This window comes from Pseudomonadota bacterium (assembly GCA_026388255.1).
GTDB lineage: Bacteria > Desulfobacterota > Syntrophorhabdia > Syntrophorhabdales > Syntrophorhabdaceae > JAPLKB01.
In genome coordinates, this window is the sequence record JAPLKC010000102.1 from 1 (window position 1) to 57,671 (window position 57,671).

Annotated in this window: 46 protein-coding genes and 2 pseudogenes (1 of these 48 running past the window's edge); 3 read left to right on the forward strand and 45 right to left on the reverse strand. The window is 46.2% G+C overall.

The genetic code is table 11. The features are described 5' to 3' along the window. Positions 1–104 precede the first annotated feature (104 nt). A complete protein-coding gene (locus NT178_15570) occupies positions 105–371 on the reverse strand; it encodes a helix-turn-helix domain-containing protein (GenBank protein ID MCX5813946.1) in 267 nt (88 codons plus the stop codon). A gap of 197 nt (positions 372–568) precedes the next feature. On the opposite strand from NT178_15570, the gene NT178_15575 reads away from it, so the two are divergent. Further along, entirely contained in the window at positions 569–1,300 is a 732-nt protein-coding gene (locus NT178_15575; GenBank protein ID MCX5813947.1) for a helix-turn-helix transcriptional regulator, read from the forward strand. Positions 1,301–1,529: 229 nt separating this feature from the next. Here the strand turns inward: NT178_15575 and NT178_15580 are convergent, their stop codons facing one another. The 23 genes and pseudogenes from NT178_15580 to NT178_15690 all read right to left on the reverse strand — a co-directional run bounded on the left by NT178_15580 (position 1,530) and on the right by NT178_15690 (position 28,929). Beyond that, the gene (locus NT178_15580; protein MCX5813948.1) at positions 1,530–2,474 is read right to left on the reverse strand and encodes a hypothetical protein; all 945 of its coding nucleotides are present in this window, start codon (positions 2,472–2,474) and stop codon (positions 1,530–1,532) included. Positions 2,475–2,498: 24 nt separating this feature from the next. Then, positions 2,499–3,617 (reverse strand): annotated as a pseudogene (locus NT178_15585) (P-loop NTPase fold protein). A 285-nt stretch (positions 3,618–3,902) separates the two neighbouring features. Next, positions 3,903–4,754: a nucleotidyl transferase AbiEii/AbiGii toxin family protein gene (locus NT178_15590; protein ID MCX5813949.1), complete on the reverse strand. Its 852-nt coding sequence runs from the start codon at positions 4,752–4,754 to the stop codon at positions 3,903–3,905. Further along, a complete protein-coding gene (locus NT178_15595; GenBank protein MCX5813950.1) occupies positions 4,742–5,383 on the reverse strand; it encodes a hypothetical protein in 642 nt (213 codons plus the stop codon). The genes NT178_15590 and NT178_15595 overlap by 13 nt, the downstream gene beginning before the upstream one ends. 85 nt (positions 5,384–5,468) lie before the next feature. Next, positions 5,469–6,608, reverse strand: coding sequence for a cysteine desulfurase family protein (locus NT178_15600; GenBank protein MCX5813951.1), 1,140 nt, complete (start codon positions 6,606–6,608; stop codon positions 5,469–5,471). A 12-nt stretch (positions 6,609–6,620) separates the two neighbouring features. Further along, a complete protein-coding gene (locus NT178_15605) occupies positions 6,621–6,818 on the reverse strand; it encodes a hypothetical protein (GenBank protein ID MCX5813952.1) in 198 nt (65 codons plus the stop codon). A 4-nt stretch (positions 6,819–6,822) separates the two neighbouring features. Then, positions 6,823–8,289 carry a BREX system Lon protease-like protein BrxL gene (brxL, locus tag NT178_15610; protein ID MCX5813953.1) on the reverse strand — a complete coding sequence of 489 codons (1,467 nt, stop codon included), beginning with the start codon at positions 8,287–8,289 and terminating at the stop codon, positions 6,823–6,825. 12 nt (positions 8,290–8,301) lie between these two features. Then, entirely contained in the window at positions 8,302–10,560 is a 2,259-nt protein-coding gene (pglZ, locus tag NT178_15615) for a BREX-4 system phosphatase PglZ (protein ID MCX5813954.1), read from the reverse strand. After that, a complete protein-coding gene (locus tag NT178_15620) occupies positions 10,544–14,698 on the reverse strand; it encodes a hypothetical protein (GenBank protein MCX5813955.1) in 4,155 nt (1,384 codons plus the stop codon). The genes pglZ and NT178_15620 overlap by 17 nt, the downstream gene beginning before the upstream one ends. Then, on the reverse strand, positions 14,688–17,030 hold the full coding sequence (locus NT178_15625; GenBank protein MCX5813956.1) for a phosphoadenosine phosphosulfate reductase family protein: 2,343 nt from the start codon (positions 17,028–17,030) through the stop codon (positions 14,688–14,690). The genes NT178_15620 and NT178_15625 overlap by 11 nt, the downstream gene beginning before the upstream one ends. A gap of 2 nt (positions 17,031–17,032) precedes the next feature. Then, positions 17,033–17,782, reverse strand: coding sequence for a hypothetical protein (locus tag NT178_15630; GenBank protein ID MCX5813957.1), 750 nt, complete (start codon positions 17,780–17,782; stop codon positions 17,033–17,035). Positions 17,783–17,800: 18 nt separating this feature from the next. Continuing rightward, on the reverse strand, positions 17,801–19,228 hold the full coding sequence (locus NT178_15635) for a hypothetical protein (GenBank protein ID MCX5813958.1): 1,428 nt from the start codon (positions 19,226–19,228) through the stop codon (positions 17,801–17,803). Further along, positions 19,225–19,434 (reverse strand): helix-turn-helix domain-containing protein, encoded by a 210-nt coding sequence (locus NT178_15640; protein ID MCX5813959.1) that lies wholly within the window; start codon positions 19,432–19,434, stop codon positions 19,225–19,227. The genes NT178_15635 and NT178_15640 overlap by 4 nt, the downstream gene beginning before the upstream one ends. 164 nt (positions 19,435–19,598) lie before the next feature. Further along, positions 19,599–19,988, reverse strand: coding sequence for a hypothetical protein (locus tag NT178_15645; GenBank protein MCX5813960.1), 390 nt, complete (start codon positions 19,986–19,988; stop codon positions 19,599–19,601). A gap of 333 nt (positions 19,989–20,321) precedes the next feature. Continuing rightward, positions 20,322–21,491, reverse strand: coding sequence for a hypothetical protein (locus tag NT178_15650; GenBank protein ID MCX5813961.1), 1,170 nt, complete (start codon positions 21,489–21,491; stop codon positions 20,322–20,324). Positions 21,492–21,617: 126 nt separating this feature from the next. Continuing rightward, positions 21,618–22,313: an HD domain-containing protein gene (locus NT178_15655; GenBank protein ID MCX5813962.1), complete on the reverse strand. Its 696-nt coding sequence runs from the start codon at positions 22,311–22,313 to the stop codon at positions 21,618–21,620. Continuing rightward, entirely contained in the window at positions 22,310–23,887 is a 1,578-nt protein-coding gene (locus NT178_15660) for a hypothetical protein (protein MCX5813963.1), read from the reverse strand. The genes NT178_15655 and NT178_15660 overlap by 4 nt, the downstream gene beginning before the upstream one ends. A 281-nt stretch (positions 23,888–24,168) precedes the next feature. After that, entirely contained in the window at positions 24,169–24,351 is a 183-nt protein-coding gene (locus tag NT178_15665) for a helix-turn-helix domain-containing protein (GenBank protein ID MCX5813964.1), read from the reverse strand. A gap of 96 nt (positions 24,352–24,447) precedes the next feature. Next, positions 24,448–24,675 carry a type II toxin-antitoxin system MqsA family antitoxin gene (locus tag NT178_15670; protein ID MCX5813965.1) on the reverse strand — a complete coding sequence of 76 codons (228 nt, stop codon included), beginning with the start codon at positions 24,673–24,675 and terminating at the stop codon, positions 24,448–24,450. Beyond that, positions 24,672–24,959, reverse strand: a complete 288-nt coding sequence (locus NT178_15675; GenBank protein ID MCX5813966.1) for a DUF4258 domain-containing protein — start codon at positions 24,957–24,959, stop codon at positions 24,672–24,674. Before NT178_15675 ends, NT178_15670 begins: the two co-directional genes overlap by 4 nt. Positions 24,960–25,474: 515 nt before the next feature. Further along, a complete protein-coding gene (locus tag NT178_15680; protein MCX5813967.1) occupies positions 25,475–27,685 on the reverse strand; it encodes a vitamin B12-dependent ribonucleotide reductase in 2,211 nt (736 codons plus the stop codon). A gap of 166 nt (positions 27,686–27,851) precedes the next feature. Then, complete coding sequence (locus NT178_15685; protein ID MCX5813968.1) at positions 27,852–28,268, reverse strand: (deoxy)nucleoside triphosphate pyrophosphohydrolase; 417 nt, start codon at positions 28,266–28,268, stop codon at positions 27,852–27,854. Positions 28,269–28,539: 271 nt separating this feature from the next. After that, complete coding sequence (locus tag NT178_15690) at positions 28,540–28,929, reverse strand: hypothetical protein (protein ID MCX5813969.1); 390 nt, start codon at positions 28,927–28,929, stop codon at positions 28,540–28,542. A 485-nt stretch (positions 28,930–29,414) separates the two neighbouring features. Here NT178_15690 and NT178_15695 point away from each other — a divergent pair, with 485 nt between their 5' ends. Next, positions 29,415–30,392, forward strand: coding sequence for a DUF4931 domain-containing protein (locus NT178_15695; GenBank protein MCX5813970.1), 978 nt, complete (start codon positions 29,415–29,417; stop codon positions 30,390–30,392). A 71-nt stretch (positions 30,393–30,463) separates the two neighbouring features. On the opposite strand, the gene NT178_15700 is transcribed toward NT178_15695, so the two are convergent. After that, the gene (locus NT178_15700) at positions 30,464–30,715 is read right to left on the reverse strand and encodes a hypothetical protein (protein MCX5813971.1); all 252 of its coding nucleotides are present in this window, start codon (positions 30,713–30,715) and stop codon (positions 30,464–30,466) included. Between the two features lie 2 nt (positions 30,716–30,717). Beyond that, positions 30,718–31,530 carry an alpha/beta hydrolase gene (locus tag NT178_15705; GenBank protein MCX5813972.1) on the reverse strand — a complete coding sequence of 271 codons (813 nt, stop codon included), beginning with the start codon at positions 31,528–31,530 and terminating at the stop codon, positions 30,718–30,720. A 649-nt stretch (positions 31,531–32,179) separates the two neighbouring features. Between NT178_15705 and NT178_15710 the strand changes: the two genes are divergently transcribed. After that, complete coding sequence (locus NT178_15710; protein ID MCX5813973.1) at positions 32,180–34,621, forward strand: GNAT family N-acetyltransferase; 2,442 nt, start codon at positions 32,180–32,182, stop codon at positions 34,619–34,621. Positions 34,622–34,633: 12 nt separating this feature from the next. On the opposite strand, the gene larA is transcribed toward NT178_15710, so the two are convergent. From larA to NT178_15805, 19 genes and pseudogenes are all read right to left on the reverse strand, one after another. After that, positions 34,634–35,917: a nickel-dependent lactate racemase gene (gene larA / locus NT178_15715; GenBank protein ID MCX5813974.1), complete on the reverse strand. Its 1,284-nt coding sequence runs from the start codon at positions 35,915–35,917 to the stop codon at positions 34,634–34,636. 53 nt (positions 35,918–35,970) lie between these two features. Next, positions 35,971–36,969 (reverse strand): TRAP transporter substrate-binding protein DctP, encoded by a 999-nt coding sequence (gene dctP / locus NT178_15720; GenBank protein ID MCX5813975.1) that lies wholly within the window; start codon positions 36,967–36,969, stop codon positions 35,971–35,973. A gap of 176 nt (positions 36,970–37,145) precedes the next feature. Beyond that, positions 37,146–38,468: a TRAP transporter large permease subunit gene (locus tag NT178_15725; GenBank protein MCX5813976.1), complete on the reverse strand. Its 1,323-nt coding sequence runs from the start codon at positions 38,466–38,468 to the stop codon at positions 37,146–37,148. 3 nt (positions 38,469–38,471) lie between these two features. Further along, on the reverse strand, positions 38,472–38,966 hold the full coding sequence (locus tag NT178_15730; GenBank protein MCX5813977.1) for a TRAP transporter small permease: 495 nt from the start codon (positions 38,964–38,966) through the stop codon (positions 38,472–38,474). Positions 38,967–39,011: 45 nt separating this feature from the next. Beyond that, positions 39,012–39,887: a thiamine pyrophosphate-dependent enzyme gene (locus NT178_15735; protein ID MCX5813978.1), complete on the reverse strand. Its 876-nt coding sequence runs from the start codon at positions 39,885–39,887 to the stop codon at positions 39,012–39,014. 2 nt (positions 39,888–39,889) lie between these two features. Beyond that, positions 39,890–41,041: a pyruvate ferredoxin oxidoreductase gene (porA, locus tag NT178_15740; protein ID MCX5813979.1), complete on the reverse strand. Its 1,152-nt coding sequence runs from the start codon at positions 41,039–41,041 to the stop codon at positions 39,890–39,892. Beyond that, positions 41,038–42,849 (reverse strand): FAD-dependent oxidoreductase, encoded by a 1,812-nt coding sequence (locus NT178_15745; protein MCX5813980.1) that lies wholly within the window; start codon positions 42,847–42,849, stop codon positions 41,038–41,040. Before NT178_15745 ends, porA begins: the two co-directional genes overlap by 4 nt. Beyond that, positions 42,842–43,402, reverse strand: coding sequence for a 2-oxoacid:acceptor oxidoreductase family protein (locus tag NT178_15750; protein MCX5813981.1), 561 nt, complete (start codon positions 43,400–43,402; stop codon positions 42,842–42,844). The genes NT178_15745 and NT178_15750 overlap by 8 nt, the downstream gene beginning before the upstream one ends. Next, positions 43,395–44,114: a GntR family transcriptional regulator gene (locus tag NT178_15755; GenBank protein MCX5813982.1), complete on the reverse strand. Its 720-nt coding sequence runs from the start codon at positions 44,112–44,114 to the stop codon at positions 43,395–43,397. The genes NT178_15750 and NT178_15755 overlap by 8 nt, the downstream gene beginning before the upstream one ends. Before the next feature lie 293 nt (positions 44,115–44,407). Then, the gene (locus tag NT178_15760; GenBank protein ID MCX5813983.1) at positions 44,408–45,004 is read right to left on the reverse strand and encodes a hypothetical protein; all 597 of its coding nucleotides are present in this window, start codon (positions 45,002–45,004) and stop codon (positions 44,408–44,410) included. Between the two features lie 16 nt (positions 45,005–45,020). Further along, complete coding sequence (gene xseA / locus NT178_15765) at positions 45,021–46,232, reverse strand: exodeoxyribonuclease VII large subunit (protein MCX5813984.1); 1,212 nt, start codon at positions 46,230–46,232, stop codon at positions 45,021–45,023. Between the two features lie 64 nt (positions 46,233–46,296). Continuing rightward, a complete protein-coding gene (thiC, locus tag NT178_15770) occupies positions 46,297–47,589 on the reverse strand; it encodes a phosphomethylpyrimidine synthase ThiC (protein MCX5813985.1) in 1,293 nt (430 codons plus the stop codon). Continuing rightward, positions 47,586–48,914, reverse strand: coding sequence for a bifunctional hydroxymethylpyrimidine kinase/phosphomethylpyrimidine kinase (gene thiD / locus NT178_15775; GenBank protein ID MCX5813986.1), 1,329 nt, complete (start codon positions 48,912–48,914; stop codon positions 47,586–47,588). The genes thiC and thiD overlap by 4 nt, the downstream gene beginning before the upstream one ends. Next, positions 48,911–49,033: pseudogene (locus NT178_15780) on the reverse strand (ribose 1,5-bisphosphate isomerase). The gene thiD and the pseudogene NT178_15780 overlap by 4 nt, the downstream one beginning before the upstream one ends. Before the next feature lie 260 nt (positions 49,034–49,293). Beyond that, positions 49,294–49,809, reverse strand: coding sequence for a molybdopterin-guanine dinucleotide biosynthesis protein B (gene mobB / locus NT178_15785; GenBank protein MCX5813987.1), 516 nt, complete (start codon positions 49,807–49,809; stop codon positions 49,294–49,296). Next, positions 49,797–50,354 carry an NUDIX hydrolase gene (locus tag NT178_15790; GenBank protein MCX5813988.1) on the reverse strand — a complete coding sequence of 186 codons (558 nt, stop codon included), beginning with the start codon at positions 50,352–50,354 and terminating at the stop codon, positions 49,797–49,799. The genes mobB and NT178_15790 overlap by 13 nt, the downstream gene beginning before the upstream one ends. 486 nt (positions 50,355–50,840) lie before the next feature. Next, on the reverse strand, positions 50,841–52,280 hold the full coding sequence (locus NT178_15795; GenBank protein ID MCX5813989.1) for an efflux transporter outer membrane subunit: 1,440 nt from the start codon (positions 52,278–52,280) through the stop codon (positions 50,841–50,843). Positions 52,281–52,300: 20 nt separating this feature from the next. Further along, the gene (locus NT178_15800; protein MCX5813990.1) at positions 52,301–55,411 is read right to left on the reverse strand and encodes a multidrug efflux RND transporter permease subunit; all 3,111 of its coding nucleotides are present in this window, start codon (positions 55,409–55,411) and stop codon (positions 52,301–52,303) included. 51 nt (positions 55,412–55,462) lie between these two features. Beyond that, on the reverse strand, positions 55,463–57,671 hold the 3' portion of the coding sequence (locus tag NT178_15805) for a multidrug efflux RND transporter permease subunit (protein MCX5813991.1). Its footprint extends 905 nt past the window's final position; 2,209 of the gene's 3,114 nt are visible here — the last part of the coding sequence; its start codon lies off the right edge, out of view; the stop codon is at positions 55,463–55,465.

Here is a 57,671-nt window from a genome sequence, read left to right on the forward strand (position 1 = left end):
GGCGCACAGTCACACCCATCTTATACCTCCTTCAGACTGTGCAAAATGCAACCTATACGCAGTAAAGATTTTGCCACAAGGAGAGGTGAAAGTCTATCCATTAATTAGATCCTTGTTAGCTCGTTTAAAAGATCGTCGGAGCTGGGGCCAATCTTGTTCGAGTCAGTTCGGTATCTCTTTATCCACGAATCAAATTCTGATCGTTTCACAAGAATCTTTCGTCTGATGCAATAGGAGGGGATGGGGTCTCCGTCGTAGATGAGATATTCCCGGAGGGTCCGCACTGATAAAGATGAATATTCAGAAAGACCCTTGAGGTCGAGATATCGGTCATTATCATAATTTTCTACCCTGCCATAACTCTTCGGCAAACCCTGCCCTCCTTGTTGTAGACTATCGACAAAACCCTCCTCCACGACAGGCTACCGCCATTACAAATAATAAATACCCCTTGCCGGTATAAAAGCAGTTGCAAATCCAATATATTTTATTTGCAATAAGATGTCAAGGAATAATTAAAGTAATTTTGATTTGATTTGCAACTACTTTTTTGATATAAGAATCACATATGGAATACTATCAGTTATTCAGACTGGCCAGGGTAATGCAAGGAAAGACTCAAACCGGGGTTGGAGCAGCGGCAGGAGTTACACATCAGGCAGTTAATGCTTACGAGAAAGGATCAGCTTCACTTTCAATGGAAACTCTTCGTAAAATGGCAATATCCATAAACATAAATCCGGACTATCTGATCGATCCTTCTGCAAATCCCTTCCTGTCACAAGAAGTTATAAAGATGGAATTCCCCGAAAATCTGTTTCTTCCCGGCTTGAATTTTCAGATCATATATTTTCTTGCAGAAAAAAATTATGCATTAGAACTATGTTTCCTCTTTTCCAACACAAGATTTGCCAAAACAATTCTTAAAGGTACCATTGCTGCAAACCCTGTAATAGCAATTGTTTGTCAGGACGCAAATCGGAATATTTTTCTGTTTAAACGAAGAAAGATCCTTATGGGCCCTATTCTTGGAGATCGCGAACTTAGACTGGAGCTATCTAAATATAAGACTGGAAATAAATCTATTATTATTGATGACAGAGAGGTCAGCGACAGTCTTCTTGAGAAAATAAGGGATGTTACAGTCACAAAGGATGAATTGGCGCTATTTTTCAATGGGAGAAATGACGTAGTGCTCGATGAAGGCGAAAGGTTGATTATATCAAAGAAACGTGAAAAAGGAATAGCTCACTCAGAGATATTACGATTTATAGACAGCTTTCCACGTGAACAAGAATAATCGGCGATATGCTTAAAGCAAGATCATGAAACCTGTACGTTATATATACTGGCATGGCGGAAAACACTGGCTGGGTTACATCGAGGGATACGATCAAAAGAAAAAGGCCCAATGCTTGCTTCGGTGCACCAATGTTGTTTCTCTATTTTTTGCCATAGATTTGTATCTGATAAATATTTGTATCTCAATTTTACCACGTCCAGAAATCCAGTCAAATTTCTATATCGGCCTAAAACCGACCCTTAACTTTTCCATCAAATGTATCCAGGAAGGTCTTTAGCGCAGTCTTCTGTCTATCCTCCAGATTGGTATATTTTGGGGATGAAAAAAGTTTCCTGACCCTCGGCTCTATCATCTTGATGCTGATAAAATGGTCAATGCTCTTGAGATCCATTCTCCAGTTCACCTTACTAACGTAATCCGACATCCCGTGACTTCTGCTCTCACCTAAAAAACTCGTTAAAAAGACTATCAGACCTGTGTCTGTGCGGATAACATCGCGAACGAATCGATCTATGTTCTTTTTCTCATCCCAGTGATCCCACATAAAGAGAATACTCACGAAATGCTGATGCTGTAATAGCTTCTTGTTTTCCGCCCATTGCTTTATTCTGTCGCAAGCAAGACTTTCAAGCTCCTTGAGCTGATCCGAGTTTACAGTTCTTTTCTCTTCCGGCTCCGGATTATCCTTCAAACTATATTTTCCATGCTGTTGGCATTGAACGGCAACTTCATCAACAATCGTGTAGAGACTTCGCTTCGCTTGTATAATCGCTTTCTTGAAAATCTCAAAACGCTGCGTCTGGTCATCAAAGCGTTGGCTCAGTTGATAGAATATTTGCAAAATTTTCATGGAGGTCTCAATTTCAAAAAATCCTTTTGGTCCCTCCGGAAACATATCACCAACGTCCATAAGCGCCGTGATTATCGGTTGAATATGTTCTTCTGGAATATCCTCGTGGGTATAATCGTGCATACGTTCGAGAAACCTTAGTATCTTGCCTTCGCTTTTCAACTTTAAAAGTTCTTCAGCGAATAGCTCATCATTGCGCCCGGACGCCAATACCATCTTGATTTCATTTTGAGATAACTCACCTTTAGGTAGTGATAGTCTGAAATACGCATCAAACATATCAGGGCTCGCTATGTTGCCGGCTTTTCTCCAGGACTCCAAGAAACTATCGGAGTGTCCAACATTTTAGAGTTTTGGAAATAACCTCTCCAGAAAATCCATGAGCGTTTCCGATGGCAGCTCCGTAACTTTGCCAGCAATAGCTTCCAAGGAATCCTTTTGTTTGTTTTTTGCCTGTTCCGATTGCCCGTAATAGGAGGAATGTGAAATCCCAGTAAATAAATCCTTATTGTCTCTTATTGCATAATACAGTTCAGGCAGAAAAACTTGAATAGCGGTTATCGCTATGAAATCAATCGGATTAAGATCGTCTTTGACCATTTCAAATCCGAATCTCAGCGTATTGATATATCTATTGACGTCTCTGATATCCTTAAAAAAATGCTTAAGCCCGCTGTGGTATATATTACCCCAGTGCGTTTGGTCCCATCTTTCTTCTGGTATCCCGTTGATGATCTCATCGAGCATCGAAAATAGTAAACGCTCCACTTCGTCTTGCGAAATCTGGGGAATCTCGAATGGCACCTGAACTACTTTTTCAAGGTAAGCCATCCCGGGGCCTTCCTGCACTTTTCCCAAAGCTTTTATCACAACATCTTTATCGAAAGACAAAAAGTAAATTGTGTGAGGAAAATCAGCCAGCGATTTGACTAACTGGAAAACCTGCCTAATCTCGCTATTATTTAGTCGATCTATATCGTCAATTACAATTAGTATTTTCCTATCAAGATTCGCTAATAGCTGGCTTAACTCAGATTTTACGTCCCATAAATCCCCTGCCTGATCTTGACCGGCTTTTTCCGTCACGGCTCCAATGGTTTTGATGGCTCTCGCAACGTTGCCAACTATCGCCACTGCCGGGAAATGCCTCAGCGGTTCAAAGAAGCCGGCATAAGCCTGCAGAGCTTGCCCTATTTTGATATGCTTTTTACTTTTATCAACTCTACTGACAGCCGCCGAAAGTTCTTTGAAAAATTGCGCAATAAGCTGATTTTGGTCTGAGAAATACCACGGATTAAACTTAACGATGATAGGGTTTTCCTGCTTCCCCTTCTTTTCATCATGCTTTTGAATTTCTTCCAGGGCCATATTGACAATTGACGTCTTGCCTGATCCCCAGGGTCCGAAAAGCCCTATCGAAAGGCTGTCCTTTTGATCATACTGTAATATTCCGTCGGCAAGAGACTTGGCAAATCTCTTCCAAGAATATCTTCTTTAGAGGATTGTATTGGTTGATCTGATCTAAACATATAAATCTAAGAGATTTTACTACTAATTCCGATCTATGCCTATAATAAAAGTAAAATTTTAGACAATATTCTATTCCTAAGACTCTACAAATATTTAATCTTTCGGGAATATTTCACTTTTCAAAGTTGTCTGCTACTCGCAAGGCTGTCCAAAGTAGGCAGGATACGCTTTTAGCTTTATTTTCAATCCGATCAGCTATTACATTTCAGGGAGTTGCTCTTAAAGTTTCTCCGAAATCTCCCGATCCAGAATCGCTTTCATATTCTTACTCATATTATTGACAAAACCGGGGTTGCTAATGAGGGCCTCAAGGTCAAGCTGGATACTCTGGCTATCTATACTGGCGATTATTGCAAGAAGCCTATCTTTGAGATCTTTCATGTTCTCAAAGCCTTCTATGCAGGATAGGTTTGGCTGAATGCCTTTCTGAAGATACCAGAGGAGATCAAAATAGTCCCGACCTTTTACCTTCACCGTTGTTTTCCCCTGTTTGTCTGTTTTTTCCCACTTACGGAAAAGGATCGCCCTGATTTTTGTTGCCATGAGGGTAGATATATCAAGGGTCTTAATGAGAACGGAGCGGTTATGCCTGAAAATCGGGCGAATGTCCGTAGAGTATTTTGTACAGAAATCAAACTCGGAATAAATCTCAACCTTGAGAAATAAGATGTCTGTTTCTTCTCTTGTGGTAACGCCGAGATCGTGAAGGATTGGAAACTTTAAATATATGCGGAATTTCTGGACAGTTGTTTTGACATCAAGATCAGTACGCTTTCTAAAATAGTTTTCTAAATCCTTGGCCAGTTTTGAAACATTGATCTTTTTTGTTTCATCAATGAAATCTAAATCTTCAGAAAGACGCTGGAGGTCAAAACAGTGTGCAAGAGCCGAACCTCCGTAAAAAAGAAGCTGGCCATAATCGGGATGTGAGTAAATAAAATCAAGGACTACTATCTGAAGATACTCTTTGAGAAGATTCCACTTGTAAAGATTATTTTTTGACGGAGATTCATTTATTAGGTTTGCGAGAACCGGTTTGATAGTTTCCAGGATAGTTGTTATTTTAGCCAATTAAAAATCTCCTTCATTTTTGGTGACCCTTCCATTTCAACATATCCTATAAACTCTTTAAAATCATTCTCTTTGAATTCATCAAGATTGAGCCGCAGTTCCTCCACTGCTCTTTTGTCGGTAAGCAGTCTTTTTCGGAAATAGAGAAAATCAAAAAGCGCCTTGGCTTTGGTTGCCTTGAGGATTGAGAAATCGCCTTTTTTCACCACATTGAATCCGAGAAACAATTCTTCCTTGATTTTGTGGTAGATGAAATTGCCCAGGTCATTGGTAAAATGATCTGTTTTGCGAAGTCCCACCGATGTTATATTCCGGGGAATTTCGGTAAGCATGTTGTGCTCGTGGAGAACATAGTCAAGGCTGAGATAAGAGGGCAAGTAGAGCCTGTTGGCAATAAATTCAACATAGTCAGAGAAGATGCCCTTGCGCTGTGCATTATCGAGATATATCTTGGTCACATACAGATTCTTACGCAGGTGAAGCATCGCTCCTCGCTTCGCGTAACGGGACAAGATGATGTTCATATATGCAGGCTTTTCCCCAATCGGAGCAAGGTCAGCCGCGCCAAAAGACGGGAGGGTGCCCGCCAGCTTAAGTATTCGTTTTGTCCTTATTTCAGCGTTTCTCATAATATACTTTAATTGTATATTTAAAGAAATGAGCTGTCAAGGGGAATGGAATCGAATATATGCGGCTATGTACAATTATACGCTATCAGCAGTTTTCAACTATCTTTTTGTAAGCATCACACACAGCCGTGACTACCTTACCGACTTCATCTGCACAGTTGTATTGACCGTAAGATATGCGAATCGCCGACTTTGCTTGCTGTTCGGTAAGCCCCAAAGCAAGAAGCACGTGCGATGGCTCGTCTTTACCTGAAGTGCAAGCCGAACTTGTGGACACGCAAACACCTTTCAGGTCAAGCAGATGCATAAGGGATTCACCCGAAACGCCGTCAAAACAAAGGTTGACCGTGCCGGGGAGACGGAACTCGCTGCCCCCGTTAACCCTTATGGAGGGTATTTTTTCTTTTATGCCATTCACGGTATCTTCGACCATTGCCTTCAGCCGCCTTGCCGTATCAGCCATTTCACCGATACTTTCCTCAATAGCGTAACCCGCCGCTACGATTCCGGCGACATTCTCCGTTCCGGCGCGAAGACCGTGTTCTTGTCCGCCGCCGAACACCAATGGCAATAATTGCAAGGCAGACCGTTTATATAAAATTCCCGTGCCTTTCGCCCCGTTGAACTTGTGTGCGGAGGCAGTCAAAAAGTCAACCTGTAGGTCGTTTACGTCGACAGGGATATGTCCGACAGCTTGCACAGCATCCGTATGAAACAGAATGCTTTCAGGTTTCAGTAATCGACCTATCTCCGCTATCGGCTGAATCGTGCCGATTTCGTTGTTGACAAGCATAACCGACACCAGTTTGGTGTGGGGTCTAATTGCCGCCTTTACATTATCGACCGAAACATGTCCCGTCTTATCAACGGGTAAATAGGTAACCTGAATGCCAGTCTGTTCAAGTGAGCGGCAAACGTTCAGCACAGAATGATGTTCGATAGCAGTAGTTACAATGTGCATCGGCTCGATACGGTAGGTATCCGCGACGCATCGAAACACCCAACTGTTCGCTTCCGAACCGCCGGAGGTGAAGATGATTTCAGGCGGCTCTGCACCGATGGCCACTGCAACATGTTTTCGTGCCTGCTCTATAGCGCGTTTGGCTTTTGCCCCAAACGAATACTGGCTGGAGGCGTTGCCGTATTCCTCACGCAGAAACGGGAGCATCTTCTTAAAGACGCTGTCAGATATTCTTGTAGTCGCGGCGTTGTCTGCGTAAATCACGGCCTCACCTTCTCAGAATAGATCGCAGCCTTGTTCTTTGAGCTCCTCGACCTTGGCGAGCAGGAACTCAGTATCGACTTCCAAATACTCAGCGAGGCAATCAACGCAATAGAACCTCTTTGACTCCTTATCGAGCAGTTTCTTGGTCAGTCCGATTTCGTTTTTGCTTAGGGCTTCTCTTCCGCACACATAACAGCGTTTTTTTCCCACACAATTACCTCACTTCTTCAGGGTCAGGCCTGACGCTGAACGCAGGGATGTCTTTCCCGCGATACTCCGCGTCGAGCAGCCCCAACTGGTACTTAATCGTATCCCTCATCTTTCGCGCCCTGTCAAGGCAGTACCGCTTAAACTCGCGGGCAGTGATGTCGTCTGCGCTGCGAACCTGCGGGAACAGCAGCTTCAGGTAAGCCGTGGCGATACGCTTGACCGCTTCTGTATCACGGGTGTCCGCCGCTTCGGGGACTTCGATAAGTTCATCCACAATTGCGCGGTAACTGATATCATCGCGCAGTTCGTGCATAATCGAGCAAAAATATTCCGAGTTTAACGCCCAACCTGCAATTTTGAGGTCGTCGTTCATTCTGGGGATATTCCACCCTTTGATGAAGCCGTGGAAACGTTCAATCAAAGCCGATTCGTGGAACACGGACGGCAGTTCCTCAAACATATTACCAAAGCCGTCCTCGTCCATCGTTTCCTTCTTGATGTTGCCGCAGAGGATAACGCCCGCTTCTGCTTTTCCCTCGTAGTTGCCGACGGTGAAGATTCCCAATTCAAGGTAGCCCTTCAATGCGGCGCGCATTTCGTCCACATCGGTGAACGAAATGGTCTGTACTTCATCAAAAGTGATGAAGTCGTTGCCGGACACTAATCCCTCGACACGCTTGTTTTGGTCATAGAACATCTTTGCACGACTCATAACGCCGCCGCTCGAAAGCCACCCGAAGCGGCTGACGCGGCCGAACAAATATGATTTGCCGGTTCCTTTCGGGGCAAGTTCAATAAGGTTCAGCCGTTTTTCAACGAACGGAAGTAGACGGGTGAGCATCGTAAGTTTCTTTTCCTCATCGCCGAGATAACCGCTCGCGTTGTAGTCCACCGCACCAAGCAGGACATCAAGCCACTCCGCTGTAGTGAATTCTCGACGTGCATCTTTGTAGTAGTCGATATCAATGGTATATGGGCAGAAAGTCTTAAACGCCGTCAGCTTGATTTTGCCATGATTCGAGCCCTTTGCCTTGTAGTCATCAGGCTGACGGTGACCGATTTCTACCATTCCCCAAATCTCACGACCGTTTAGTAAGTCGTTTTTGCAGCTTTGCCACACCGAGTCCTCAATGACGGTATCTTTGTTTGACAACCCGAAGTCGGGCAACGCAAACGACACCTCGCTCGTCCTGATGTCGATATCAACCGACACCTTAGCAAGGAACTTCACTCGCTCTTGTTCGATTATAACTTTATCCTTTATTGTCTTCCAGTCGTCCTTGCGCGGCAAGTAAGTCCGCACAAAACTAACCAATTCATCGGAGTCGAAGTAACCGTTCTCATCCTCGAACCTCTTTAAGAGCCAGTCACGCATAAAGGAAGGCAGGCTCAGAGCGGAGAAGAAGTTGCTCTTCTTGAGGTCTTTGTACACGACCATCTCGTCAAAGCAATTTCTGAGTTTCTCAATCATCAATCGTACCTCCTAAAACAAGCCATCAAAAGCGTCATTGACTTTGCCGCTCTTGCCTTGCGCCTTAATCATAATCTTGCCAATCAGGTTGTCGCCCGCGTAAACGTCCGCCGAATAGTCGCCTGCCCGTTTTGTGTCAGGCAACTTCACGGAGTAGTGGTTCACATCTATCTGCGAAGCCGAGTAGGGCTTCCCATTAAGGACAACAGAAACATTCTGCATCGGCGAGTTAAAGAACAGCTTAATCTCCGTGCCGGTTCGAAAGTCTACGGTCACGCTCTCGTCGACCAGTTTAACCGTTACGCTTCCATCCTTCAGAGACAGTTCAATGACGGGAACGACTACTTCTTCCAACGACGCCCCGCCGTGAACCTCGACGTTCGCTGCGCGGCTGCCCTTGAAGCGTCCGTAATCGGCAAGTATGAGGTATCCGTTCTCCTCTGCGGCGAACGGGAGGTCATAGGGCTGAAACATCTCACAGCAACGCCCCGAATGCTCGCCTGTCGTATCGGTATCGTATTTTTCCTCCTTGCGTCGCAGGACAGCGAGCCGCGATGTGCCGTGGTCGCTTACAATCAGGAAGAGTTTGCAATGCCTTAGCGCAAGTTCCGTAGCCGCCTTGTCTATCATCGCCGTGATGATGTCCAGTTCTTTTGCAAGATGGATGGGCAATTCATTATTAGTAAAGTTGTAACCGCCCGTGTCTTTGTGCTTGGTATCATCAAAGTTATCGTTCTTCTCTTTGCGACCTTGCCACCCATCAAAAAAGTCTCGGTTGATGACCGTTATAGTCGGAAGTTCCGCACGGGCAATGTTGACCCGAACCGACAAACCGCGCTTTTGTGCTAAGGCTTCGATAAAGCCCAGAAATTCGACACCGAGGGCATCAAGCCAGTACAGGAAGGTGTCGCTCTTATCCACGTTGTCCATAATTTCGTTCCGCGTCGGCAGCCTGTTGAACTTCCGCGAGAAAGCAAGTTCATCAACCTTTTCCAAGAATTCAGGTTCAAGCTCATTAGACAGCTTTTGCCGTTTATACGCCTCGAAATACTCTGTCAGCAAGTCAGCCAGTCCAGGGCATTTGAATACATATTTTTTCAGGTAAGCCGCCAACGCTGGATAAAGACCATCAAGATGCGGAACCATACCGTTTTTCGAGAGCCAAGCGATGATCTCTTCACGCTCCACCCTTGTGCTATCCGTCAGCTTATAAATGCTTTCAGACACCACTTTTCGATTATTCACCACGAAGTCAGCGATATCCGGCTCAGGGAACTTCTCGACTAGAACCTTACGCTCCTGATAGAACGAGGGAAACCGCTTATCCGTGTGCGGGATATCGATTATCGCGTTCAGGACATGCCCGGCAAAGTCCTCAAAACGGCTAGTCTTGTCCAGTACGAACCGAAGATATCCGTCCTGCAATGTGTCTGCTTTGCTCTTCAGGCAGATGAAATAGAGCCAGTTGCGGTAGTCACTCCCGGCAATACGGGCGTAAAAATCCGACTCCAGATTATTGCCAAGATCGTGTTTTTCGAAGACCTCGTCAAGAGCCCCGTTGCTCTGGTTGAGTTCTGTCAGCAACTCTGCCCAGCGAGCGTCGCTCCCGCAGGAATGCGCCAAGACAAAGCCCCTTATTAAGAACTTAATGCCCTCGTAGGCGCTGCTGATTCGATGTACCGTGAATAACGCCTTATCGAGATCGACAGCCGTGTTCACGACAATACTACCACGCCGCCCATTTTCGAGTTCCGCAAGCATCGCTTTGAAGCCCGATAAAGCCGACAATCCGACAGACGGGGCGGCAAGGGTAAACGACAAGTCGCATTCAGCCTTGTCGACGACGCTGAACCGACGGTTGTCAAAGCGAGGGTCGGTCTGCAGCCCGGCAATCAGCGAGGCAAGCCCTCGCAGAAGCAACACGACTTTTGCACCGCCGACATTATGGTCTTTCAGCCGCGAAAGGGTGCGTATTGCCTCATCGCTTCCGCGAAGCGCAAGAAACTCGCCAAGCCCAGTTACAACGAACTTTTTGCTATTTCCATTCTCACCTGCAGCCTTGATATAGGTGAAGAGTCCATCGATGTCAGGCATTCTGTCGTCGTTGTTGCAGAAACCGCTCATCGTGACGAAATCAAGCCCCAAGACCGACAACTCATCCATTGCGGTCGCATACTGCCTGTCGCTGATGAACAGGAAATATGGTGTTTTGACGGAGGATGTCAGGTATTTCTTTACCGAGTCAATTTGCATTCTATTTCCCGTCTCCATTCACTAGTATTTCAATTCCGACTGTCATGTTGTCCTTGACGAGCCGTTTGAGGTACTGCTTCAACTGGGCGTCGTCCATCTCGTCGATTTTCAGGAGAACCTTGTCGCTACCTCCAGCGTTGTACTCCGCTTCGGCGAGTTGCTTCACCTTGCCCTTGACGCTTGGATTGTCCCGCCAATCGTAAGTGTCTACGGAAAGGCGGTCGAGCGTGTCCCTGACCTTATCCAAGTCAGGAAGCAACGCGCTGTATTCGCCGACAATATCCTGCTTGAATGCCGCATTCCGCTTCTCTTCATCCGCAAAGATGCCGAACAGCGAGGTGGATTCAAGGAACGCAAGAGCGGATTTGATTTCAGAATCCGTTCCCCAGTTTCGGTTGAGGGTTTCAAATGCTTTCTTAGCTTTTTCGTATTCAGCCGCGGATGCACAGCACAAGATAGGCATCCTGTAACGACTCGACCACTCACGCGGGTTTTTAGTTCCCGTCTTGTCTTTCCACAAGCGGAAGAGTTGCGATTTCAACTGGTTCTTGCGGAACTCCTCGGCAGCATCTTTTACCTTGACGTTGCAGTCAGTTTTCGGTAACTCAAACAAGCCTGTTTGAAGTTTGCTCTTCACATCGGCGATGTCGTTATCGCTCAGGTCTTCAAGGTACGGCTCATAGACCTCGGCAAAAGCATATTTGTCGTTGTTCAGCAATTCCCTGATTTCCCCGCCGTGCGCCGCCAACTCCGCATGGAACACTTTCAACTGTTCGGGCAGTATATCCTCTTGCTTACAGATTTTCAGGAGCGTATCGAGGACTTTTGCCAAGGCGGGATACTTTGCCCGCAGAGCCTCGCATGAGATGCCGATGAACTTCAGTCGTTCGCGCCACTCCTTGTACGCGTCGGTCAGGGAATGCGCGGCAGCATTCAGAATTGTATTGCTTTCTTTGACCACGCTGTACTCGGTCTGCAGCTTGCGTATTTCGTCCTCGCCTGTCTGCTTATCCCAAAGACACGAGTGTTTCACTCCGAACAAGCGGCAAATGTCGGCAAGGACATTATTCTCAGCACCAATTGCGGTGGCAAGTTCCATAACTTTGCCACTCTCAAAGGAGCGGAGATATTCGCGCATACCTTTCTGGCAGTTCTCACTTGTGAGCAGGGCAAGCAAGCTGTCGGCGAGCGATGGCTTGGCGAACGCAATCTTTCCTATTTCCACCGCTTTCTTATGAGCCTCGTTGCCTTCCTTTTGAACAAGTTCAATGTACTTCTGAACCACATCAAAGATGCCTACTGTGTCCACTTCTTTAAGGCACCATACCGGCAAGTTCAGACCACGCATTTTCGTAGACACGGCTATGGCAGCCTGTCCTGCGGAAGAACACGAATTTGCGGGTATCCTCCACGCCTTTTCGGTAAGTTCATAAAACGCCATTTCGTCGGCTGTCATCTTCACGATATAGGTCGGCTTCGGAGACTTGCCGATGTAGTTTCCGAGCATCTCCGCAAGTTTGTCCTGCGTCATCTGCTCGTGACCGCCGGTTGAGTCGCTGTAGCGGAACGGCTCACCGCCGTACTCTTTCAACAGAAAACCGGCAATAAACGACGAGAGGTTGCACGGTGCAAAGCCATAGGTTTCCTCAAGGAAGTCGTAGATTTCGCCGATTGAAATCTGCCCGTCGCGGGCAAATGCGACCTCGATGCGCTTGTTTAACTCGACTTTAATTTTCGAGATAGGCAAAGCCGCTGTCGTAGGGTTTTCCCAATATCTATCAATCTTCCAAGCGGTCGGAAGAACGTGCTTCTCGACGCCGACAACAACACCGCTCGTGGCCTGCGATATGCCGGACTTTGCCGATTGCTTCATCGCAGGAGTTATCTTAAGTTGGCTCTCTGTAAGGCTCTTGGCAAAATCGAACACATACGGGAATTTGGTCGTTACTATGGTCTGGAGGACGCTTGCTACGCCTTGCCCGTTGCCGAGTTTCTCGCCCTCTTGATTTGCGTAAGTGTATACGACAAACTGACCGTTATAGATACGGTTTTTCCAGTCTTGGTCTAAGACACGCTTTGCTTTATCCGCACTTTCCCGAGACGACGTGTTGTTGCTACCTTGGTAGTACATCGCCATAGCGGAGAAGTCCACGTACTGCTCAAACGCCTCCGAGCCCAGCGGTGTAGAGAGTGCGTCGATGAATACGATGTTCTCATACTGCTTATCCGCAACCGCAGCCTTGAGGGTCTTGCGGAAGATTGCCGCTTCCGCATCGTCCTTGGCAAAGGCGATGACGGCGTGGAAATTCCACCCCGCGTGGGCTATGTCACGCAGGATATTGATTGTGCGTGTGAAGTCAGCGGTGGTTACAGGGGTTATTTTGCCAGTACCCGGCTCAGGCTCAAACCTCAGACGTAGGGCAGGCGAAAGCGACAAAACAGTAGATAGTCCACCCTCTGGCACCAGTTTCCAGGTTGTACTGTTTTGTCGAATATCTTTCTTGTGGTTGTCGATCTTGGCTTGGTCTCCTGCAAGCACGGCAGCCGCATAGGCATACCGCCCACCGCTTATCGGGTTTGAAACGAGGATGCCTTTTTCCTTAAGCCCTTTCGCAAGGTTGGCAGACTTCGTTCCCTCTAAGTCTGGGATGCCCTCAAAGACATAGCTGAGGTTCTGTTCGGTAGCTTTGAACAGGTCGATCGTGCCACCCAACCGCTGATCAATCGCCTGCATAATGAGAATGGCTTTCAGGACAGCTTTCTCATCCTCACGCAAATTCTGCTGCTGCGGGAAGGTGTCCAGTATCAGGCGAATGTCTGATGTGAGGTTATCCCTGCCTTTCTCGTAGAAAAAGTTCCACAGCATATCCACCGTGAGAAGCGGGTGGTCGTCAAAGGGACCCTTATTCTCAATGAACCATTGGAATGCCTTTGCATCGTCCGCGTTAGAGGATTTGATGAAGTCGAACATACTCCGCTGGTTGGACTTGAACGCAGAGGCTATGTTTTTGAGGAGCAGAGCCGCCATCGGGTGAAGCGGCATGATTTCCTTCATCACCTGTGGGTTGTCAATCTTCGCAAGCGCCATCACCTTGGAGCGGGAATTCTTGACTCGGTCGTTCAGGTCGTCGGCAAGAATGTCCCACTGCGGCTTGGCGGCAGACTTCACGTTGAAAGCGTGACCGATGAGGTCGAACGCGATGTTATCTGGCAGAGCAATCTGCACAGGAATAAATCGGTCGCGCACCTTTGTCCAAGTCGTGTCGGCGGTCGTGAACAACTGTCCCGATTCGTGCGTGACGACGATGAAGTAGAACGGCTTTAGGTTCACCAACTCTGCGAGTTTCTGGAACTCCGAAAGGCTCTCCCGGTTGTTCTTGAAGTAATCGGAGAACTCGTCCCAAATAAAGACAACCTTAACATTGTTGCGGTCGATAATGTCCATCAGCCAAGCGATGAGCCTGTTAGTGTCAATATTCAGCGCGGTGATGCCCTCTTTGTCGGCAAGACGGAAGATGTTATCCATCAGCGTCTTGACCTCACCGCCCTTACGGAGGGCGTTCAGCACCTCATCAGCGGAGGACTGGCTGAACAGAGCCGACCACTCCGGCTTTTTCAAGAGCGCGTCAAAGAACAGCTTGTGCGACGGCTCGTCAATCCAAACGATGACGCTTTCTTTCAGGGTGTTCTCGCCTGTGTAAAGGTTTGCCGCTACCAGTGAAGCCTTTAGTGTTTCTTGAACAGCAAGGAAGAGGTCGCGGGGCGAGTCAATCATACCCGAAGCGTATCGGTAGGCGGTCATGATGCCCTTTTGCTTATGACCGATTAGCTTTTCGAGCAGGTCAGTTTTCTTTTTCAGCGGCTCGTATCTGTCCCAATAGGCGCGGAGCTCTTCTTCCGGCACTTCGAGAATCTTTTTCAGGGCATAGGCGCACTGCGACTTGCCCGTGCCGTACGCGCCCTCAATCCAGATGGAACGCTTCTCCTGCCGCGCCAATACCCGCTCCATGTTGTTCAGCATTTCGATGAACGTGTAGTGCGGGTATGTGCGAGTCCAGAAATCCGGGCTAGCGGCGGCGATGGCAGAGTCGTTGACCTGAGGGAAATACTCCTCGTCAATGTCAAAGTATTCGCGGTATTTGTTGTTATTGGCCATTTGCTGCATCCCCCTTAAACAAGCTGAGTACCTCTTGTGACGATTTGTCCTCTGCCAGTGTTATCTTTTCGAGGTCGTGGGTGAACGACGCCATAATGAATTCAGGGTACTTTGCCGACAGTCCTAACAAGAGCGGCGTCATATCCTCACGGTCAAGCCCGAAGATGCGGGTGGGGCTGATGCCGTCTCGATCGATGCTGTCATTCAGGAGCGTGGCAAGCGTGAACTCCTTATAGTCGTTGCATTTTTCCGCAAACTTGAACAGGCCGTACAGCACCACGCGCGGGTCGCTCACCGAGCATTTCGTGCGCACGAGGTCGCCCTGGTCTGTGACGAAGCCCCAGTGCAGGCTTGCGCCGAGTGGTGTCTCGACCAGACGCTTGTAAGCATTGAGAATGCTTGAAATGTTGTCCTTGCTTTGTCCGTCGGCGGATAGCGTATCTTCAATCTCGCTCCGTCTATATGAACGCCCCACATCCAGCGCTTGTGTATACCACTCGATTTGTGGATTGTTGGCGACAAGGTTCGTCAGCATAAGCCCCAAAAACGCTTCGGTATTCCAGCCCATAGACGAACCTAACTCAGCAAACGCCGTCACCTCCTCTTTAAGTATAAGTTCGGCATCTTTAAGAAAGCGTTTAAACTTCGTCTTTTGGACGGGGCCTAACGAGTTCTCCGTAAGGAATCCTTGCTTTTGTTCGAAGAAGTCACTAAACCATTCGATTTTCGGCGCGTGGTTGCTGAAGCAGTTAATCGTTTTCATTTTTTGCTCTTCTCCTTTCGGGATTTTCAGTGAGTCGTATGCCCAACAACCCGCATTCATTGAATGGCATTCGAAGCAGTGTCGGCAGTTCTCTATTTTCAAACTGTCATCAAAGCTAAGACATCCGAATTTGCATATAGCCTGACACGTCTTACATTCTAGGCAATAAGCCGCTTTCCGAAATGCATATCGGAACAGCTTCCCGAAGAGTGGATTGTCTTTTGCATTCTTTTCATCTAACCTGACCACATAACCCTTCGTGCCTGGTTTACAGGAAAAGCTATGGGCTTGACCTCCGAAAACAATGATGTAATCATCGCCGTCGCCAGATAGGTCTCCAAGCGTTTTTATCCATTCTTTCCAGTCCGTCTTTGGGAATGAAACTTCAATAATAATTTCGGCATTCTTGACAGACTCTGAATAAATCGGTTTGTTATCCGTTAGGAATCTCCCGTTCTTTCTGGCATTCCAGCCGCCATTAGCAACATAGTTCTCGGCGGTTATGATAGCCCTTGAGTTACTACTGCGAATGAGTGACAAGTACACTTCTGTTTCTTGCGGGTAATTCGCTTGTTCGGTAAAACTCGCCTTGCCGCCGCCCATCGGGCAACAGAGACAACCGACCCTTGCGCTACCTTTTTTGTACGCCTCGTTTAGCGTTATGTCATTTGCATAGATATAAAGCCATATTTCTGCAGATGTCCATTCGAGGATTGAGTTGTGGCTGTACTGCCCCTTTTGCTTTTTGCCATAGTTTTCATACTCGTACTCGGCACGTGTCGCGCTTTCATGAGCCCGAACGCCAACGAACGCCAAACCCGTATAGTCGTCTTTTCCCGTAATCTCCCGCAACTTCAACGTCTGCGGAGTGCTTTTATGCACCGAGCAGCACCAACGGAGCACACGCGATGGGGGGCCGAATAACTTCCACGACTCTTTCGGGTTGAGGTGCGACTTGGCAATGCAGAACGGTATATCATCCTCGGCACATTGTTGTTTGGTCTTTTCGATTACCTCGTAGGTGTCCAGGAACTCCATGCGCGTATCGCCGAATACCACCACGAAGCTGCCTTTGGGCAGGGCTTTCTTAACGAGGTCGAGCAGGACACAACTGTCCTTGCCGCCCGAAAATGCCACGTGGAAGCAGTCGAGCCTGTCCTTGTACTTGGTGTAGACTGCAAGTATTTTCTTGACCGTGGTCTGCTCGATGATTTCAAGCATCGCATGATTTGCTTCAACCATAGCCCCTATGTCAACGGGGCGAAGCGATATGCCTTTAGGTTCCGGCATTATCGGTTTGCCGTCCTCGCCGTTCGGAATGATAATCTCCGGAGGGGTGTAGACGCTGCCGCCTTTCAGTTTTGCGACGAGCGTCCCGCGATAGTAGTAATGGTTTGCTTCCGCCCACATATAGGGACAGTCGGTCTGCTTGTCGTACTTCCAATACTTATCAAAGCCCAGCACGTCCAATTCGGCCGCGTATACCGGGCGGGGTTCTTTGGAGAACCAGGTCGGCGAGGAATTAAGAAGTAACCCGCCCGTTTTCTTGTCGTACGTATACGAGTACATCTTCAATTCCTTCTTTTTCGTATGGCCTTCGCCTTATTTATGATTTCATTAACTTTTGCGGTTGTGCTTCTGCCCGTGTAGCCGCTCTCATACAGGAACTTGCCCACGGCGGTGGCTTTTAAGGAAACGTCGGCATTCGCCACGGCATCGGTGATAATCTCCGTGTAGTCCATGCTACAGCTTTTGCGAATGACCGCTCCGGCGTTCCGCGAGTTAACCGATGGGGCATCAAACCGAAACACCCTACTAAAGCGACGGCAGTAGCTCTCAAGCAAAAACAGATTCCACGTCTGACCGCAGTGAGGGAACACCCCGAATGTGGTGAAAAATTTAAGCGGAAGATAATCTCCCTTAACAAACAGCCCGATTGCTTCATCAATTATGTCGGCGTTGAAGCGAACATATTTGTCCGCCACATATGTGTTTCTATCAATACGAACCAGAACTGTGTTGCCCGCTTCCATCGGAATCCAACGGTGAACTTCACCCGTCAGTTCTTTCTCGTAGGTCAGCAGGTCGTCAAGCGAGCATTTATCGATGGTTCGGCAGTATTCCTTCATTATGGTCAACGCATCAAAGACATCTCCCTTCCGCGCGACGATTTTGCCTTTTTTATTGAAGTTGTCCGACAGACAGATGCGGTAAACCGCATCATGAGTCGCCGTGATGGAAAGTTTGTAGTTGCGTTCCTCGATTTCACCGAAGGGTAAGTCTGTAATCGAGGCATAGCCGCGAGCGTTGCATTCTCGCACCGCGGCTTCGCGGATTACTTACCGCTCTTCGTCGGTGATTTCAATTCGGCTGACGTGTGAGAAGGTCTCCACCGTGCTCCAAATAAAGTCGCCGTTTTGACCGAGGGCGTACTTAATCCTTTCAAGGGGTACGTAACGCAACCGCTCGGCAAGTTGGCCGTAGATCAGCAGAACATCGTCACCCCACACGCGTAGGATTTCGCCCTCCAGAGCGGCAAAGACAGAAGCGCCCGTGTAGCCGAAATAGGTCTGTGTGAACGACAGCTTCGGAAACAGCCTACGGAGTAGGTCGATGAGCATATCCTCGGAGACCACGCTTGCTTCGAACAGCCAGTTCTCGTTCTTGGTATAGAACTCGGAAAAGAATATGACTTGTGCGCCGTCGGAGAAGTAATCATCTACCAATTCTTTGATTCGCTCTTTAGTCTCTGCCGATACAGCATATACCTTGCCTTCATACGTAGTTCCGCAAGCCGAAATGTACCTTTTCAGTTCCTCATGAGACAGGACGATTTCCTCGCCAAAATCCTCTGCGGCAAAAGACCTAAAACGCGCAAACTCAATAGAGGAGTTCAGCCTGTATCCATTAGCGAAATGCGCCGAAAGAACATCAGTCAGCTTTTCAATTACCTCAGGGTCAAGCGCAGGATTAGGAGGCGAGGCGGGGACAGCATTAGGGGGGAGTGCACAAAGTTCTGCGCGAGTGAAGTCAAAGCGCTGTGCCAAATTGGTGATCCCTTTCGATCCTGTATAGACGGGCTGTGCTTCTTCTGGTTTTTCAGACTTTGGCCTATTTACAGGTTCTAAAGATTTATACCACCAAGCATCTCTGTAATCGCTGCTACGCCCACCGCCAGCCTTGAAAGTAAAAGAAAAGCCAGAGTCACGGAGTTTCAGCATTGTGGGCGAGAGTTCTCTACCGCCAATTACCCATAATGCGCCGCCTGAATCTCGCTTGTCTACATGCTTCAAATTGTGACTTTCAATCAACTGAACAACATCCGGCTTTTCCACGTTGAGTACATCTGATAAATGTTGCAGATATCTCATGTAGCAGCCCATACCAGCAGAGAACATACCAGAAGTGTTGCTGTTCACTTGCTTATAGTTTGGCGCAGCTCTGCAAATGTCCCAATAGGCATTCAGTTCATCAGGTGTAAGGCAGGAGAAAACGCTCGTAACATCAAATACGACATGAATTTGCAGTTTCGCGGGTGCGGCACGGAGCACCCCCATATACTGTCGCACCACATTTTCCAAATATAAAGTGCCGTTGGCGTTCGGCTGCGTAACCAGCCAAGCAATTACATCTTCAGGGTCAATGGCGCTATTTGAAATATGTTCAAATTCAATAGCCGATTCCACTCTTTCCAATTTGGCCTTAGGGTGAATGGAAGCCTTCAGGCCGCCGCCCAGTAACGAGATGAGCTCCTCGATGATCCTCATTCGTCCAAACCCTTCTTGTTGCGGTCTGCCGCGCCGCCAGCCTTCACCCACTCGTCGACCCCGTCTTTCTTGAACTTCCAAAGACGGCCCATGCGATGCGCGGGCATTCCATGCTTGTCGATCCACTTGTATACGGTGTCATTACTGACCCCAAGGTATTTGCAGATCTCGGTTATTGATAACCAGCGGTCTTCCATCTCGTTCATTCTCAAAACCCCACCTGCGTTTTGATTTGCGGCTACGTCCGCCAAAGGCGAAACTAGAGAGAGTCGACGAATCCCTCCCAAGTTAAAGAAACTGTCTAAATATACAATGGCTTTTCGTGCTAAGTCAAACGATCTTTGCCGATTTCATCCGAATCTATTCGAGTTCATTCGACAATAGGACATAGACCAGCTTGAGTTGATTGACCGACAAGAGGCATGGCCAAGACTTTTGCGCCGTTATCAACTGCCGTTACGACTATTTTCATTTTGTGGTCTTTGCAAAAACTAAGAAGATCCCTCTCGTAAGTACAATTCTCAGCCATTATCTTAAGGATATCAGCCGATTGCATATCAGCAGATCGAATAGTAACTCCGAACGCATACATATAATTGTAAGCTTTTAGGAAACCTTTATTCTTATAATCGTCTTCGAAACTATAGCACGTGGAAAAGTAACCGCCATTGTCTGCCACATCTTTCTGCCGCTTCGATATGACATTCCATTTTCCAACACGCTTTCCAACAAACATAGATGCTAATGGAGCCCAGTGCATCGATGCCCCCTTTATCTTTCAATTCTCCTCCTATTTTGCTAGTTTGCCAAGCTAATTTTCCATCAATATCCACTCATCATAGTGCATGGAACAGCAGAATCATTCAGGAAGACAGCTTTGTTCTGCATGGACAGAAAACATGCCGTTAAGGGCTTGCACGTTTCATGTGGTATCCAATAGGCTCTCTCAATCGTTGATGGTACAGCTTTGTATTTGCAAGCGGCATACTTCCCTTTTGATCAAAACCGTTGATAAGGAAATAGTTGTTACCCACAGAATTTTCAGTAGAAAAAATAACAGGTTCTTCCCGGCCTCTTAATATTGCTTCAGCATTCACCTCGGATATATCATCTCTATGGCCTTGAGGTATCCCGATTTCCTTGATTCTATTTCGGCTATGTCAAACCTTCCATCCATATTTATCGGTGTGAAATAATCCTTGAGCTTCCTTCCGTAAATGAACTTAATTTCAAACCTCTGAGCGTACCTGTTCTGCTGAAGAGAGGGGTGTGTGTGACCCGCTTTCATCAAGGCGTTAGCCACAAGCCTGATGGCGTTTTCAGTCTCCAACTCGTACACAAAAGTCAGGTCAAGTGCCTTCTTGTCGTTGCAGAGGTTTTTTGCCAGTTCATATAAGTAGTCCGGCCTTGCATAGATAATTCCCCTGAATGAAAATGCCTTATGTTTATTTTTTCTATTCTTATCGGTGTTGATATCCGGTTCGAGCATTTTCAGGAATTCATCCACATCGAACCAGGCTTTGAAGGGCTTTATTTCATACCCAATTGAGAACGTAATGAGTTCCATCTCCCGTGCTCTTCTTTCGGCAGTCTTAAGAAGATTTATAAATCGATAATCGGTTTGTATATGGTGATCTCTAACCGCTTCAACGGCTTCCTTCCTCCATAAGACATTATCTATTCCTACAAACAGTTCATCCAACTTATTAGCTGATATCATCGTATGCTCGGATGTGTTATAGAGTCTGCTTTCTCTCAGTTCAGGTATCTTGCCGAGATCGTGGGCAAGGCTTACTACAATAGTTTTGGGTATAAGGTTTTCATAATTCCTGTATTCTTCTTTCACGAGGGCAAGCATATTTCTTGTCACCGAGTAGGTGTGATCTTTAAGCGATATTGTAGCCAGATTATCCCTTACAGATATGAGGTCCAATGATTCGTCATCCCTGTTGCTCATTGCCACTGACGGGGCGGAACCATGTTTCTCTATAAGATTTATCAGAGACTGTACCACCGGTAATACACCCTGCATTTTTATAATATGTATGTAGGGACCGATACAGTCGTTCAGGAAGGACTTCAATGGTTCAGGGATGATCTCAACTATGTTCATGGAGTCAACAGCACCGGGTTTAGCTAACTTTCTGAGTATACAAAAAGCAGTGCGCCCAATTATGTCAGGCAAGATTGATAATCGAACCTGTATCCGTGGTGAAGAAATGGCGTTTAACATGTTTTTCAAATAAACCTTCATCTTATCCATTTTTAACCTCCTATGTTGTTGGTTCTACCTGATGGTAGGATTGATAAAAAACTCGAAAAATATGTGCGGGAGAATGACTGAGTATGTAATATATATAGACAGGCACAAACTCGCACAAATTTGTGCCTAATAAAGAACAAGCTCCTGCCCCCTTGCCAGGTGGTCTGCGCGACGGAGTATCCTGTCATGAGTATCATTGCTGTCCCGATGGTGGTTAATAATTGCCTGCGTGACAGCCATTATCCATGGGGTATCATGACCTGCGAAACAACTCCTGACGACTCTGGCCCCGATGATCGGGTGGTCTGCCGTGGCATAGTTGTCTAAACTTCCGAAGGCAGGGATCTTCCCCACATCATGACCCAAGGCTGTAATTATATGCATGGGTATCAAATCAAGATAACTTCCGGGATATTCCTTCTTGTGTAATGCAATTATAATCCTCGCAACGCGGCAACTGTGGTCCTTAAGGGAGACCCTTGCAAGGACATGCCATTGAGAAGCTGTGCCGTTTGAGGCCAGTCCATATGTTCGTACCGATGGGCAATCACCATGCTTTTCAAGTATGTTGAGCAGATTAAGGGTGCCTTCCAGAGAATTGAAAAGCAGAAACTCCTTTTTGTATGGGTGAACAAACTCTGCATAGAGATCATGGATTGCGCTATCAATGGGCTGTGCTGTTAGGATATAGGGAGACTCCTTGATGAGGGGGGTAGTAAGTCTGTCCTCCGATAGAGTTTCATTGGTATCCTGAGAGAGAATGTTCTCCTGTTGAGTTCTTTTCCTGAATAAATTTCGTATGATTTGCAATGTCTGTTTCATCCTTCCTTCTTTGACCTATAATTTCTCGACGCGGTGACGCGTTCTATCCAACGCATATCGCCTTTTTTCTTCTTTTCGAGTTCACAGGGCATTCCGAAATAATCAATCTTAAGAGGTAAAAGATGCACCCTTTCATTTGGCCGCTTTTTGGTTGAATACATAATCTCGTAATATCTTCCAAAGGATCCGTAGGGAAGATCGCCTGCTATATAGCCTCCTTGTTTAAAAAATTGAGCTATCTTTATAAGGACTGACCGCCGGTCTGATGAACGAAAGAGTGCAATATCGAAAACATGCCTTTCATCTGCAAGTTTTTTGACTGCGTCAAAGAGGAAATTAGGTGTTACAAAGAGGGTGCTTCCAAGCGTGAAAGCTCCCAATTTTCCATCATGGTATTCATTGATGCCTTGTCGGATGATTTCTTTATACCAGGTGAGGTCAAACCATGCTTCCATATTCAGGTAACTACGGGTGCCCTTAAGGATTGCCATCTCCTGCTCCCTTGCCATCCCATCGGCCTGTTTAAGAATCTCACCGAAATTGCTTTGCGGTGATTCGTGATGCAAAAGAATATCATCATATAGAAAGTCCCAATCCATTCCCTTGGGTTCCATGAGAACCCTTAATATGGATGAGCTTGATTTAGGATGGTCGATCTTTGCGAATCTCCCTTGGGCTCCGTAAATCTTGGAAATATCGAAGGCCAGGGCCATTATAATCATTACAACTTCTGTCGTTGCGCTGTGGAGAACCGGTTGTTGTTCTACCAGTTTGAGCCCCAGATCAAGGACACGAAAGCTGTGCGAGATGAGGTCTACCTGCTGGAATGTGTCCTTAATAGGCATGTAATCCGAGACCTCACGGTCATACTTATTATTGTCCAACAAAGACGGGCACTTGCCGTACAACACAAGAGCATTGAATAAGGCATACACCACATCATAGAGGTCCATCTTTATCAGTTCGCCCCTTAAAGCGGCAATATATCTATTCCAATATTCGACAGATTCAGGATATAGGGATGCTGATACAGCTATCATTTTGTCCACATGGGATGGTTCTATCCTGTCCCGGGAGAGTTTGAACCTATCAGGATCAGCATAACGTGCTGTTCTTTCAATGGGTTTACGGATTGGCTGGACTATTTTAATGTCCGGATGGTCCTTACAGGTTTTCTCGAATACAAGTCCTCCTCTTTTCTCTCTCATTCTGACCCTATTTTTCACTTTCCGGGCAAGGGATTTAAGAAAGTACGACTTTGCAGCAGGAATCTTGAAGTTCTTTCTACACTCGGAGACTACACAGGAAGGGGTAAGTGCCGGTTTCCCCTCGAATCTGGTTTCCATCCATTCCTCTATTTTATTTTTATAGCCACCGTAGCCGCTTCTTGAGGTTTTCGGATCGATACCCTTGGAAACATATAGATAAAAAAAGCACTCGGCAACAATCTTCTCCAGAAATTCTTCATTATCTTTTGCGCTTTCGATAATATCTTTGGCAAGAGACAACTTATCTTCATCAGATTTTTGGAGGAAAATCGGCAACATTGTTTGGTTATCGGTATCGCTTTTCACTGGGCTAACTATGAAATTCTGGAAAGATTGTTGAATCGTTTTTCAAAATGCAGAAACTATCGATATTCTTTAGTGGCCGAAGGGTTTGCAACTTGGATCCAATTGATTAAGAGAAGATGAGTATTTGAAATGTTAAATTCAACGTTGGTGAGGAATACTAATTTTGCATGGAGGTTGCAGATGGTTCCATATCATCCAGTCCTGTCAACAGCCTGAATGATTGCTCCTGAGACTAAATGCCCATACTATAACTGATATGTGCAACAAAATCCGTCAATCATTTACTGTACGGGTTCATAGAAGCATCGCTTCGGTGATATCACTTTTCCTTCCTTCTTTAAGCTATCAATAATTTTGGAAACCTCATCTTTGTCCATTTCAGCTTTTTTGGCAATGTCTCCGGGTCTCATAGGTTTTCCTTCTTTTTTCATTGCATCCAGAACAATCTTTTCTTTTGTATCCATATTCATCACCCCCCTTGATCTGATCACCCTTCCTTTAATCAGGAACAGTCTTATAGCAACCGTTTTATGGGTGGCAGTTATGCCTCGACATTGTTTTTATGCGGCAACGTATTGGCGTATATCCACCTGTGTACCAACTTTTACCATTTGCTCTGCAGATTTAAGCAGATCACCTGTTACATTTTCATCTACATAATCTTCACCACAATTCGGGCATACTTGAGCAGGTACTTGTTTAATAACGTAGGTAAGACCATCCCTTTCCAGGGTGACCGTTGTTGTGCCAGGTTCTGTTTCAGCGTGTTTGCAAATGACACATTTCATGGGATTCTCCTTTTAAAATTAGGGCTCCATTTATCTCGCTCAGGTTCATAAACAGTAATAACAATCGTTTCATTGTCAGCGATATTATCTGCTGCAACAATATGTATCGGTCTATTTGCCATCCACCCTAAGATGAGGCAGCTTGGATATGGTGTGTCGTCCGGGTACATTTCTATGATTTCTCCAGTTTCCAGAACAGAACGAACATCCTTTTCATTAATGCGACGTTGAAACATTCGTTTAATCGCATGAGTTCGAAATATAATCTTACCAACTTCCGGCAAAAGATGAAACTCCTTATATCATAGACAGTTATATTGCATCACCTTACTTTTGTAGTATATGGCTAATAAACGTTTCTGTCAAATAAATTGACTTTACGAAAGCAACACATGACATTCGACGCTGTTAAAACGCTGAATAAAAGGCGTTCCAGTATGTTGGGACATTGGACTGAGGAATTACAAATTCCCAATATTGCCTTTTTGCTTATTTTCTAATACAATTACTGGTTGCGTATAGGTTGCATTTTGCTGTCATTTAATGTCATATTTTGTCGCAATTTGCTGCTTAATGTTGGCTAATATATTGATTTAATTAACCATTTAACAATTCTCATAACCCGAAGGTCACTGGTTCAAATCCGGTCCCCGCAACCAAACAAATACAGGGTCTTGGGATTTTCCCCAAGACCCTTTTTTTATTGTCCGTTTCTACCACTTTTTTACCTTTGAAGAGAACATGGCATATAAACCACCTCCCCGCAGCATAGCTGCGAGGTAGTTCATTATTTAATTAATCAAATACATTCGCTGAATCCACATGAATGACATACGGAACAGCCCCCTTCATGTTCAACCTTGCCGCCGCATTCGGGGCAAGCCCCCTTAAAGAGAGACCTCTTTTCCATGTGCTCTTCATGCCCCGCTGAAGACATATGATTCCGTATCGCTTTGGCGACAGCATCGGCGCAGGAGAGAATCTTGTTTGCGCCGAAGCCGGAATGGGAATGACAGGAGATATCCATGAGTTGTTTGACGACCTGTTCCGGCTGAATCCCGGTCCTCCAGGCAAGAGAGACCATCCTGCCTATGGCCTCGCTTTGAGAAGCGGCACAGCCGCCGGCTTTGCCCATGGTTGTAAACAGCTCGAAGAGTCCGTCTTCGTCCTCATTGATGGTAATATACAGAGGCCCGCAACCTGTCTGCATTCGGTATGTCCAGCCTTTGAGAGACAGAGGACGGTCCCGGACAATTTTTGTTTCACTTTCCTCTGTATTCTGGGGTGTTTTCCCGGTAGAAAGAACCTGATTTTCCCTTGAACCGTCACGGTATATTGTAACGCCCTTGCAATCCAGTTTATAAGCAAGTTCGTATACTTCTCTGACTTCCTCAAGCGTAGCTGTTTTAGGAAAATTCACAGTTTTGCTTACCGCGTTATCTGTATGCTTCTGGAATGCTGCCTGCATCCGGATATGGGCTTCCGGTGTTATGTCATGGGCTGTAACGAATATATTGCGAATATCAAGAGGGATTTCTTCGATGTTTTGAATCGTTCCATACTCGGCAATTTTTTCCATAAGGGCCTTAGAATAAATGCCGCGTTTTCTGGCCATTAGTTCAAACAGGGGGTGGACTTCGACAAGGATATTGTTATCCAGTACCTGTCGTACAAATGAGACCGCGAAAATCGGTTCGATCCCGGATGAGGAGCCTGCAATGATGGAGATTGTTCCTGTGGGGGCAATGGTAGTGACGGTGGAATTTCTGATAAAAGGTTTTCCGTTCTGGGAAAAGAGCGAGCCTTCAAAATTCGGAAAGGCGCCCCTCTCCTTGGCTAAACCCATCGATGCGTCATGTCCTTCGGTATTGATAAATTCCATAACCTTTTCGCCTAATTCGACTGCCTGCAGGGAGTTATATGGAATTCCCAGCGCAATGAGCATATCGGCCCACCCCATGACACCCATACCTATCTTGCGGTTGGCATAGGTCATTTTGGAAATCTGAGGCAAGGGATATTGATTAAGTTCAATTACATTGTCCAGAAAATGTACGGCCAGATGCACAACTTCTTTTAAACGCTGCCAGTCAATCTGGCCATCATTCACCATCAATCCGAGATTGATTGAACCCAGATTGCATGACTCATAAGGGAGCAGCGGTTGTTCACCGCAGGGGTTTGTCGATTCGATGATGCCGATGTGGGGTGTAGGATTGTCACGGTTCAGTCTATCGAGAAAAACGATACCCGGTTCTCCATTCTCCCAGGCATGTTTGACAATCAGGTTAAAAACATCACCGGCTTTCAATATTTCGACAGTTTCCTTGCTCCGGGGATTGATCAGGGGATATGTTCCATCATATTCCAATGCTTCCATGAAGGTCTCGGTCAAACCTACCGAGATGTTAAAGTTGTTCAGTTGTTTCTGATCGGATTTACATTGGATGAATTCCAGAATATCCGGATGATCTACCCGCATGAGACCCATATTGGCTCCCCGCCTTGTTCCTCCCTGTTTGACCGTTTCTGTGGCAATGTCGAAAACCTTCATGAATGATATGGGCCCGCTGGAAATACCCGTCGTTGATTGTACAACATCATTTTTGGGACGAAGATTGGAAAAAGAAAAACCTGTCCCCCCTCCTGACTTGTGTATAAGCGCGGTGTGCTTAACTGAGTCAAATATTTCCTCCATGGAATCGCCGACGGGCAGCACAAAACAGGCGGATAGCTGGCCCAATTCGCGGCTCGCGTTCATGAGCGTGGGGGAATTGGGCAGAAATTCCAGATTGGCCATAAAAGCATAGAACCGGTGTGAAAGGGCTTCGGTGTCAGAATCTTTATTGAACTTTTTATCAGCTCCGGCAATCGCATCGGCAACACGATGGAACATGTCGGCAGCGGTTTCGATCACACGGCTTCGATGGTCTTTTTTCAAATAACGACGTTCCAGGACTGTTATCGCGTTTTTTGATAACCGGGGAACGATTGATTGATAAACGTCCATAATACTGCCTCCTTGTATATGGTTATGTTAGATGTTAAAGCATACATTTTTTATGAAATTAACACAACATGTAGTATGATATTCCATCATAACCACAATATATAGGACTCGTCAAGAGGAAATTTACTGAAGTTTCCTTACTTTTCTATTGGGCATGGTCGGAACACTATTTTGCTCCCTGCCGCGACTTCAGATATTGTTTGATCAATGGGACATCCGCCTCGGCCCAATCCTGTGACAGGAGCTCCTCCGGGGGCAGCCACACTACATCAGCGTGTTCATGCAGCGTAATCCCGCCTGAAAGGATGGTGCAGACAAAGGGATAAAGTGTCACCATGAAGGACGAATATTGGTAAGTCATCGGATCGAGGGGGTGGCCTATGGCAATATAAATGCCCATTTCTTCAATCAACTCCCGTTTCAGGCAAGCCTCAGGATTCTCTTCTGCCTCGATTTTGCCGCCGGGAAACTCCCATTTCAGGGCCATCCTCATGCCTTCTTTCCGCTGGGCGGCAAGGACGGTGCCGTTACGTTCAATAATGGCACATGCTACATGTATATGTCCAATACCCCTTCTTTCCATTCTAAAAACTCATTCTCTTCTCAGTTTAGCCTTTCGGCACGGCAAAGTGAATAATAATCAATATCCGGAAGATGATCCGAGAATAAAAGCCCTATCAGCGCGCTAATATTGTTTACACCAGTTCGCCTTCAAACATATTTAGTTTTGTTGTTGACTCATCTTCCCCATCAATATATCTCGACTGCAGACGGACATTTTGCAACTGTGTCGCGGCATACGCCTACAGCTCATCTTCACGCTTCTTTCCATCTCAAAATCCGGATTGGAATAGCTACGGATTTACAGCAACCCAGGCTCTATGAGAAGGAACCCATTTACCGTCTACCCATTGACCGGGTACTGTAACCCACTTGCCGGGAGGGTTCTCACCTGTATATTGTCCCGTAAGTCCGGGATCAGGATAGGCATAGGCAGGCTGGGCAACAGGATTCACATACGCAACAGGCTGTGGATAGACATATACAGGAGGGGGAATATACCATGGATTTACAAAACCTACATAAACCCCTGGACGATACCATCCATGGTGTCTGTAGGGGCCCCACCCGCCATAATATCCGGCCCCGACTCCAACTCTGCCTCTCCAGGCAAAGCTCTCAATCGGCAGGATACATGAAAGTCCTAACGCAAGAACCAAGACCACTAACATCCTTTTTTTCATCTTCATCACCTTTCTTTGCCCCTATGACAGGGTGCTTTACTTATTATAATGATAACGGATCGGCTCATGTTCAAATTTTATCTAAAAAACATCTTTAAACTCTCTATCATACATAAACAGAAAGCAATAAACATACCAACCAATAATGAATTGTAACATGCTGTTTTAGTTACATGTTTTAACGTAGGACGACTATAATTTAAGGAAAATAATGTCGAAAAGAACATAAATACTCGACAAAATTGTTGTTACATGATCTATTACCCCGTAAAGGTATTGCAGAGACAAATTGCAGCAACAGCAAAAAGAGGAGAGGAGCGAAGCTCAGCTCCCAGTTAGCGGCACGCCTTCGGTGGCCGCTAACATAAGTATCGGTCCCAGCAGAAGCCGGAATAGGGATGATAGCAAAGCTGTATCTAACCTGAAACCTGCAAGATAATGCATTTGCTTTGACAAAAACATTTTTGTATTTTACTATAGAAATTATGGCAGAATTAAGAAAAGACCCTGTTGGCGGCAACTGGATAGCGACCGATTATAGGAGCCCCGAAAGCAGTTCAGTGGGTATATGTCCTTTTTGTCCCGGTAATGAGCATCTTACCCCAAAAGCAATCAGAGAGTACAAAGACATTGACGGCTCCTGGCTTTTACGCTGCTTTCCGGCAATAAGCCCTGTTTTTGTCATAGAAGCTGTCGAAAACAAGAGGGCTGAAGGGCTTTATGACAAAATGAACAATGTGGGGGCGCACGAAATCATCGTAGAGAACAGGTCGCACACAAAGACCATGTCGAACTTCACAGATAAAGAGTTGTTATTGTTATTGGAAGTCTATATGGAAAGGATTTCCGATTTAAAGAAAGACAAAAGGTTTAAAAACATACAGGTATTCAAAAATCACGGGGAACTTGCAGGTTCGCATATGTTTCATCCTCATTCCCATCTCCTTGCAACACCTATGATTGCCGCAAGGCTTGAACTTGAGGTTACCAATTCAAAAAACTATTATCAACAAAAAGAGAGATGTTTGCTCTGTGATATAATAAACCAGGAAATAAAACAGAACAAAAGGGTGGTCAGTATGAATTCCGATTTTATTGCATTATGCCCTTTTGCCTCAAGATTCCCCTTTGAAGTCTGGATCCTGCCGAGGTTGCACAGTGAAAGCTTTGAGCAAATGCGAGGGTATGATATAAAACTCGGACTTGTCAATCTTATGCTGGATATTATGAAAAGGATTGAAAAATTAACAAATGCATATACACTGGTAATCCACACATCGCCAAATACATACAAAACAGATTTTGAAAAAGAAAGGGTGCCGATAAGCGAATATTTTCATTGGCATATTGAGATACTTCCCCTGGACCAGAAATCTTCCAAATATAAGCGGGAAGATGAATTTTACGTCACCTCCATAACACCGGAAGAAGCAACAAGGACTTTAAAGGAACAGACTATTTAGTTTCCATCAGGCAAGGGTCCTTTTCCATTCGGGAACCAATAATTTCTCATCCGGAGTTTCCGGATGAGAAATTATTTAAGGTAAAGAATCCCGACTAATCCACAGACAATCCCGATGACTAATGCTAAGAAACTCCCTATTGTGCCGCCTGCGTAAAACATATATGCAAAGAAAAACACCGCAACACATAAAAGTATGATCGCCTTAACCCGTTGCTTTTTTCTGCCATTCTTTGCATCATTACGGGCAGATTTACCGCCTTTTTCTGTTTTATTGTCCTTCTCTGATTTAATACTTTTCTTCTTTACTTTTTTATTTTTCATGTTCACCTGATTATTCTGTGTTTTTCGATAAACTTCATCAATCCATCTTTATATATTGCACCTGAGAGAAGAAAACCATCATTATGCCCACCTCTGATTTCCAGAAAATCCTTTGGCTGGGAGGCTTTTTCATATAGCATCCTGCCGTGTTGAAAGGGAACTATTTCATCATCCGGACTGTGGATAATGAGTTTAGGAAACTTTATCATGCCTATTTTAGTTACCGTGGAATACTGATATTTTGACAAAAGTTTTACTGGCAGCCATGGGTAAAGTTTTGCACCAAGATCAGGCATGGACGTAAAACCTGCTTCTATGATTAAGGCAACAGGATTTTTTCTTATGGCAACCTCTGTTGCTATTGCGCTGCCAAGCGAATGGCCGTAAACAATTATCTTTTCAGGGGGATTGCCCTGTTGGAGCAGATAATCCCAGGCAGCTTCTACATCAAGATAGGTGCCCGCCTCTGACGGTTTACCGCCGCTTTTGCCGTAGCCTCTGTAATCAAAAACCAACACGCTGAAGCCCGCCTCATGGAAAATCTTTATATGCTCCATTACATTCGATATATTCCCGGCATTGCCGTGGCAGAAAAGAAGAGTGCCTTTCTCCGGGTTCGCAGGAATATGCCAGCCGGATATGTTTACGCCGTCTTTTGTTGAAAAATTGATCTCCCTGTAATCAAGATTTATGTTTTGCGGGGTTTGCAAAATCTCTTTCTCGGGAAAGTAGATCATGCTGTCCTGTGTGAAGTACGTCGCCCCCATAATAATGGAATAGGCAATTAACAGTATCATTCCGGCAGAAGCTGCCATTTTTTTCATCCTGATATCTTAAAGCCCTGTGGCTGTCCTTTCAAGACTGTCCTGCGAAAAGGGTTTTGCTAATGTTTAATTTGCATTATTAGTGTTTTATATCGTTAAGCCGGGGATTTTTTTAAAAATTTCAAATCTATAGGCTTACACTTCAAGTGTCTCCATACCCCCTTGCCCACATTCAGTCCGTCGTCCTTCTTGATCCATTTGCGACAGACATAACAGATGTCTTTTTTAAATTCTTCAAACAAGGGTTCCTGAATGTATAAGAATTGCGTCTTTCTCCGCATGGCAGATATCTCTTATGCAATGATAAACCTGGAAGAATAGAAATGCAAGATTAAAGTAAAGCAAAAAAAGTGTTCACGGTTCACAGATTAAGAGTCAAAAAACAGCAGGCGCTTTATCTGCAAAATTGCCGGACATAGATCACCACGGCAAGCCTGTAGGCAAGCACCCCGAATGTAAACGAGCGGATGTCACACGTTCATACAGGAAGTCTAAAAAGAGAGAGTGAACGACGGGTACCCGCGGGTGTCACAGTAATAGAAAAACAGTTGCAAAAAACCTTGAGTTACAGGAGAATACAATAAAATGCCCTGTCACAAGCAGTGGGGCTTTTACCTGGAGGGAATAAAGTGGAGTATACATGGGCAATCTGAAAAAAATGCTTAACCCTAAAACCATTGCCTTCATCGGCTCAGGTGACCGGGAGGGTACTATCGAAAGATCGATACTTGATAACCTTTTCTCCTCAGGGGGGAGGCAGTTATTTGCAGTCTGCCCGGACAGAAATAAGATGCTTCACTTTGATTGTTACCCCTCCGTCTCTCACATTGATGAGCATATCGATCTTGCTGTCATCGTCGCACCCGATGAACTGATTCTGGATGTGGCTGAGGAATGCGGCAAAAAGGGCGTGGAAGGCGCAATTATCATATCTGCAGGCCCAAAAGCTACTCTGGAGGAGAAAAAGAAGTTTGAAAACGAGATATGGAAGATAGGAAAAGGTTACGGCATGAGGGTAATCGGCCCCGACAGTAACGGCGTTATCCTGCCTAACGATAACCTGAATACTACATTTCTGAAGGTAAACCCTGAACCGGGAAACATAGCCTTTATCTCTCAGAGCAGCACTATAGGTAACACCATGCTCCACTGGGGAGTAGATAACCACATTGGTTTCAGCATGTTTGCATCTCTCGGTTCCATGGTTGACGTGGATTTTGCCGACCTTATAGATTTTCTTCAGGAAGATTATTTCACAAAAAGCATCATGCTCTATGTGGAACACATAAAAGATACAAAAAAATTTTTAAGTGCCTCACGCTGTTTTGCGCGAAACAAGCCTATTGTTGTTTTTAAACCGGGCAGATATCCGCAGAGCAGAGAAGCGCTCTTCTCCCGTACAGGTCTGGAGACAGGAAGTGATGCAGTCTATGACGCTGCCTTCAGGCGGGTTGGTATAGTAAGGGCAAAGGAAACAATGGATTTTTTTGACACAGCAAAAGTCCTTGTTTCGAGATCTCTCCCCAGGGGGTCAAGGCTCGCTGTTATCACCAACTCGGGCAGCATCAGTATTATTGCCTGTGACACCCTTGCAGAGCAGAAAGGGCAACTTGCCTGTCTCTCAGAAAAAAGTATGGAAAGGCTTTGCCGGATAATGCCGCCTTACTGGAATGAAAATAACCCCTTTGATCTTTTCGGAGATGCAGATGTTGAAAGGTATATCGAAGTAACCGATATTTGCCTTAAAGACGAGGGTGTTGACGGCATTCTCATCGTATATGCGCCCGCTCCTCATTGTGACCCGGGGGAACTGGCAAAGCAGATAGCTGGACTGTCCCTGAAAACAGCAAAACCGATTGTTGCTGTCTGGATGGGGGGTCAATATTCGCATGAAGGTTTCGATATTTTGAAAGAGGCCAATATACCTGTCTACACAACCCCGGAGGTCGCCGTCAGGGCATGTATGTATATGTTCAACTACCGCAGGAATATCGAGCTTCTTAACGAAACCCCGGAAGAGATCCCTGAAAACAAAATGGGACTGACAAATCATCTGAGGGCTATCATTAACAATACCATTAAAGAACAAAAAGAGATTCTTACCGTAGAGGATGCTGCAAATTTTCTTAAGAATTATGAGATTCCCCTTCTTAAAGAACTTATACCTGATGAGAGGAAGGCAATACCGGAATACCCTGTTGATGAATGGGCTTTAAGATCAATGAAGGACATTGATTTTGGGACTGTTATTCTTTTTATATCCATGACCGGAGGGAAAAGAAATCGTGTCGGTTTTGCCGTAGGATTACCTCCCTTAAACCAGGTTCTGGCAAAGTATTTAATGGATGAAGCGGAATTCAGAGCAGCCAATAAATCTGTTATGAGACATATGGAAGAAGTTCTCATAAATTTTTCCCGGTTCATTGTCGATTTTCCAGAGATTGCAGAGATAGAAATCGAAATCGTTGTAACAGCCGACGACAAGGTATATGTAAAAAATGCAACAATCCAGGTCGATAAAAACTATCGGAAGGGTATCGCTCAATATCCTCACCTTGTTATTATGCCCTACCCGACACGATATATCATGCCCTGGAAATTACGCGACGGAAGAGATGTGCTGCTGCGGCCTCTCAGGGCTGAAGATGAACCTCTAATAAAGGAAATGATGTCTACTTTGTCCAAAGAAACACTACGGTTAAGGTTCTTTGTGGCTATGGAGATCGATCACAGGATGCTCATGAATTTTTGTAACACAGATTATGACAGAGAAATCGCCATTGTTGCCGAATTAAATGAAGGTGACAAAAAGAAGATTATCGGCGGTGGGCGACTCGTCGTCGAACCCGACTTAGGGAGTGGTCAATTCGCTTTATCTGTTCATGACGACTTCCAAAGGCAGGGCCTGGGAGAAAAGTTCCTCGATATTACCATCGGGATTGCACAGGACAAGGGATTGCATGAGATTTACGGGATTGTGCTCAGTGAGAATGATAAAATGCTGAAGTTGAGCAGGAAAATGGGATTTAAGTTGGCAAGACTACCCGACGGTATTTCCAGAGTCAGCCTGGAGCTTGATTGATTCGAATTGGTATCACTTTATCCCCGGAATAATATTACCTCCTGAAGGGAAAATTGCAACATCCGCCTCCGGTATTGTCCGGGATGCTATATCAACAGCCTCGGGAAGTGTTTGCGCATGTGTGAATTTCATCATCTTCACTTGCTCGGTAGTAAGACCTTCCGTGACATGAATTACATTAAACTTTTCAGCAAGTTCCTTGAAATACACCACCTGCATGATGTATGAAATACCGAAAGACCTGAGATGATCGGGGATGTCGTCCCTGATCAGGCGTTGATGGAAATAGCTTGCAGTTTCATTGCTTGCCATCTCCTTAACAAGAGGCATAATAGGTCCTGCTTCCTTCTGAGGGGCAACCCAGATAATCGTTCCCCCTGACCGGGTGCAGAAGCTTGCCATTGTCAGCGCTTTTGTGGCCTGAACCCCGATCTCCAATGGAAAGGCAGAGATGATCGTCACATCGGCAGCCTTCGGGAGCGGCACATGATAAAGCGATTGCGCATAGAGGGATGCCTCCCGGTGTTCAGCCACAGGGTCGCCTGCAAAGGCTTTTACAACTTCCTTCTTATGGTTCATGATAATATCCAGCTTGAATGACAGCCTTGAGAGCCGCCCTGCATCGATGATCTCCTCGTAAAAAGGATTCCCGTCAAGGATATTAACACGGCAACCCCGATGTCGCATCCAGGTAAAATGATGGTCAGCAACTGAACGATATGAAGAGACGCCGGGCATAATAATCTTACATCCCCCGCCGTATCCGGCAATAGGATGGGGCATGCACTCCCCGACCCCGATAATCATGTCTGCAAAAGCAACCAGAGGATTCACCTCCACCAGCGTCCCGCGATGGGTTTTGCCGATGACCACATTCTCTGAAGAATGTGGATCATGAGAAAAAACCCTGCCCTTCAAACGGCTGAATGCCTCTGTGCCTATCTTGTTTTCCAATTGCGTTGCGCTGAGGGCCGGGTGTGTCCCCAGAGCACAGACAGCTTTGACCCGTTCATCCCGGATACCGGCCTTGTTTAAACGGTTTAGTATTTCAGGCACGGCTATGTGTGCCGGAGTGGGCCGCTGAAGGTCGTCAAAGAGAACTGCAACCTCCATGCCGGGCTTTGCTATTTCTTCGATTCCCAACGAGCCTATGGGGTTATCCAGGGCTCTCTTTATATCCCCCAACGCATCGGCAACACCCGGTACCGGAGGTATATCCTCGGCAGAAATGACGTTCCACCCGTCAGGCAGGGTAAAACAAAGTTCTTTCCCTTCGCATAATACAAAATAACTCATGGTCTAACCTCATTAAAATGTAACGGGCACGAGCATATGAGAATCTATTTCCCTTATTTAGTCAAGAGTTTCTTCAACTCCGGGCCGGTCTTGGGGTTTTTCGTAATGACATCTCTCCATCCTTCATCATAGGCTACTTTCAGGAACTTTTCCTTCTCTGCTGCGGGCAGATCAATGGTTTCAATACCTTCTTTTGTTAATAACGGACGCTCCTTCTTTTCAAGGTCTTCAAAAACAGCGACCACCTTTTTCTCAGCCTCTATAGCCGCTTCTGTTAAAATATCCTGGAGCTTCTTCGGGAGCTTGTTCCATGTCTTCAGGTTTACGAGAAGAGGGTTCGGCACATTGTAAAACCCCGGGTCTACAACATATTTTGTCTGTTTATGCCAGCCCCAGTCACGAATCCCGACAGCCGGCCAGCAATAACCATCAACAACGTTTCTTTCAAGCGCTATATACACTTCTGTGGGCGGTATTACTACAGGGTTCCCGCCAAGCCCTTTTATTGCCTGCAGATACATGGGGGATACACGAATGTTAAGCCCCTTGAGGTCGGCAGCCTTTATGGGCTTTTTCAGGTAGAGATGGAATTTTGTACCGAGACCAAGCCTTGCCAGCATATGGACTCCGATCTTTTTTTCGTGGAGGTCGTTCATATAAGCCAGGGCGCCGCTTGTTCTTTCTTCGGCAGGTGTAAAACTCGATAGTTTGTAAGCATCCACTTCAGGCAAAACCGATACATAATAGGCAGTGGTGGTAAAGACCATGTCAACCATACCGCGCTGCAATGCCTGAACCTGATCCGGTGATTTCACCGCCTCCGGTCCTCCGATAAACTGTATCTTCAGTTCACCGGGGGCCTTTTTTGCCATTATCTGGTCCAGTGTGTCCGTAAAGATGGTAAAGGCCTTATATTCACTGGCTGTTTTTGGCCACCCGGCTACTGCCTTCAGTGTAATGGTTTCCGCTTTAACAACTCCGTTTACGATACCTATGGCCAGAAATGTAAATAAAACCGTAAACAACAGAAAAAATGATTTTGTCTTTCCCATAATCAACCTCCTTAGTTTTAATCTCGGCGAGTAAATCCCCGCAGTTTGTTTTGAAAGCTTTTTTACTTTTTTGTCTTTCATATCCCGTCCGCTTGCGGCCGAGATATTTTATTTAATTGTCGAGACACACATAAAAGCACGCGTGAAGCGTGTACCACGAGCTTACCCGTGCGAACCTACCTTGCCATTCCCATAAAAGTCGGCACAATAGTTGCTATAACTGGTATTGCCAGCACAATGGCAATACACAGTATATCTATGATTACATAAGGGGTAACTGCCCTCCAGATATCTGCCATTGTCACTTCAGGAGGGGCAACGCCTTTCATCACAAAGAGTGTAACACCGAAGGGAGGGGTAATCAAACCTGTCTCCAGCGCGATAAGCATGAGCACCCCGAACCATATTGTATTATATCCGAAGGCATTAACGACCGGCATATATATAGGTATGGTAATCATCATAATGGCAACGGTTTCCATGAAACAGCCCATAACAAGGACCACAATCAGCATACCCATAATTATTACAATCGGCGATACGGTAAGGTTTGTGATGAAACTTGTCATGCCTGCAGCAGCACCGGTAAAGGCCAATATTTCACCGTATGTGCTGGAAACGATAATAATCATGAATATCATAACAGTAATTTTCATGGTGCCCATTACCGATTTTTTCATGTTTTCCCATGTTAAACGCCGGTAGACAAGGGCTAAGATAAATGACCCCAATGTCCCTGTGGCGGCTGCTTCTGTCGGAGTTGCCACGCCGAGGAATATGAAGCCTATGACCATGAAGATGATAAGACCCAGCGGCAGGAGGTACTGCACAGTAGCCATCACCTTTTTTTTCAAGGGCACATAGGGCACATCATACATTGGTGCCTCATTCGGGAAGATATGACACCATATGACGACAAAGACAAAGTAAAGGCCGGACATGATAATGCCCGGTATGATGCCGGCAATAAGAAGCTGGCCCACATCGATATTTGCAAGGCTTGCGAGTACCACGGTAAGCGCATTGGGAGGGATAAGGGCGTCAACGGTGCCTACCCCCATGAGTGGTCCAAGACTCATGTTCTTGCTGTAGCCGCGCTTAAGCATGTCAGGCAGCAGGATAGTGCCAAGTAGCGCGCATGTAGCGATAGTAGAGCCGGAAAGGGCTCCGATAATGACTCCCATAATAATTGCCAGAATAGAGAGCCTTCCCCTGAGTTTGCCTAGCCACTTGTCAAGCACGTTTACTGCATCGAGTCCGAGGTTTGTATGGAATATCAGTTCACCCATAAGGATGAAAAAGGGTACAGGAAGTAAAGTGAAAGTTGTGATAGATGTGAACACTCCCGTAACCACACCGACAAGACCCGGTATTCCCCCAAGGAAAAAATAGGCTGCAACCATGTTAACAATGAGAAAGGCAAAGGCAATGGGTATCCCGGTAAGCAGCAGCAAGACCATGCCGCCGAAAAGTAATGAGATAATCTGCCACCATTCCATGGGTTAATTACCTTCCCTGATATTGATAAACCTGCTCCAGGCCATCCTGAAAAACTGGACAGTAAGGAGTATGCTGCCTATGGGGATGATACAGAACACAGACCATTTCGGAACGGTTACTGCGCGCACATCCGTTACCCCGTTTGCTATACATTCATACATGTAGAGAACGCTGAAATACACCATTACAGCACAGGCAAGCCCGCCGATAATAAACATGATGCAATCGAGATACTGCTGAGTTTTCTTATTGAGGTGGACGTATACGATTTCGGTAATGACGTGTCCTCCCTCTCGTAATAGCCAGGTCGTTGCAAGAAATACTATCCACAAGAGGGCATATTCGGTTGTCTGCGTAATCCATATAGTCGTCTGTCTGAAGAGGAAACGCATACCTATGGTATAGCAGACAGCAGCGCATATAAACAAAAGCATGACACCTGCCAGAGCTGCCATGATATCCAGTGCTTTATCAAAAACAGTCCAGAAACGTCTCACAAATACAAACCCCCTAAGATTATATATATTTACTCACAGGTGTTTTCAAATGCACCCCTTTGTTTTTGTTATAAGCTTCTCCCAGCTTTCATCTACCTCTTTCTGCATCTGTTGTATCTGCCCTTCGTTTAACTGGCGGTATCTTCCCTGGATTTTGAGATATTCCTCCACCGGCAGACCTTGAGGTTCATGTGTGATGCGGTACTGCGTCCCGTCAATGATCTCATATAAGGGAAATAGCTTTGTCTCCACGGCAAGCATCGTTGATTTCGCGGTAAGATCCTCGGGCATTCTCCAACCTGTGGGGCACGGGGCCAGCGTATGGATAAACTTTGTGCCCTTTATGTCTTTTGCCTTTTTCACCTTTTCCATAAGGTCCAGGGGATAACCCATAGCAGCAGTTGCAGCGTAGGGTATTCTGTGGGCTGCGATGATCTGCATAAACTGTTTCTTTTTTCCCTGCCGTCCTGCCGGGGTGGTCATGGTCCAGGCATTCTCAGGGGTTGCAGAGCTTGACTGGATGCCGGTGTTCATGTATGCCTCGTTGTCGAGACAGACATAGATGAAGTTGTCATTCCGGTCTGCAGCGCCTGATAAGGACTGGAGCCCGATATCAAAGGTTCCGCCGTCACCGGCAAATGCGAGCACTGTTGTGTCTTCTTCGCCCCGCATTTTCAGGGCATTTGCTATACCTGCCGCAGTAGGGGCTGCTATCTCAAAGGCCGAATGGAAACTGGGCACATCCATGACGCTATTCGGGTAGGCTCCGCTGATCACGGCAGCACAGGAGGGGATAATAACAACAATCGTTTTCTCTCCAAGTGCCTTTAAAACAAGCCTCATGGTGCTTGCCACGCCGCAGCCCGGACATCCCATATGCCCTGACCGCATGTATTCTTTTTCTGTCTGCTCAATGACCATGCTCAATCCCTCCGTACCCAGACAGGCAATTCTCCGGTCTCTTTTCTTTGGAGAGAGTCAATAACCATGCCTTCGATCATGTCCGGCGACACATCTGCGCCGCAGATACCGGCAATGTAACCGGTTATGAGAGGGCGGCGCTCAAGGGGATAGAGGGCAGCCTTCAATTCCTGGCACCATATTCCCTCTTTTCCGATGGAGATATTCCGGTCCAGCACTGCCACCCTGGGAACGTTCTTTAATGCCTCCTGTACCTCTTCGGTCGGAAAAGGTCTGAAGGCTTTCATCTTAAGCAGCCCGGCTTTATAACCCTTATCCCGGAGAGACTGTATGGCCATACGGGCCGTGCTCGTCATGGCCCCGCTCGTAACAAGCACAATCTCGGCATCATCCGTATTGACAGCCTCTATCATATTGTAGCCTCTACCGATGATTTCCTCATATTCCCTGTTCACCTCTTTTATCACCGGTTTTGCCTTCTCCATGTCTTCGAAGGTTCGCTGCCGGTATTGCATGTAATGGTCCGCGTTTATCACATTTGCAATAAATGCGGGGTTGTGTATGTCGAACCGCGAAGGCAGGGAAAAGGGCGGCAGGAATGCGTCGATTGAAGCCTGGTCGGGTATCTCGATGGGTTCCAGGAAGTGGGAGGTAAAAAAACCGTCTATGCAGACCATGATGGGAAGGAGAATCTGCTCAGCAATCCTGTAAGCCTGGATAACGGTATCGCAGGCTTCCTGGGCATCTTCACAGTAAAACTGCAGCCAACCGGTGTCTCTCTGTGATAGGCTGTCGGACTGGTCGCTCCCGAATGCCCAGGGGATGGCAATTACACGGTTCACGTTGCACATTACCACAGGAACCCTGTTCCCTGAAGCAAAGTGGAGCATCTCATGCATGAGGGCAATGCCCTGCGAGGCTGTGGCCGTAAACGTGCGCACACCGGTAAGGGAAGCCGCTACCACGGCTGCCATGGCCGAGTGTTCCGACTCCATCCTCATCATTATGCCTTTGAGCTTTCCTTCCATTTCCATTTCAGAGAGCTTTTCATAAATAGGGGTCTGGGGGGTAATAGGATAGGCTGCTACCAGTTGTACCCGTGCGAGACGGACTGCTTCTGCTACCGCATAATTGCCTGTTAACAGCTCTTTCATTGGCCGCCTCCCATCTCTATCACATGTCTCGGGCATGTGGAGGCGCAAATGCCGCAGCCCTTGCAGTAATCGGCTTTCACGCTGTACCCGTCATTTTCTGCCTTTATTATGGAAATGTCCGGACATAGCAGAAAACAGAGGTCGCATCGGGTACATTTTCCGCAATAGAAGCACCTTTTAGCTTCTTCAACTGCATTCGATACATCTAATCCTTTATTAACTTCCTCAAAACCCTGAATCCTCAATTTCGGAAGGGTCCTGTTTCCATGGTGGGACGGGGTCTTTCTATAGAGAAGTGTATTAATTTCTGAAAATTGTACAACACTTTTAAGGTTAATCCCCTGGATTTGAGATTCGGCTTGCTCCAATTTGCACCCTTTGAACTGTTCATCTCCAGAGTTCTGCCCCATGGAATGCGTATATGGCTGAAAGGATAACGAAGGCCCGGCCCCGAGCCGCAACAATGGGACGGCCTCTTCGGCCTTGCCGCCCGATGCATGGAGGTGCATTGCAAGGGCCGCTTTTTTCCCGGAGGCAATGGCGTCAACAACAGCAGGTCTCTGTCTGATTAAATCGCCGCCAGCGTAAATGCCCCCGATTCGGGTCATACCAAATTCATTTACATAAACCTTATTGAAATCCCCATCGAGGATTTCTGACGTAAAGGGACCAACATCGGGTATCTGCCCGATTGCCACAATTGCAAGATCAGCCTCAAGAACCAGGTCTTTACCCCTTGCGGGTATCATTGTGTAAATACCGGTCTGCGGGTCTTTCCGTACTTTTGTCCTGCTTAAGCGGATATGCTCCAAACCCTTGTCAAGTACGATAAATTCTGCCGGTTTATAGCCCCCTGTTATTTTAATCCCTTCCTCACGGGCTTCTTTGATGCTTTCCTGGATAGCAGGGAAATCATCGAGGGCTTCAGGGGCAACCATGGTAACTTTAACACCGGGGGCGCATATACGCAGGGCAACTCTTGCAACATCCACGGCAACATCGCCGCCGCCGATAACCACAACATGCCTCTTGTGCTTATACCTGCTGCCTTTAGCGCTATCTGAGAGGAAATCAAGTCCGTGCAACACATCCTGTGCATCCTCGCCCGGAGCACCTGCTTTCCTCGGAATCCATGCCCCCACAGAGAGGAAGAGAAAATCATATGCAGATTTAATGTAATTCAACATCTTCCGGTCAACATTTATACCCGTCTCTATGTCTATTCCCAGAGAACCTATCCTGTTTATCTCTTTTTTCAGTATATCCTTGGGTAGCCGGTAGTCGGGAATCCCGTATCTCAGGACTCCGCCGGGCTCATCATACTTCTCGAATATTTTTACCCTGTGACCGAAACGTGCCAGAAAATATGCCGCGGACAGACCGGCCGGACCGGAACCGATAACAGCAATGTTTTTTGGGGTCGGAGCAACAGCGCTGAATATCTTCGGCGCAGCATTGCCGGATTCTGCTATCATGCGTTCGAGACTCCTTATTTCCACGGCCTCATCGTACTGGCCTCTGTTGCATTTAACCTGACACGGATGGTAACACACCCTGCCGCACACACCGGGAAGGGGGTTCTCCTGAAGAAGCAGTTCCAATGCATGATCAAAATCTTTCTCTGCAACCAGGGATAGAAAACCGGAAATATCGTTGCCTGCGGGACAGACCTCCCTGCATGGGGATATTTTCTCAACATAAAAAGGTTTTTTTGAGCTCCACTGTCCGGTCTTGAATATTTCCGTTGATCCTCTTGAAAAAATTGAGACAGCCTCTATATCCTTTATGGTTATTGCATGGTTATCCATCTATTGCGCCTCCGTAAAAAAGTCGGGTTACTTCATATGCCCTCCGGGCGGCAGCAACATTCTCTTCAATCTTGGCAGGAACAGTTTCCTTGATCGCTTTTTCCAGATATTCCATGGGTATGGCGCCACTTGCCTTAGCGTATGCCCCGAGCATTGCTGTATTGATCATAGCCCCCATACCCAGGTCTTCAGAAATCGAAAGGGCATCCACAAGTGCAAGACGGAACTTCCGTAAGGCTTTAAATCCATTTGTAGTAAGGGCATCGTTGATGAGGATGAGCCCGCCGGGTTTTAATATTGCATCAATCTCCTTTTCGTCAACCAGGTCCGGGGCCATAAAAATAACCTCGTCAGGCCTTATAATTTCACACTTAAGGAGGATTTTTTTATCATCAACCCTCAAGAAACTCGCAACAGGAGCGCCCCGTCTCTCACCGCCAAAGAGGGAAAAGCACTGCGGGTATTTCCCCATGCTGAAGAAAACCTTTGCCAGTATCTGGGATGCGATTACCGCTCCCTGTCCTCCCCGGCCGTAAAATTTGATTTCAACCATTGTCTGCCTGCCCCTTTTCTGAAGACATAGCGCTGGTTCCATCCGCATTGCTTTTCTCGAATGCATAGCGGAGCGTATCTTTTTTTGACTGTTCAAGGTGGTAAGTTATTGCCTCATTTACCTTTTGAATATCGCCTGCTTCAATCGCCTCAAGTATCCCTTTGTGACCGTCTATGGCACGCAAGACAACGTCTTTTAGAAATATGCTCTGCGCCCTGTATCTCAGCATATGCCGTCTTAGAGTCTGTGTTAACTCAAGCAAACGTTCGCTGCCGCTATGTTTCGAAATAATTTCATGAAACTGGCCATCCAACTCAACAAAGGCCTTTACATTTCCCTTTTCAACCTCAATTTCAGCGGCTGCTATATTTTTTGACAACTCTTTTGTAAGCTTTTTATGCGCCTTTTGTATTGCCCAGCGGGCAGCCAGACCTTCCAATAAAGCACGGATCTCGCATATCTGTGATACATCCTCCTCGCTTATAGGCTTAACCATGTAACCCACACTCGGTATTGATGTAATAAGTCTCTCAAGTTCAAGGCTATGAAGCGCTTCCCTTACAGGGGTCCTTGATGTTCCGATCTCCTCGGCAATCTTTGCTTCTATTAACCGTTCATTGGGGGCCATTATACCGCTTAAAATCATCTCACGGATGTGGCTGTATACCTTTCTTCGTATTGTTATGTCTTTATTTATCAATAACTTCTTCATATTGGGATACTGTACCCCGGTTTAAAATTAATTGTCAATATTATTTTATAACAATATCAGTCATATACCGGCATTGTAACAGGTCAGAAATTATATCTTTTTCATTTCGTGTACTTTGAAGTGGAATGTAGCACGTGGTTTTCATGATGTCCGTGAATATCTTCATAAGATCAGTACAATTCAGGTTTAAACCTCTGCAGATCTCTAAAAATGCCGTCATTAAGCCTTCCCCGGAGTGGGGGTACCCGCGGGTGCAGGAGGCTATGATTGTAGAGACGCAAAATTTTGCGTCTCTACGTAAGCTTCTCCGGGTCTGTGGATACAACATTTTTTTCCCAGTACAGTACTTTTCGTATTCTTTCCACGATGGATTTGATCATGTCGGGGTTTTTTATCGTCTCGGTTTCGCTCCATTGCCTCCAATCGCCCAGGAGTTCGTGATAGAGATCTGCGCATGCCTTGTGATATAAGACTTGCGGCTGGGGATTCATCTGTGCTGCACATGCTTTAAGTTTATTATATAAAAGGTCTTTTTCCTTTTCGTTTTCCGTGTTAAAAACGATGACCTGTGTGTTTTTGCTCGCGTCACCGGACCCGAACCGTCCCTTTATATACATGTCTTCAGGCATATCTTTCTCAAATTCATATAAAAAACCGGTACATTCATCAATGTCGTTCAGCAACACAACTATTTTCCAGCAACGAAAGGCGCTGCCAAGTTTAATTGCCGTCTTTCCTGCTGAAAGTTGTTCGTAAAGATTTGTTATGCAGGGAACACATTTTCCATATATATCGTTCTTTGTCCTTTTAAGCCTTGGATCGGTTTCAAAGCTTACCCATTTTGTCTTGCTCTTTGCAAAATATCGTTTGTCTATATATAGTTTTCCCATAAACCAGATTCCTGTGTTACAGGCGTTTATCCATGACAGTACAATCGGCCTCACCTTTGTGTAGTTTTACAAGCAGTTCCTCGCCCCTGACAATCTGATCTGCGCGGACAACAACCTCTTTAGTATCCTTCTTTATTGTGATACTGTAGCCCCTCCTTAAAATATTGTCGGGATTCAGGTCTGATATCCTCTGGGTAAGCGTGTCGACTTGCCCCTTTTTACCCCTGAAATATAAAGAAAAACCGTGTATCATGTTATTTAGCAACTCATCCAGATACATCCGGTAATCTGTAAACAGTCTTTTCCTCTCTTTTAACTCCATAGACCCCTGATAAAGAAGGAATCTTGACCTTTCGAGCCTGTTACTGATTCCCTTTTTCAGCTTTTTCTCCATATCAAGGATTGCATCGAGAAATTCTGCCTTGTTCCTCACAACAATATCGGCAGCAGCAGTCGGTGTGGGCGCTCTTACATCTGCAGCAAAATCGGCTATGGTAAAATCTACTTCATGTCCAACAGCAGACACAACAGGTATTTCCGATGAGAATATGGCCCTTGCCACGACCTCCTCATTGAAGGGAGCCAAATCTTCCAGAGAGCCTCCTCCCCGGCCTACAATGATAACATCTGCCTCTTTTGTCCTGTTGAAATAGTTGATTCCTTCAGCAATTTCATAACATGCGTCATCGCCCTGAACCTTAACAGGATATATTAATACGGACATATTTTCATATTTTCCATATATAACCTTTAGCATATCCCTTATGGCCGCACCTGCCGGCGAGGTCACAATGCCGATTAACTTTGGCAATAATGGCAACTGTTTTTTCCGCTCGGCATCAAAAAGCCCTTCTTTCAGCAACTTTTCTTTAAGCTTCTGGAATTTCAATTGCAGAAGTCCCTGGCCCTGCACCTCTATGGCGTCCACAAGCAGTCGGTACTCGCCTCTTTTTTCATATACATCCACCCTGCCTTTGCAGATGACGGCCGAGCCGTCTTCTATCATGTTTTCAGAATACTTGTCCCAAAAATTGAAAACTACAGCCTTGATCATTGCATTATCATCCTTCAGCGTAAAATAAAGGTGTCCCGAAGGATAGAGTTTGAAATTAGAAATCTCCCCTTGTACCAGCACATCCCTGAATTGGCTGTTAATGGATTGCCGTATCTGTGAGGTGAGGGCGGATACCGTATAGACCTGGATTTGCCATGGAGAAGGTTTTTTCATATATTGATATTAATCGTAGAACGTTTGGTATACAGAAAAACCAAAAATACATCCACGCGCTACATTATTTTTTTAAATAATCCTTCATTATTTTCATCGAGCAGAATTCGCCGCACATGCTGCAAACATCATCGCGGAGATTTCTCTCTTTCCTGAAATTCTTTATCTTATCCGGGTCAATGGCGCACCGGATCTGCCCTTCCCAGTCAAGGGCCTTCCTGTATCCGGACATTGCCTTGTCGCGCTCCAAGGCCTTTTGATTACCCCTTGCCAGGTCTGCTGCATGGGCTGCGATCTTAGTTACTATAACACCCTCTCTTACATCTTCCGGCGTTGGGAGGCCAAGGTGTTCCGAAGGCGTGACATAGCAGAGAAAATCGGCCCCATAGTACCCCGCAAGGGCTCCGCCGATAGCTGAAGTAATGTGGTCATAACCCGGCGCAATATCAGTTACCACGGGCCCGAGCACATAAAAAGGCGCGTCATTACATATCCTTTTCTGTAGCAGGATATTCATTTCTATCTGGTTTATCGGCACATGCCCGGGGCCTTCGATCATCACCTGCACCCCGTTCTTTATTGCCTCTGCACAGAGTTCGCCGAGGATGATAAGCTCCTCTATCTGTCCCCTGTCGGTTGCATCGGCAATACATCCCGGTCTTAAACCGTCGCCAAGGCTCAAAGTCATATCATATTTTTTTGCAATCTTAATAAGCCGGTCAAACTGCTCATACAAGGGGTTTTCCTTCTTGTTCACTATCATCCATTCCGTAAGAAAAGCACCCCCTCTGCTTACGATATCCGTTATCCTGCCCTGTTTTCTAAGACGTTCTATTGAGCCTTGAGTGACTCCGCAGTGAACTGTAACAAAATCCACGCCATCAGCCCCATGCCGCTCTATGACGTCAAAGAGGTCGTCAGGCTCCATATTGGTGATAGCTTTCCTCTTCTTTACCGTTTCCACCGCTGCCTGATATATGGGGACCGTGCCAAGGGGGATACCGGCCTCTTCTATGATTGTCTTTCTGATCTCGTCTAGGTTGCCACCTGTACTTAGATCCATCACCGCATCTGCACCGGCCTCTTTTGCCATCCTCAGTTTTTCCAGCTCCACTTTGATATCTATCTTTTCCGTTGATGTCCCGATATTGGCATTTACTTTTACGCTCAGGCCTTTCCCAACCCCCTTAGGTGTGAAATTCTTATGTTTGTTATTGGCAAGGATTGTTGCCTTACCTGAGGCGATGTATTCCCGTAAAAGTGCTTTATCAATGCCTTCATCCACCGCAACACGCTCCATAATTTCCGTGATCGTTCCTTTGCGTGCAGCAATCAATTGATTATTCTGATTCTTCATGGTCTTATCATCTCCATTTTATTTATTAACTCAAGAGGGTCTTTTGCGAAAAGCCTTATAATAGGTTCTTTTCCAACATCACCCAGGTCATAAATTATATCCGGCGGCTGATCTGCCCTTTTTAACACCTCTTCAGTCAAATAATCGAGGCTTTTCCCCTCTGCTTCTTTCAGCTTTTCAGGCTCGCTTTTTCTGTCAAAAAACAACACATTCATGGCAGACTCGTGGGCTTTTTCGATTATTGCCCTGTCATATCTCACGCTGACGCACGACCTTATATGGGGGTAATATTTCAGAAAGGTGAGAATCAGCCTTGCCACATGGGATGACGCGCCAAAGGCAGGTTCTCCCTTTATAAGTATCTTCCCATTATTTATACCTATCCTTCCGGGAAAGGCAGCTATATCTTCAATCCCTCTTGCATCCCTTATCGCATAACCCATGTTCATCTGCACTGCCGGTATCAAATCGGCCATATTAAGTCTGCACAGCATCTCACCGGCTTCCTTCATGGCCTGAAGTACGCCCCATCTGTCGGAGCATCTGCTGTTTGTTATACCGGAAGATGTATAGAAATATCCGTCAATGTCTATCCTGTAGCTGTCTTCCAGCAACTCTTCCATGACCTTTTCCGATGCAAGGAAGGCCTCTTTCTTATCATAGCCATGGACAAGGAAGGCAGTTATGAGAGAGGAGAATGCGCAGCCTGTACCGTGTACTTCCTGGTTAATCCTGTGTTTTTTCCAGGAGGTAAATTCCTTGCCGTCGAAGAACAGGTCAATGGGTTCGCCTGTCAGGTGCCCTCCTTTTACAACAACAGCCCCGGGTCCCATATCAAATATGTCTTTTGCACAGGCCTCCATGTCTTCAAGGGTTTCTACCTCTTTCCCGATGATAAAAGACGCCTCCGGCAGATTCGGGGTAACAACATCTGCCACGGGGAATATTTGCTCTATCAGGCATTGCAGCCCCTCATCGCTTAAAAGCCGTGTCCCGTTCTTTGATGCCATAACAGGATCAACAACAAGGACAGGGTTGTCAAGACCGCTTAAAATATATGCAATCCTCTCTACATAAGCCTCGTTCCATACAACGCCGATCTTTATACCGTCAACAGGCGAACTTTTTTTTACCATATCCATCATCTCAAAAAACTGTGAATATGGTATGGGATATACATCCTGCACTCCCCGAGGTCCCTGGAGCACTATACACGTGGGCACGGATACACCATGTATGCCGAGAGCAGAAAATACATCGAGGTCCTTTGTAATACCTGCCCCGGTTGATGGGTCATAACCGGCTATGGTGAGAATTTTTTTCATTTGATCTTATCGGCAATAATATCTGCCACTTTCTTGCCGGACAGAAGCCTCCCGCCAAAAATAGGCCACGTCCTGTATGAGCCGAAAGCGGCATTGGCACTTATGCCTGCAACATTGAGTTCAAGACAGGCTAAAAGCTTTTCGGAATATCGCTCTATTATGGCCCTGGTAACAACCCTTTTGTTTATCATGGTCTATCCTTAGAGATGATTTACAAAAATATATCATATTTCTCAGTATGAGGGATATTAAAATCAGATTGAGCGGGTAAGCTGGTATCCGGTTAAAAATGGAACAGTACAATTATTGATTTTTGCAACTTTCTGGTATTACGGGATAATTGCTGATATTATATGAAAAACCCGGAAACCCCAGAATATTAAGCGCCTTGGGCCAGTTTGAACTTTGTTAATATAAACCCTGCAACGCCTTCTATATCGTCTCTTTGAAAAACCGGGACATGGGTGGTAAAAGGGATATCCGTTATGATGGCAACAAGATTTCTGTCATCGATACAGACAGGCTCTGCCCCCTCTTTCTTCGGATAAACCTCGATTTTGGGCATATCCTCTTTTTTATATCCTTCGGTGATGAGAAGATCAATGTCATCTATGTACCCGGAGATAATTTCTTCTATGGAAAGGTCTTTTTCAGTATCCTTAACCATTGCTATTTTTCCGGGGGAGGACAGTATCACGGTTTTTGCGCCTGCCTTTTTATGCCTGTATGTATCCTTGCCCGGTATATCAAACTCAAAATCATGAAGATGATGCTTGATAACAGCCACCTTAATGTCTTTATACATAAGAACAGGTATAAGTTTTTCAATAAATGTTGTTTTTCCTGTTTTTGCCCTTCCCACTATAGAAATAACGGGGATTTTTATTTTGTCCATAGATTACAACATCCTTTTTTTGAAAAGTAATAATGGAAGGCAACTACTACCAATGCATGGTTAATAATGCCTCTGTCGATCAGGGATGGAATCTCGGGTAATGGTACCAGAACTACTTCAATGTCTTCATCGGGGTCAAGGTTTTTAGAAGAAGTCTTCCTTGCTTTCTCTACAAGGTATGTGTGACAGAGATTGCTGAATATTGCCGGATTCGGATTAACAGCCCCGAGGCATTCTACATACTCACCCGTATATCCGGTTTCCTCAAGGAGCTCCCTCAAGGCTGCCTTTTCCGGGTGTTTTTCGTCAACAAGACCGCCGGGTATCTCAAGGGATATTTCTTTTGATCCATGCCTGTATTGTCTTATCATGACAACTTCCCTATTTTCCGTGACAGGAATAATATTTACCCAGTCCTTTGTCTCGATTGTGTAAAATATTCCTGTACCGTTGGTCCTTGGAGATGTTGCCTGGATAGCTTTTATCTTGAATAATTTATAGTCTCTGTCTGTCCTTGAATCTAAAAGTTCCCATTTTTTTATCATTATTTTGGTAGACCTCGCGGAAATAATTTATCAAAGGATGACAGGAGCGAGAATGGTTTCAGATTCCACCCCGATGGTCTGACTCTGTAAAAATGGTTGGGATGACTGGATTTGAACCAGCGGCCTCTTTCTCCAGAAATATATAATCAATTTTTATCTGCAATTATAACAAATTGTTACAATGCATTTGCTGTACACGGTGGACATCAGAAAACGAGTATTCAACATTAATAAATATCAAAAACAGCGTTTTATCAATTCCGGGCACCCCGGTACCTTGATAAATACTATAACTACTTTTTTATTTTTGTCCAGAAAAATATTGGGTCCATGTATATACTATACAGGGGCTAAATAGCCTGAGATATCACATAATGAAAGCAACTGATCATTACCGTTGAAACGACAATGACAGTTATGTAAAACTTGTTTTGATTACCCATTATTGCATCTACTTTCATTTTTTTTTGCTTCTTCTCAACTTTTTCAATCTCCTACTGCGCCTTGATTTTTCCTTTCCCAGCCCCCGCCGAGGGCTTTGATAAGAAGCACACTGGCGGTCATCCGTCGGCCCAAGATGCTGGCCGCCGTTTTTTCGCTGTTTAATGCCGCCACTTGTGCTGTTATCACATTAAGATAACTCACCGTTCCCTGCTTATACTGATTGAGGAAAAACTCCAAAGATTTCCGTGCCGTCTTCACTGCCTCATCTTGTGCCAGCGCCTCCTGTTCAAGGATACGGAGGGCGGCCAGATTGTCTTCTACCTCCTGAAATCCGATAAGTACTGTTTGGCGGTAGGAGGCCACATTCGCATCATAAACAGCACGAGCTTGATCATTCAGGGCTCCTCTTAAGCCTCCGTCAAATAAGGCTTCAGCAATTGCAGGTCCAACAGACCAGAAACGACTTGGCCAGGCAAACCAGTTAAAGGTATCTGTGCTTTGATAGCCTATTGATCCTGTTAGCATGACAGTCGGGAAGTATGCAGCTTTGGCAGCTCCAATCTGTGCGTTTGCAGCAGCAACACGTCGCTCGGTGCCTGCTATATCAGGTCTGCGTTCGAGCAGTTCCGACGGCACTCCGACCGGTATGGGAGGAGGAGTTGCATCGAGAGGTGAAATAGGAATGGAAAAATCGGATGCAGGTTTCCCCACAAGCAGGGCAATGGCATGTTCTGCCTGAGCACGCTGAATGCCTACATCGATTGCCTGGGCCTGTATTGTTTTGAGTTGAGTTTCCGCCTGGAGTACATCTGCCCGGGACACAACACCGCTCTTATATTGGTTCGTAGCTAATTCGAAAGACCTCTGGTAGGCTTGAACCGTCGCATCAAGAAGCTGCTTTTGCCTGTCAAGCGCACGTAACAGAAAGTAGTTCTGGGCAAGGGCAGCATGAACGCTTAGCCGAACCCCTTCAAGGTCTGCCGCGCTCGCCCGGGTATTGGCCCGGGCTGCCTCTACAGTACGGCGTATCCGGCCCCAGACATCCAATTCCCACGAAGATATATTAAGAGGAGCCGTATAGACGGTGTTTGTACCGGAAGTACCTTGGCCGATATTGGAAGACTTTAAAGAACGGGTTACAGCAGGGTTTGCAGTAATGGTAGGAAAAAAACTTGATGTGGCAGTCTGGACCAGAGCGGTTGCCTGTCGGAACTGTGCTTCCGCCATAGCGATATTCTGGTTTGAGATATTGACCTGCTCTTCGAGGAAATTCAATTTGGGATCATTAAATATCTCCCACCATGGGCCATGGAACAAATCGTCCCTTGGCTCTGCCACCTTCCACTCTTTATTCTCCTTATAAGATTCCGGCACAAGGACTGTGGATCTCACGTAATCTGGGCCTACGGCGCAGGCAGAGATTAAAGCCGACATTGCTGCAGCTAAGATTACCCTGTTAATCAGTTTGTGTAAAATTCGCATAATACTCTCCTGTTTGGATCTTAATAGGTTCTGTTCAAATTATAAGACCTATTAAAAGGCTTTTTCCCTTTGCACCATAGTCTGAACCGTTCAAGATAGAGATACATCACCGGAGTTGTATAAAGGGTGAGCATTTGGCTGATCACGAGCCCACCCACAATGGTGATCCCCATTGGTCGGCGAAGCTCCGACCCCACGCCTGTTCCCAGTGCCAAGGGGAGTGCGCCAAGAAGTGCTGCCATGGTAGTCATCATGATGGGGCGGAACCGCAACAAACAGGCTTCATAGATTGCTTCATCGGGCTTTTTACCTTCCTTGCGCTCTGCTTCCAGGGCAAAATCGACCATCATAATGCCGTTCTTTTTCACAAGGCCGATAAGCAGGAATAGACCGATAAGTCCGATAAGATTCAGTTCCGAACGACAGATGATCAGCGCCAGCAGCGCCCCCACGCCTGCCGAAGGCAGGGTGGACAGAATTGTTATGGGATGTATATAACTTTCATAGAGCATACCGAGGACGATGTAGACCGTAATAAGAGCCCCAAGAATCAGGAAAGGTTGATTTGCAACGGAGTCCTTGAAAGCCTGGGCTGTGCCGGAGAAACTCCCCAGGATACCTGAAGGGAATCCCATCTCCCTGCTGGCTCGCTCTATTGATGCCACCGCCTTCCCAAGAGGCACCTGCGGTGTCAGATTAAAGGAGATAGTGACTGAAGGGAACTGACCCTGGTGAGGAACGGCAAGAGAAGTGCCGGTTGTTTCAAACTTAGCAAAAGCGCTGAGAGGTACCATTGCTCCCATGGTAGACTTAATATAAATTTCCTTCAGCGTATCAGGGTTTTGCCAGAAACGGGGTTCAACAACCATTACCACGCGGTATTGGTTTAAGAGTGTGTATATGATAGATACCTGGCGCTGACCAAAGGCATCGTAGAGGGTATTATCTATCATTGCGGCAGTAATCCCAAACCTCGAAGCCATATCCCGGTCAATTGCAAGCGTGACCTCCAGCCCCTTCATTTGCTGGTCACTGGCCACATCAACCAGTTCGGGCAATGTTCGCATTTTCTGGAGAATACGGGGGCCCCATGTATAGAGTTCCGAGATTTCAGCGGCCTGGAGTGTATATTGATACAGGGCAGTACCGCCTCTTCCTCCGACACGGAGATCCTGGACAGGCTGAAGATAGGTTGGTGTTCCCGGCAGCCCTGAAAGCTTTCTGCGGAGCCTTGACATAATTTCACTTAAGCTACTTTTCCGTTGTTCAAAGGGTTTCAATGTAATAAATATGGATGCGGTATTTGCTGCGCTGCCGCCTCTTCCGCCGCCGGTAGAGCCAACTACATACACCACATCGGGGTCTTCTTTAATGATTTTTGCCACAGTCTCCAATTTTGTCTTCATGGCCTGAAAGGATATATCCTGTTCTGCCTGAATGGAGCCTCGAATACGTCCTGTATCTGTTTCCGGGAAAAAGCCCATTGGGATAACAATGAAAAGACAGATATTGACTATGAATATACCCACTGCTAAACCGAATATAAAACGCGAGTGACGTAAAGCCCAGATAAGTGTCACATTATAAAAATCCCGCATCCGGTTAAAGGCCCTTTCGCTTGCTCTATAGAGCCAGGTATTATCATAGTTTTTCTCAGGTTTAAGAAGCATAGCACACATCATAGGCGTTGTTGTAAGCGAGACCACGAGAGAAACCAAAATCGCAGCGGAAAGAGTAACAGCAAATTCTCGGAACAAACGACCTACCATGCCACCCATAAGAAGAATTGGAATAAACACGGCAACGAGAGAAATACTCATGGAAAGTACCGTAAATGTAATCTCTTTCGATCCCCGTAATGTGGCTTCCATGGGCGATAGCCCCTTTTCGATATAACGGGTAATGTTCTCAAGGACAACAATAGCGTCGTCCACCACGAATCCTGTTGCAATAGTGAGGGCCATAAGGGAAAGATTATCGAGACTATAACCACAGAGATACATGATTCCGAATGTGCCGATAAGAGAAACCCCTACAGCAACTGCAGGTATGACGGTGGAACGGATATGTCTTAAAAAGACGAAGACTACAAGAATTACAAGGGCAGCGGAAACAATAAGCGACTTCTCAACCTCTTTCAGGGAACCGCGTATAGGCGGTGTGCGGTCCTGGACGACAAATACTTTAGCACTTCCCGGCAAGGAAGCTGCCAATTGAGGGAGCAAATCGCAAACGCGATCCACGGTTTCAATGATGTTTGCCCCTGGCTGACGGTAGATCATTACCATGACGGCCGGTTTATCGTTCACAAACCCCGCGTTATTCACGTCCTCCACCGAATCCTCAACGTTCGCAACGTCCTTCAGCCTTACTGCCGAACCGGCCCTGTAGGCAACAATCACCGGCCGGTACTGAGCAGCTTTTCGAAGCTGATCGTTTGCCTGAATCTCCCATGTTTTCTTATCATCCGAGACCTGCCCCTTCGGCTTATTTACATTAGTGGAAGCCAACACACCGCGCACGTCCGACAGGCTGATGCCATACTTGTGAAGCGCCAGGGGGTTCAACTCAACACGGACTGCAGGGAGAGAACCTCCCCCGATCAACACCTGACCTACACCCTTCACCTGTGACAGCTTCTGTTGCATAATGCTCGATGCGGCGTCATATAACTGAGGCCTGTCTATGACATCGGATTGGAGAGCAACTATGAGGATAGGAGCATCAGCCGGATTAACTTTACGGTATGTCGGATTACTGGGGAGGTTGGGCGGCAGAAAACCACGGGCTGCATTGATCGCTGCCTGCACATCGCGGGCAGCACCGTCGATATTACGGTTCAGATCGAATTGCATTGTAATGTTTGTCGTACCGCGGAAACTGGTGGATGTCATTTCGGTTACACCTGCTATACGCCCGAATTGGCGCTCAAGAGGCGCGGCAACGGATGTTGCCATAGTCTCGGGGTTTGCTCCCGGCAGGCTTGCCGATACCTGGATAGTCGGAAAATCCACCTGGGGCAAAGGAGCAACAGGCAGCATCTGAAAAGCAACAATACCTGAGAGCACTATCCCTATGGTAATAAGGGTAGTCGCAACGGGCCTATGGATAAAAATAGCTGAAAAGTTCATAGAGAATTCATGTCCTGATCTCTTTCTATATGTTCAAATGGCCCAAGCGGCTTAAACAATTGGATCATCCCCCTTGTTTTCAGCTACCTTATGCTGCAACAGCCGTACCCGTTTTGCCAGCCGGTCAAAGGCAAGATAAATCACAGGCGTTGTGTAAAGAGTCAATATCTGGCTGATGATCAACCCGCCGACAATCGTAATGCCCATAGGTCGTCTAAGTTCAGACCCCACACCTGTTCCCATCGCCAGGGGGAGGGCGCCAAGAAGTGCTGCCATGGTGGTCATCATGATGGGACGAAACCGAAGGAGCGAAGCCTGATAAATCGCATCCTGAGGACTCTTTCCTTCCGTACGCTCTGCATCCAGGGCAAAGTCCACCATCATGATACCGTTCTTCTTTACAATACCGATAAGTAGAATGATGCCGATGAGAGCAATGACACTGAACTCCGATCTACAGATCATAAGTGCGAGAATTGCCCCCACTCCGGCAGAGGGTAATGTGGAAAGGATGGTAATAGGATGAATGTAGCTTTCATAAAGTATACCGAGGACAATGTAGACCGTGATAAGGGCTGCAAGGATTAAAAGAGGTTCATTTTCAAGGGAGACCCTGAAAGCCTGGGCAGTTCCCTGGAAGCTGCCCCTGATGCCGGCAGGGAAATCCATCTTTTTCTCGGCTGATTCTATGGCACTTACTGCGTCTCCTAGAGCTGCTCCCGGCGCCAGATTAAAGGAGATCGTAGTGGCGGGAAACTGACCTTGGCGGCTGATAACAAGCGGTCCGGTTGTTTCCGAGGTTTTGATAAATGCTCCGAGAGGCACCTGTCCGCCGCTTATGCCCTTAAGATAAAGGGATTGCAACGCACCCGGACCTTTCTGAAATTCTGGATTAACAGCCAGGACAACACGGTACTGGTTTAACTGGGTAAAAATGGTGGAGACCTGACGCTGACCGAATGCGTCATAGAGTGCATCATCAATCATCTGTGGTGTAATGCCGAGCCGCGAGGCAGTGCTGCGGTCTATTTCAACTGAGAGCTGTAACCCTTTGTCCTGCTGGTCACTGCTTAAATCACGAAGTTCCGGATGGGCACGAAGCGATTCGACGAGCTTTGGTGCTAATTTATTCAACTCATCGATATCCGGATCCTCAAGGGTGTACTGATATTGGGTACGGGCCACCCGTGCATCGACGGTAAGGTCCTGTACCGGTTGCATAAAGAGCGTGATCCCTTCGACTTTTGCCAATTCAGGCTGGAGTCGCCGGATCACCTCGCTTGCAGCCACTTTCCTTTTTGCCAGGGGCTTAAGGTTAATAAGAATTCGTCCGGTGTTGAGTGTAACATTTGTTCCATCAATGCCGATAAAGGACGAGAGACTTTCAACTGCAGAGTCCTTTAAAATCACCCGTGCAAGAGCCTGCTGACGATCGGCCATAGCTGTGAAGGAGACTGCTTGGGGTGCTTCGGATATTCCCTGAATAACCCCTGTGTCTTGTACAGGAAAAAAACCCTTAGGCACAGAATAAAACAATAAAAACGTAAAAACCAGTGTACCTACAGCCACCCATAGTGTAGATTGCTGATGTCTCAGCACCCATGTCAACGTCCTTCCATAAAATCCGATCACCTGATCAAAAAACCTCTGCGACGAGCGATAAAATTTTCCCTGCTCAGCCTCAGTCTGATGTTTGAGCAGCTTTGCACACATCATTGGCGTGAGTGTAAGTGATACTACGGCGGAAATGACTATTGTAACACCAAGGGTAACAGCAAACTCCCTGAATAGGCGTCCTACCACATCCCCCATAAACAGGAGCGGAATAAGCACAGCGATAAGCGACACCGTAAGAGACAGTATTGTAAAGCCTATCTGTTTGGAACCTTTCAAGGCCGCCTCGAGTGGAGGGTCTCCCGCCTCAATATATCTGGCCACATTCTCGATCATGACAATAGCATCATCTACCACAAAACCGGTGGAAATGGTAAGTGCCATCAAAGAAAGGTTATTCAGACTGAATCCGAGCAGATACATAGCACCGAAACTTCCCACAAGTGACAGAGGCACAGCAACACTGGGAATAATCGTTGCAGGGATATTGCGAAGGAAGAGAAACATGACCAGAACAACAAGCACTACGGCAAGCATCATTTCAAACTGGACATCATGAACCGACGCCCGGATTGTGGAGGTACGGTCGGTTAACACAGAAACCTTTACAGCAGGGGGCAGAGTCTTCTCGAGTTTCGGGAGCACT

Bases quoted from the DNA above. Each gene is read 5' to 3' on its own strand.
- NT178_15575 (MCX5813947.1), top strand. From the start codon at position 569: ATGGAATACTATCAGTTATTCAGACTGGCCAGGGTAATGCAAGGAAAG.
- NT178_15595 (MCX5813950.1), bottom strand. From the start codon at position 5,383: ATGAGAAACGCTGAAATAAGGACAAAACGAATACTTAAGCTGGCGGGC.
- brxL (MCX5813953.1), bottom strand. From the start codon at position 8,289: ATGATTGAGAAACTCAGAAATTGCTTTGACGAGATGGTCGTGTACAAA.
- pglZ (MCX5813954.1), bottom strand. From the start codon at position 10,560: ATGGAGACGGGAAATAGAATGCAAATTGACTCGGTAAAGAAATACCTG.
- NT178_15620 (MCX5813955.1), bottom strand. From the start codon at position 14,698: ATGGCCAATAACAACAAATACCGCGAATACTTTGACATTGACGAGGAG.
- NT178_15625 (MCX5813956.1), bottom strand. From the start codon at position 17,030: ATGTACTCGTATACGTACGACAAGAAAACGGGCGGGTTACTTCTTAAT.
- NT178_15635 (MCX5813958.1), bottom strand. From the start codon at position 19,228: ATGAGGATCATCGAGGAGCTCATCTCGTTACTGGGCGGCGGCCTGAAG.
- NT178_15640 (MCX5813959.1), bottom strand. From the start codon at position 19,434: ATGAACGAGATGGAAGACCGCTGGTTATCAATAACCGAGATCTGCAAA.
- NT178_15645 (MCX5813960.1), bottom strand. From the start codon at position 19,988: ATGCACTGGGCTCCATTAGCATCTATGTTTGTTGGAAAGCGTGTTGGA.
- NT178_15650 (MCX5813961.1), bottom strand. From the start codon at position 21,491: ATGGATAAGATGAAGGTTTATTTGAAAAACATGTTAAACGCCATTTCT.
- NT178_15655 (MCX5813962.1), bottom strand. From the start codon at position 22,313: ATGAAACAGACATTGCAAATCATACGAAATTTATTCAGGAAAAGAACT.
- NT178_15665 (MCX5813964.1), bottom strand. From the start codon at position 24,351: ATGGATACAAAAGAAAAGATTGTTCTGGATGCAATGAAAAAAGAAGGA.
- NT178_15670 (MCX5813965.1), bottom strand. From the start codon at position 24,675: ATGAAATGTGTCATTTGCAAACACGCTGAAACAGAACCTGGCACAACA.
- NT178_15680 (MCX5813967.1), bottom strand. From the start codon at position 27,685: ATGGACGTTTATCAATCAATCGTTCCCCGGTTATCAAAAAACGCGATA.
- NT178_15685 (MCX5813968.1), bottom strand. From the start codon at position 28,268: ATGGAAAGAAGGGGTATTGGACATATACATGTAGCATGTGCCATTATT.
- NT178_15690 (MCX5813969.1), bottom strand. From the start codon at position 28,929: ATGAAAAAAAGGATGTTAGTGGTCTTGGTTCTTGCGTTAGGACTTTCA.
- NT178_15695 (MCX5813970.1), top strand. From the start codon at position 29,415: ATGGCAGAATTAAGAAAAGACCCTGTTGGCGGCAACTGGATAGCGACC.
- NT178_15700 (MCX5813971.1), bottom strand. From the start codon at position 30,715: ATGAAAAATAAAAAAGTAAAGAAGAAAAGTATTAAATCAGAGAAGGAC.
- NT178_15705 (MCX5813972.1), bottom strand. From the start codon at position 31,530: ATGGCAGCTTCTGCCGGAATGATACTGTTAATTGCCTATTCCATTATT.
- NT178_15710 (MCX5813973.1), top strand. From the start codon at position 32,180: ATGGGCAATCTGAAAAAAATGCTTAACCCTAAAACCATTGCCTTCATC.
- larA (MCX5813974.1), bottom strand. From the start codon at position 35,917: ATGAGTTATTTTGTATTATGCGAAGGGAAAGAACTTTGTTTTACCCTG.
- dctP (MCX5813975.1), bottom strand. From the start codon at position 36,969: ATGGGAAAGACAAAATCATTTTTTCTGTTGTTTACGGTTTTATTTACA.
- NT178_15725 (MCX5813976.1), bottom strand. From the start codon at position 38,468: ATGGAATGGTGGCAGATTATCTCATTACTTTTCGGCGGCATGGTCTTG.
- NT178_15735 (MCX5813978.1), bottom strand. From the start codon at position 39,887: ATGGTCATTGAGCAGACAGAAAAAGAATACATGCGGTCAGGGCATATG.
- porA (MCX5813979.1), bottom strand. From the start codon at position 41,041: ATGAAAGAGCTGTTAACAGGCAATTATGCGGTAGCAGAAGCAGTCCGT.
- NT178_15745 (MCX5813980.1), bottom strand. From the start codon at position 42,849: ATGGATAACCATGCAATAACCATAAAGGATATAGAGGCTGTCTCAATT.
- NT178_15750 (MCX5813981.1), bottom strand. From the start codon at position 43,402: ATGGTTGAAATCAAATTTTACGGCCGGGGAGGACAGGGAGCGGTAATC.
- NT178_15755 (MCX5813982.1), bottom strand. From the start codon at position 44,114: ATGAAGAAGTTATTGATAAATAAAGACATAACAATACGAAGAAAGGTA.
- NT178_15760 (MCX5813983.1), bottom strand. From the start codon at position 45,004: ATGGGAAAACTATATATAGACAAACGATATTTTGCAAAGAGCAAGACA.
- xseA (MCX5813984.1), bottom strand. From the start codon at position 46,232: ATGAAAAAACCTTCTCCATGGCAAATCCAGGTCTATACGGTATCCGCC.
- thiC (MCX5813985.1), bottom strand. From the start codon at position 47,589: ATGAAGAATCAGAATAATCAATTGATTGCTGCACGCAAAGGAACGATC.
- thiD (MCX5813986.1), bottom strand. From the start codon at position 48,914: ATGAAAAAAATTCTCACCATAGCCGGTTATGACCCATCAACCGGGGCA.
- mobB (MCX5813987.1), bottom strand. From the start codon at position 49,809: ATGGACAAAATAAAAATCCCCGTTATTTCTATAGTGGGAAGGGCAAAA.
- NT178_15790 (MCX5813988.1), bottom strand. From the start codon at position 50,354: ATGATAAAAAAATGGGAACTTTTAGATTCAAGGACAGACAGAGACTAT.
- NT178_15795 (MCX5813989.1), bottom strand. From the start codon at position 52,280: ATGCGAATTTTACACAAACTGATTAACAGGGTAATCTTAGCTGCAGCA.
- NT178_15800 (MCX5813990.1), bottom strand. From the start codon at position 55,411: ATGAACTTTTCAGCTATTTTTATCCATAGGCCCGTTGCGACTACCCTT.